This is a genomic window from Pseudoxanthomonas sp. CCNWLW251 (assembly GCF_037402255.1).
Lineage (GTDB): Bacteria > Pseudomonadota > Gammaproteobacteria > Xanthomonadales > Xanthomonadaceae > Pseudoxanthomonas_A.
Window position 1 is genome coordinate 57,672 of sequence record NZ_JBBEGA010000001.1, and the last position, 57,671, is coordinate 115,342.

Annotated in this window: 50 protein-coding genes, 1 other RNA gene and 1 pseudogene (2 of these 52 cut by a window edge); 22 read left to right on the plus strand and 30 right to left on the minus strand. The window is 67.5% G+C overall.

Translation table 11 applies throughout. From position 1 onward, the window contains the following. A protein-coding gene (locus WBN46_RS00240) for an acyltransferase (protein ID WP_337729814.1) crosses the window boundary here: on the plus strand, positions 1-648 show its 3' portion. Its footprint begins 564 nt before the window's first position; 648 of the gene's 1,212 nt are visible here — the last part of the coding sequence; its start codon lies off the left edge, out of view; its stop codon occupies positions 646-648. Between the two features lie 9 nt (positions 649-657). Here WBN46_RS00240 and recJ read toward each other — a convergent pair whose 3' ends face one another. The 15 genes from recJ to hrcA form a co-directional block, all read right to left on the minus strand. Further along, positions 658-2,382: a single-stranded-DNA-specific exonuclease RecJ gene (gene recJ, locus WBN46_RS00245; protein WP_337729815.1), complete on the minus strand. Its 1,725-nt coding sequence runs from the start codon at positions 2,380-2,382 to the stop codon at positions 658-660. Then, positions 2,379-3,332: a phosphoglycerate mutase gene (locus tag WBN46_RS00250; protein ID WP_337729816.1), complete on the minus strand. Its 954-nt coding sequence runs from the start codon at positions 3,330-3,332 to the stop codon at positions 2,379-2,381. The genes recJ and WBN46_RS00250 overlap by 4 nt, the downstream gene beginning before the upstream one ends. A 4-nt stretch (positions 3,333-3,336) precedes the next feature. Continuing rightward, the gene (gene greA, locus WBN46_RS00255) at positions 3,337-3,801 is read right to left on the minus strand and encodes a transcription elongation factor GreA (RefSeq protein WP_185742123.1); all 465 of its coding nucleotides are present in this window, start codon (positions 3,799-3,801) and stop codon (positions 3,337-3,339) included. A gap of 8 nt (positions 3,802-3,809) precedes the next feature. Continuing rightward, positions 3,810-7,055, minus strand: coding sequence for a carbamoyl-phosphate synthase large subunit (gene carB, locus WBN46_RS00260; protein WP_337729817.1), 3,246 nt, complete (start codon positions 7,053-7,055; stop codon positions 3,810-3,812). A 131-nt stretch (positions 7,056-7,186) separates the two neighbouring features. After that, positions 7,187-7,807: a hypothetical protein gene (locus WBN46_RS00265; protein ID WP_337729818.1), complete on the minus strand. Its 621-nt coding sequence runs from the start codon at positions 7,805-7,807 to the stop codon at positions 7,187-7,189. Continuing rightward, on the minus strand, positions 7,807-8,931 hold the full coding sequence (gene carA / locus WBN46_RS00270; protein ID WP_337729819.1) for a glutamine-hydrolyzing carbamoyl-phosphate synthase small subunit: 1,125 nt from the start codon (positions 8,929-8,931) through the stop codon (positions 7,807-7,809). The genes WBN46_RS00265 and carA overlap by 1 nt, the downstream gene beginning before the upstream one ends. A 226-nt stretch (positions 8,932-9,157) precedes the next feature. After that, positions 9,158-9,877: a 4-hydroxy-tetrahydrodipicolinate reductase gene (gene dapB, locus WBN46_RS00275; RefSeq protein ID WP_337729820.1), complete on the minus strand. Its 720-nt coding sequence runs from the start codon at positions 9,875-9,877 to the stop codon at positions 9,158-9,160. 51 nt (positions 9,878-9,928) lie between these two features. Continuing rightward, positions 9,929-11,203 carry an EAL domain-containing protein gene (locus WBN46_RS00280; protein ID WP_337729821.1) on the minus strand — a complete coding sequence of 425 codons (1,275 nt, stop codon included), beginning with the start codon at positions 11,201-11,203 and terminating at the stop codon, positions 9,929-9,931. Between the two features lie 192 nt (positions 11,204-11,395). Continuing rightward, positions 11,396-12,109, minus strand: coding sequence for an MOSC domain-containing protein (locus tag WBN46_RS00285; protein ID WP_337729822.1), 714 nt, complete (start codon positions 12,107-12,109; stop codon positions 11,396-11,398). Further along, positions 12,106-13,221, minus strand: coding sequence for a prephenate dehydrogenase (locus tag WBN46_RS00290; RefSeq protein WP_337729823.1), 1,116 nt, complete (start codon positions 13,219-13,221; stop codon positions 12,106-12,108). Before WBN46_RS00290 ends, WBN46_RS00285 begins: the two co-directional genes overlap by 4 nt. Positions 13,222-13,240: 19 nt before the next feature. Then, positions 13,241-15,127: a DUF3857 and transglutaminase domain-containing protein gene (locus WBN46_RS00295; RefSeq protein ID WP_337729824.1), complete on the minus strand. Its 1,887-nt coding sequence runs from the start codon at positions 15,125-15,127 to the stop codon at positions 13,241-13,243. Between the two features lie 110 nt (positions 15,128-15,237). Further along, positions 15,238-16,356 carry a molecular chaperone DnaJ gene (dnaJ, locus tag WBN46_RS00300; protein WP_192201123.1) on the minus strand — a complete coding sequence of 373 codons (1,119 nt, stop codon included), beginning with the start codon at positions 16,354-16,356 and terminating at the stop codon, positions 15,238-15,240. 128 nt (positions 16,357-16,484) lie between these two features. After that, positions 16,485-18,401, minus strand: coding sequence for a molecular chaperone DnaK (dnaK, locus tag WBN46_RS00305; protein WP_337729825.1), 1,917 nt, complete (start codon positions 18,399-18,401; stop codon positions 16,485-16,487). Positions 18,402-18,505: 104 nt separating this feature from the next. Next, a complete protein-coding gene (gene grpE, locus WBN46_RS00310; RefSeq protein ID WP_142125400.1) occupies positions 18,506-19,024 on the minus strand; it encodes a nucleotide exchange factor GrpE in 519 nt (172 codons plus the stop codon). Positions 19,025-19,066: 42 nt separating this feature from the next. Continuing rightward, positions 19,067-20,116 carry a heat-inducible transcriptional repressor HrcA gene (gene hrcA, locus WBN46_RS00315; RefSeq protein ID WP_337729828.1) on the minus strand — a complete coding sequence of 350 codons (1,050 nt, stop codon included), beginning with the start codon at positions 20,114-20,116 and terminating at the stop codon, positions 19,067-19,069. Between the two features lie 90 nt (positions 20,117-20,206). On the opposite strand from hrcA, the gene recN reads away from it, so the two are divergent. Next, positions 20,207-21,874, plus strand: coding sequence for a DNA repair protein RecN (recN, locus tag WBN46_RS00320; protein WP_337729829.1), 1,668 nt, complete (start codon positions 20,207-20,209; stop codon positions 21,872-21,874). Positions 21,875-21,979: 105 nt separating this feature from the next. Here the strand turns inward: recN and fur are convergent, their stop codons facing one another. Next, complete coding sequence (gene fur, locus WBN46_RS00325; RefSeq protein ID WP_142125397.1) at positions 21,980-22,384, minus strand: ferric iron uptake transcriptional regulator; 405 nt, start codon at positions 22,382-22,384, stop codon at positions 21,980-21,982. 102 nt (positions 22,385-22,486) lie between these two features. Here fur and bamE point away from each other — a divergent pair, with 102 nt between their 5' ends. After that, positions 22,487-22,879, plus strand: coding sequence for an outer membrane protein assembly factor BamE (gene bamE / locus WBN46_RS00330; RefSeq protein ID WP_192201119.1), 393 nt, complete (start codon positions 22,487-22,489; stop codon positions 22,877-22,879). Between the two features lie 15 nt (positions 22,880-22,894). Here bamE and WBN46_RS00335 read toward each other — a convergent pair whose 3' ends face one another. Then, entirely contained in the window at positions 22,895-23,143 is a 249-nt protein-coding gene (locus tag WBN46_RS00335; protein ID WP_337729830.1) for an RnfH family protein, read from the minus strand. A 1-nt stretch (position 23,144) separates the two neighbouring features. After that, complete coding sequence (locus tag WBN46_RS00340; RefSeq protein ID WP_337729831.1) at positions 23,145-23,573, minus strand: type II toxin-antitoxin system RatA family toxin; 429 nt, start codon at positions 23,571-23,573, stop codon at positions 23,145-23,147. A gap of 41 nt (positions 23,574-23,614) precedes the next feature. Between WBN46_RS00340 and smpB the strand changes: the two genes are divergently transcribed. The 6 genes from smpB to WBN46_RS00370 all read left to right on the plus strand — a co-directional run bounded on the left by smpB (position 23,615) and on the right by WBN46_RS00370 (position 28,814). Further along, positions 23,615-24,103, plus strand: coding sequence for an SsrA-binding protein SmpB (gene smpB, locus WBN46_RS00345; RefSeq protein ID WP_142125393.1), 489 nt, complete (start codon positions 23,615-23,617; stop codon positions 24,101-24,103). A 212-nt stretch (positions 24,104-24,315) separates the two neighbouring features. Further along, positions 24,316-24,669, plus strand: a transfer-messenger RNA (tmRNA) gene (gene ssrA, locus WBN46_RS00350). 132 nt (positions 24,670-24,801) lie between these two features. Further along, positions 24,802-25,482: a DUF3348 domain-containing protein gene (locus WBN46_RS00355; protein WP_337729832.1), complete on the plus strand. Its 681-nt coding sequence runs from the start codon at positions 24,802-24,804 to the stop codon at positions 25,480-25,482. After that, a complete protein-coding gene (locus tag WBN46_RS00360; RefSeq protein WP_337729833.1) occupies positions 25,479-27,557 on the plus strand; it encodes a DUF802 domain-containing protein in 2,079 nt (692 codons plus the stop codon). Before WBN46_RS00355 ends, WBN46_RS00360 begins: the two co-directional genes overlap by 4 nt. Further along, complete coding sequence (locus WBN46_RS00365) at positions 27,554-28,201, plus strand: OmpA family protein (RefSeq protein ID WP_337729834.1); 648 nt, start codon at positions 27,554-27,556, stop codon at positions 28,199-28,201. The genes WBN46_RS00360 and WBN46_RS00365 overlap by 4 nt, the downstream gene beginning before the upstream one ends. Then, complete coding sequence (locus tag WBN46_RS00370) at positions 28,191-28,814, plus strand: DUF2894 domain-containing protein (RefSeq protein WP_337730846.1); 624 nt, start codon at positions 28,191-28,193, stop codon at positions 28,812-28,814. Before WBN46_RS00365 ends, WBN46_RS00370 begins: the two co-directional genes overlap by 11 nt. 537 nt (positions 28,815-29,351) lie before the next feature. Here WBN46_RS00370 and WBN46_RS00375 read toward each other — a convergent pair. After that, on the minus strand, positions 29,352-30,641 hold the full coding sequence (locus WBN46_RS00375; protein WP_337729835.1) for a DUF1343 domain-containing protein: 1,290 nt from the start codon (positions 30,639-30,641) through the stop codon (positions 29,352-29,354). Positions 30,642-30,809: 168 nt separating this feature from the next. Between WBN46_RS00375 and WBN46_RS00380 the strand changes: the two genes are divergently transcribed. Then, on the plus strand, positions 30,810-32,864 hold the full coding sequence (locus WBN46_RS00380) for a hypothetical protein (RefSeq protein ID WP_337729836.1): 2,055 nt from the start codon (positions 30,810-30,812) through the stop codon (positions 32,862-32,864). A gap of 37 nt (positions 32,865-32,901) precedes the next feature. Here the strand turns inward: WBN46_RS00380 and WBN46_RS00385 are convergent, their stop codons facing one another. From WBN46_RS00385 to WBN46_RS00435, 11 genes and pseudogenes are all read right to left on the minus strand, one after another. After that, positions 32,902-35,265 carry a Tex family protein gene (locus tag WBN46_RS00385; RefSeq protein WP_337729837.1) on the minus strand — a complete coding sequence of 788 codons (2,364 nt, stop codon included), beginning with the start codon at positions 35,263-35,265 and terminating at the stop codon, positions 32,902-32,904. 151 nt (positions 35,266-35,416) lie between these two features. Continuing rightward, positions 35,417-35,989: pseudogene (locus WBN46_RS00390) on the minus strand (OmpA family protein); the annotation flags it as partial. 210 nt (positions 35,990-36,199) lie between these two features. Next, positions 36,200-37,660, minus strand: coding sequence for a wax ester/triacylglycerol synthase family O-acyltransferase (locus WBN46_RS00395; RefSeq protein WP_192201109.1), 1,461 nt, complete (start codon positions 37,658-37,660; stop codon positions 36,200-36,202). 59 nt (positions 37,661-37,719) lie between these two features. Then, positions 37,720-39,138: a deoxyribodipyrimidine photo-lyase gene (locus WBN46_RS00400; protein ID WP_337729838.1), complete on the minus strand. Its 1,419-nt coding sequence runs from the start codon at positions 39,136-39,138 to the stop codon at positions 37,720-37,722. Between the two features lie 31 nt (positions 39,139-39,169). Further along, positions 39,170-40,366 (minus strand): alanine racemase, encoded by a 1,197-nt coding sequence (gene alr / locus WBN46_RS00405; protein ID WP_337729839.1) that lies wholly within the window; start codon positions 40,364-40,366, stop codon positions 39,170-39,172. 39 nt (positions 40,367-40,405) lie between these two features. After that, positions 40,406-43,522 (minus strand): two-component regulator propeller domain-containing protein, encoded by a 3,117-nt coding sequence (locus tag WBN46_RS00410; RefSeq protein WP_337729840.1) that lies wholly within the window; start codon positions 43,520-43,522, stop codon positions 40,406-40,408. A 144-nt stretch (positions 43,523-43,666) separates the two neighbouring features. Further along, positions 43,667-45,067 (minus strand): replicative DNA helicase, encoded by a 1,401-nt coding sequence (locus WBN46_RS00415; RefSeq protein WP_298122208.1) that lies wholly within the window; start codon positions 45,065-45,067, stop codon positions 43,667-43,669. A gap of 224 nt (positions 45,068-45,291) precedes the next feature. Further along, the gene (rplI, locus tag WBN46_RS00420; RefSeq protein ID WP_337729841.1) at positions 45,292-45,741 is read right to left on the minus strand and encodes a 50S ribosomal protein L9; all 450 of its coding nucleotides are present in this window, start codon (positions 45,739-45,741) and stop codon (positions 45,292-45,294) included. A gap of 97 nt (positions 45,742-45,838) precedes the next feature. Continuing rightward, positions 45,839-46,069 (minus strand): 30S ribosomal protein S18, encoded by a 231-nt coding sequence (gene rpsR / locus WBN46_RS00425; RefSeq protein ID WP_055942998.1) that lies wholly within the window; start codon positions 46,067-46,069, stop codon positions 45,839-45,841. Positions 46,070-46,094: 25 nt separating this feature from the next. Further along, positions 46,095-46,523 (minus strand): 30S ribosomal protein S6, encoded by a 429-nt coding sequence (gene rpsF / locus WBN46_RS00430; protein ID WP_142125379.1) that lies wholly within the window; start codon positions 46,521-46,523, stop codon positions 46,095-46,097. A gap of 220 nt (positions 46,524-46,743) precedes the next feature. After that, positions 46,744-47,082 (minus strand): iron-sulfur cluster assembly accessory protein, encoded by a 339-nt coding sequence (locus WBN46_RS00435; protein WP_337729842.1) that lies wholly within the window; start codon positions 47,080-47,082, stop codon positions 46,744-46,746. 119 nt (positions 47,083-47,201) lie between these two features. Between WBN46_RS00435 and asnS the strand changes: the two genes are divergently transcribed. The 12 genes from asnS to WBN46_RS00495 form a co-directional block, all read left to right on the plus strand. After that, positions 47,202-48,602, plus strand: a complete 1,401-nt coding sequence (gene asnS, locus WBN46_RS00440) for an asparagine--tRNA ligase (protein WP_337729843.1) — start codon at positions 47,202-47,204, stop codon at positions 48,600-48,602. A 3-nt stretch (positions 48,603-48,605) separates the two neighbouring features. Beyond that, positions 48,606-48,911 carry a hypothetical protein gene (locus WBN46_RS00445; protein ID WP_337729844.1) on the plus strand — a complete coding sequence of 102 codons (306 nt, stop codon included), beginning with the start codon at positions 48,606-48,608 and terminating at the stop codon, positions 48,909-48,911. Beyond that, entirely contained in the window at positions 48,908-49,216 is a 309-nt protein-coding gene (locus WBN46_RS00450) for a hypothetical protein (protein WP_192201100.1), read from the plus strand. The genes WBN46_RS00445 and WBN46_RS00450 overlap by 4 nt, the downstream gene beginning before the upstream one ends. 10 nt (positions 49,217-49,226) lie before the next feature. Then, positions 49,227-49,871 (plus strand): FMN-binding negative transcriptional regulator, encoded by a 645-nt coding sequence (locus WBN46_RS00455; RefSeq protein WP_337729846.1) that lies wholly within the window; start codon positions 49,227-49,229, stop codon positions 49,869-49,871. Between the two features lie 105 nt (positions 49,872-49,976). Then, positions 49,977-50,765: an SDR family oxidoreductase gene (locus WBN46_RS00460; protein ID WP_337729847.1), complete on the plus strand. Its 789-nt coding sequence runs from the start codon at positions 49,977-49,979 to the stop codon at positions 50,763-50,765. 44 nt (positions 50,766-50,809) lie between these two features. Further along, complete coding sequence (locus WBN46_RS00465) at positions 50,810-52,231, plus strand: aldehyde dehydrogenase (protein ID WP_337729848.1); 1,422 nt, start codon at positions 50,810-50,812, stop codon at positions 52,229-52,231. Positions 52,232-52,255: 24 nt separating this feature from the next. After that, positions 52,256-52,921 carry a carbonate dehydratase gene (gene can, locus WBN46_RS00470; protein WP_337730847.1) on the plus strand — a complete coding sequence of 222 codons (666 nt, stop codon included), beginning with the start codon at positions 52,256-52,258 and terminating at the stop codon, positions 52,919-52,921. Further along, positions 52,914-53,345 carry a RidA family protein gene (locus WBN46_RS00475; RefSeq protein ID WP_337729849.1) on the plus strand — a complete coding sequence of 144 codons (432 nt, stop codon included), beginning with the start codon at positions 52,914-52,916 and terminating at the stop codon, positions 53,343-53,345. Before can ends, WBN46_RS00475 begins: the two co-directional genes overlap by 8 nt. 1 nt (position 53,346) lies before the next feature. Continuing rightward, positions 53,347-53,895, plus strand: a complete 549-nt coding sequence (locus WBN46_RS00480) for a 3-hydroxyanthranilate 3,4-dioxygenase (RefSeq protein WP_337729850.1) — start codon at positions 53,347-53,349, stop codon at positions 53,893-53,895. A gap of 84 nt (positions 53,896-53,979) precedes the next feature. Then, positions 53,980-54,990 (plus strand): amidohydrolase family protein, encoded by a 1,011-nt coding sequence (locus WBN46_RS00485; protein ID WP_337729851.1) that lies wholly within the window; start codon positions 53,980-53,982, stop codon positions 54,988-54,990. A 169-nt stretch (positions 54,991-55,159) separates the two neighbouring features. Next, a complete protein-coding gene (gene kynU, locus WBN46_RS00490) occupies positions 55,160-56,434 on the plus strand; it encodes a kynureninase (RefSeq protein ID WP_337729852.1) in 1,275 nt (424 codons plus the stop codon). 15 nt (positions 56,435-56,449) lie between these two features. After that, positions 56,450-57,671, plus strand: the 5' portion of a protein-coding gene (locus WBN46_RS00495) for an NAD(P)/FAD-dependent oxidoreductase (protein ID WP_337729853.1). The gene runs 149 nt beyond the window's last position; 1,222 of the gene's 1,371 nt are visible here — the first part of the coding sequence; it begins with the start codon at positions 56,450-56,452; its stop codon lies beyond the right edge, outside the window.

Consider the following 57,671-nt stretch of genomic DNA (forward strand, 5'->3'; position numbering starts at 1 on the left):
TGGCTTTCCGGCATCGGCGTGCTGGCCGGTCCCGTCCTGTTCCTCGGCGTGGCACGCGTGCTGATGATCGGCCGCTTCGAGCAGACGCACGCCCTGGTGGACGACTGGTACAACCATGTGCAGTACTTCGGCGTGTTCCTGCTCGGCTTCCTCATCGCCCGTGCGGACGGGGTGTGGGATGCCATCGAACGCCAGCGCTGGCCAGCCCTGGTTGTCTGGCTGCTCAGCTGGGCCGGGCTGGTCGCCTATTTCGCGCATTTTGCCGACGCGGCACCGCCCGACTGGGCACGCATGGGGATGCGGATGGCCTGGGGCCTGAACCAGTGGTGCGCCATCGTGGCGGTACTGGGTTTCGCCCGGCACTGGCGTCCTGCCGACAACCGTGCACTGCGCTATCTGGTGCCGGCGGTATTTCCCGTCTACATCCTGCACCAGACGGTGACCGTGGTCGTCGCCCACCAGCTGAAACCGTTGGCGATACCGCCGATGGTGGAAGGTCCCTTGCTGGTGGCGATCACCTTCGCCGCGTGCTTCGCCGGCTATGAAGTGACCCGCCGCGCGGGATGGCTGCGGCCCTTGTTCGGACTGAAGCGTGCCGGCGAAGTGCCGTCCCGCAATCCGGAGCCCCTGGCCTGGCCGGAGCGCTGACCGGCGCCCTCAATCGGCCGGTTGCCAGTGCCGGACCAGCAACTGGATGCCGCGACGGTTCTGCCAGTCGTCGGTGTCCAGCTGATAGGCGGCCTGGATGCGGGAAGGCGGTGGCTGGTCGTGCCACCCGTTGAACTGGATCGCGTTCAACGGTGTGGCCTGTCCGCGCAGGCGCAACGAGAACTTCAGGTGCTTCTCGCCCACCACGCGCCAGTCCAGCACGTCGAACACGCCATCGAACATGGGTTCCGGGAATCCCTGCCCCCATGGCCCCGCGCCACGCAGTGCTTCCGCGTGCATGCGGTCCAGTTCGCCGGGCTGGAGTTCGCCGTCACTCAGGAGTTCTTCCTGCAGCAAGGCGTCGTCGAGCATCGCGGCGGCATGGCGGTGGAAGGCGTCACGGAACACCGGCAGTGCACTTTCATCGAGCGACAGCCCCGCCGCCATCGCATGGCCGCCGAAGCGCTGCATCAGGCCGGGGTTCGCAGTGTCGATGGCCGCCAGCGCGTCGCGGATGTGGAAGCCGGGAATCGAGCGCGCCGACCCGCGCAGCGTGGTGCTGCCCGGCTCTGCGGGTGCGAAGGCCACGACCGGGCGATGCAGGCGTTCCTTCATCTTCGAGGCGACCAGGCCGACCACGCCGGGATGCCATTCCGGATCGAACAGGCACGGGGCGAGCGGCACCTGCCCGCCTTCCGCGACATCGATGCGCGCGAGCGCGGCCTGCGCCTCGTCCACCATCTGCTGCTGCACGCCACGACGCTCGGCATTGATGCCTTCCAGAACGCGCGCCATCTCTTCGGCCTGCGTGGCATCGTCGGTCAGCAGGCAGGCGATGCCGAGGGCCATGTCCTCCAGCCGTCCGGCCGCATTCAACCGTGGCGCGATGGCGAAACCGATGTCGGCTGCGGTCAGGCGCGCCGGCTCGCGGCCCGCCACGCGCATCAGTGCCTGCAGGCCCGCACACGCCTGCCCGGCCCGCAGCCGGCGCAAGCCTGCGCCGACCAGGGCGCGGTTGTTCGCATCCAGCGGCACGAGATCGGCCACGGTACCCACGGCAACCAGATCCAGCAGCGTGGAGAGATCCGGCCCCGCGCCGTCGAACGTGCCCCGTTCGCGCAGGAGCCGTCGCAACGCCAGCAGCACGTAGAACATCACCCCGACACCGGCCAGCACCTTGCTGGGAAACGGGTCATCGCGCAGGTTCGGATTGACGATGGCATCGGCCGGCGGCAAGGCGTCGCCGGGCAGGTGGTGGTCGGTGACAAGCACTTGCCAGCCCCGCGACTTCGCCGCCGCGATGCCGGCGTGGCATGCGATGCCGTGATCGACCGTGACGAGCAGGTCGGGTTGCAGTGCGGCGAGTTCATCCACCAGCGAGGGCGACAATCCGTAGCCATGCACCATGCGGTTGGGCACCGCAGGCGTCACGTGCCGTGCGCCAAGCAGGCGCAGGCCGCGCACGCCGACCGCGCACGCCGTGGCGCCATCGCAATCGAAGTCGCCCACGATGACGATGTGCCGGTCCTGCGCGATCGCATCGACGAGCAACGCGGTGGCGCCGCCAAGGCCGCCGAGCTGGTCGGGCGGCAGCAACTGCGCCAGGCGTGGTTGCGCCTGGTCCATCGAGAGCGCACCGCGGGCTTCGTAGAGGCGCTGCAGGAGCAACGGCACGCCCTCCGGCCACTGACCATTCGCCGCGATGGTCCGACGGCGGATCCTGGGCGAGGTCATGCCGGAACGTGGTCCGGGCGTAGCGTGTCCAGGCGTTGCATCGGGCGGCGCCAGAGGCGCCAGCGTTGCTCGCGGCGCAGCGCGAACAGCGCGCCATCCTCGAAATCCAGGGTCAGCACGTCCAGCTCGCGCTTGTGCAGGGCGTCCAGCAGGGGCTGCAGTGCGTCACGGCACAGCAGATCCAGGTTGCGCAGATGACGCAGATCGATCAGCGCATCCACGCCGCCCTCCCCGCTCGCGTGCACAGGTTCCACCCCGGCCGCATGCGCCAGCGACTGCAACAGCACATCGTTGCCTTTGACCTGGCGGAAACCGGTGCGTACGAAGTCCGGCAGCACGCCGCCGCCCCAGAACCACAGCGAGTTCACCGGCGGCTTGCCCTGCGCGACGCGCTTTGCGTTCCAGGGATGGTTGTGCAGCAGCACCTGCGCTTCGCTGAGCAGGGCACGCCAACGGCGGCCCGCTTCGCCTTCCGGCAGGTGCGCGAACAGATCGTCGCCCAGCACGTCATTCACCGGCGCGAACACCGGGAGTTTCGCCTCGGGCGGCAGGCGCAGGTACCAGCGGGCGGGATCGGGTGCGTCCAGCAGCATGCCGGCATCGCCGAACAGCGGCTTCAGTGCGGGCAGCAACTGTGCGGTGTCTTCGTCGCCCAGCGCCAGCGCCTCGCCATACGCCAGCATGCGCGCACCGTTCATGTCGGGCGACACGCGCGCAGGATCGGCACGCAGCCACAACGCGCCGGCGGCATCCCGTGCGTCGCGCTGGCGCGTCAGGGCTGCGACCGGCCAATGGTCCGGCACCAACTGGAAGTGGCGCCGCAGCTGCGCATGCTCGCCCGCCTCTCCGGCCGCGCGATCCGCGCGCCCCAGCGCCCGCGCCACATCGGCCGGCAACGCCTGTCCCACCAGGCGGGTACGCGGAGGCAACAGCAGCGTGGCCTGCGCCATCGGCTCAGTCTGCGTAGGAAACGCTGACGATTTCGTATTCGCGCTGGCCGGCAGGCGCGTCTATCGTGACGCTGTCGCCCTCGTGCTTGCCGATCAGCGCCCGGGCCAGCGGCGAGGAGATCGCGATCAGGCCCAGCTTGATGTCCGCCTCGAGGTCGCCGACCACCTGGTAGCGCTTCTCCTCGTCGGTGTCGACATCGGCCAGCACCACGCGGGCGCCGAACACGATGCGCGTGCCGGCGTTGAGCTTGCTGACGTCGATGATCTCGGCGTGCGACAGCTCGCCTTCCAGCTGCTTGATGCGGCCTTCGATGAAGCCCTGCTGCTCGCGGGCGGCATGGTATTCGGCGTTTTCCTTCAGGTCACCGTGCGCGCGCGCTTCGGCGATGGCGGTGATCACTTCCGGCCGCTTCACCGTCTTCAGCAGATCCAGTTCCTGGCGCAGGCGCTGCGCGCCCTGCATGGTCAATGGGGCTCTCACCCTTGAAGCTCCTTGTGCAGTTCCTGCAACGCCAGCACCGGGCCCGTGCCACGGTATTCCAGCGAATGCACCAGCGCCTTGGCGCCGGCAACGGTGGTTGAGTAGGTGACGCGGTGCTGCAACGCCTCGCGCCGGATCGAGAAGGAGTCGGCAATGGCCTGGCGTCCTTCCGTCGTGTTGACGATATACACGATCTCGCCGTTCTTGATCAGGTCCACCACGTGCGGACGGCCCTCGACCACCTTGTTCACCTGCTCGCAGTCGATGCCGCGCTCACGCAGCCATGCGGCGGTCCCGGCGGTGGCCACGATGCTGTAACCGCGGCCGACCAGCTCCTGCGCCACCGGCAGCACGCGCTTCTTGTCCGGGTCGCGTACCGAGATGAAAACCTTGCCGACCGGCGGCGCCTTGATGCCACCTGCTTCCTGCGCGCGCGCCATGGCGGCACCGAAGCTGCGGCCCACGCCCATGACTTCGCCGGTGGAACGCATTTCCGGGCCCAGGATCGGGTCCACGCCCTGGAACTTGGCGAACGGGAAAATCGCCTCCTTCACCGAGTAGTAGTCCGGCACGATCTCCCGGGTGGCGCCCTGCCCGGCCAGCGTCTTGCCGGCCATGCAGCGGGCCGCGATCTTGGCCAGCGGCATGCCGGTGGCCTTGGACACGAACGGCACCGTACGCGAGGCGCGCGGGTTCACTTCCAGCAGGTAGACGATGTCGTCACCGCCATCCTCGGCGGCCTGGATGGCGAACTGGGTGTTCATCAGGCCGACGACCTTCAGTGCCTTGGCCAGTTCCACCACCTGCCGGCGCAGTTCGTCCTGCGTCTTGGCCGACAGCGAGTACGGCGGCAGCGAGCAGGACGAATCGCCCGAGTGCACGCCCGCCTCCTCGATGTGCTCCATCACGCCACCGATCAGCACGTTGCCTTCCGGGTCGGCGATGATGTCCACGTCCACTTCCACCGCATTGTCGAGGAAGCGGTCGAGCAGCACCGGCGAATCGTTGGAGACCTTGACCGCGTCGCGCACGTAGCGGGCCAGGTCGGATTCGCCATAGACGATCTCCATCGCGCGTCCGCCCAGCACATACGACGGACGCACCACCAGCGGATAGCCGATTTCGCGGGCCAGCAGCAGGGCTTCCTGGTCGTTCCGGGCGATGCGGTTCGGCGGCTGCTTCAGGCCCAGCCTGTCGACCAGTTGCTGGAAACGCTCGCGGTCTTCGGCTAGGTCGATGGAGTCCGGCGACGTGCCGATGATCGGCACGCCATTGGCTTCCAGGGCCTGCGCCAGCTTCAGCGGGGTCTGCCCGCCGTACTGCACGATCACGCCCTTGGGCTGCTCCAGTTCGACGATCGCCAGCACGTCTTCCAGCGTGAGCGGCTCGAAATACAGGCGGTCCGAGGTGTCGTAGTCGGTGGACACGGTTTCCGGATTGCAGTTGACCATGATGGTCTCGAATCCGTCCTCGCGCAGCGCGAGCGCTGCATGCACGCAGCAGTAGTCGAACTCGATGCCCTGCCCGATCCGGTTCGGGCCACCGCCCAGGATCATGATCTTGTCGCGGTTGGTCGGCTCGGCCTCGCACTCGTCCTCGTAGGTCGAATACAGGTACGCGGTGCTGGTGGCGAACTCGGCCGCGCACGAGTCCACGCGCTTGTAGACAGGCTTCACCCCCAGCGCCTTGCGCAGCACGCGCACGGCGGTCTCATTCGTGTTCGCCAGTTGCGCCAGGCGCGCATCCGAGAAACCCATGCGCTTGAGATGGCGCATGCGCGCCTTGTCCAGCGAGCCGAGCCCATCGGTGGCCAGTTGCTGCTCGGCGGCGATGATCTCTTCCATCTGGTCGAGGAACCACGGGTCGATGAACGACAGCGCGTGCACCTGCTCCACGGTCATGCCGGCACGGAAGGCATCGGCGACATGGAACAGGCGCTCCGGGCCGGGCGCCTTCAGTTCGCGCCGCAGCGTGGTCAGGTCGTCTTCGCTGGTGAGGTCCAGGCCGGTCGGATCGAGCCCGACCTTGCCGGTTTCCAGGCCGCGCAGCGCCTTCTGCAGCGATTCCTGGAAGGTGCGGCCCATCGCCATCACCTCGCCCACCGACTTCATCTGGGTGGTCAGGCGGGCATCGGCTTGCGGGAACTTCTCGAACGCGAAGCGCGGGATCTTGGTGACCACGTAGTCGATGGCCGGCTCGAACGACGCCGGGGTGAGGCCACCGGTGATCTCGTTCTTCAGTTCATCCAGCGTGTAGCCCACGGCCAGCTTGGCCGCGACCTTGGCGATCGGGAAGCCGGTGGCCTTCGAGGCCAGCGCGGACGAACGCGACACGCGCGGATTCATCTCGATGACGACCACGCGGCCGGTCTGTGCATTGATGCCGAACTGCACGTTCGAGCCACCGGTATCCACGCCGATCTTGCGCAGCACCGCGATGGAGGCATCGCGCAGGCGCTGGTACTCCTTGTCGGTCAGGGTCTGCGCGGGTGCGACCGTGATGCTGTCACCGGTGTGCACGCCCATCGGGTCGAGGTTCTCGATGGAGCAGACGATGATGCAGTTGTCCGCCGTGTCGCGGACCACTTCCATCTCGAATTCCTTCCAGCCCAGCACCGATTCCTCCACCAGCACCTCGGTGGTCGGCGACAGTTCCAGGCCGCGGGTGACAATGTCGATCAGCTCTTCGCGGTTGTAGGCGATGCCGCCGCCGCTGCCGCCCAGGGTGAAGCTGGGGCGGATGATGGTGGGATAGCCGACGCGGGTCTGGATCTCCAGCGCTTCTTCCAGCGTGTGGGCCACGGCGGCTTTCGGACATTCCAGTCCGATCTCGCCCATCGCCACGCGGAACAGCTCGCGATCCTCGGCCATGCGGATGGCTTCGCGCTTGGCGCCGATCAGTTCGACGCCGTATTTCTCCAGCACGCCGTTGTCGGCCAGGTCCAGCGCGCAGTTCAGCGCGGTCTGGCCACCCATGGTCGGCAGCAGCGCATCGGGCTTCTCCTTGGCGATGATCTTCTCGACCGTCTGCCAGTTGATGGGCTCGATATAGACCGCATCCGCCATTTCCGGATCGGTCATGATGGTCGCCGGATTGCTGTTGACCAGCACCACCCGGTATCCCTCTTCGCGCAGCGCCTTGCACGCCTGCGCGCCGGAATAATCGAACTCGCAGGCCTGGCCGATGACGATCGGGCCTGCGCCGATGATCAGGATGGTTTTAAGGTCGTTGCGCTTGGGCATGGGAATCTACTTCTCGGATTGTGTGGGGCCGCCGCCCTGGGCATCTGCTCCAGGGGCGCGTCCGACAGGGGCGATGGACGGGCCACGCTCCACCTCTTGTCCCGGCGCGCATGGGCGCGCACGGGTGCACATCACATCAGGGCACCTGGCGACACATCGCACGCCTTCATGCCCTGGAACATCATCTTGATGGCCGCCATCTCGCCCACCGACTTGCCGTCGGCCTTGTCGCCGTCGCCGGCGAGCACGTCGCCGAAGCCACTCAGTGCGCGGAAATCGCGGTACTCGGGATCGCGCGCGATGGTGAGCAGTGCCAGCAACTGGTCGGCACTGGCCGTTCGCATCAGGTCGGCGGGATCCAGGTCGGTTTCCGTCTTCGCCGAGGCGATGCCGGCCTGCACGATGCTGCCGAACACCGGCGCCGCCGTGCGGACCAGGCGCAATTCTTCGTCGAACCGGCCCGGATGTGCCTGTGCGTACTCGACCACTTCAGCCCGCTTCACGCGGCGGAAGCCGTCGCGGGAAAGTTCGCTGCGCAGGCAGGCCAACTGCACGGGCGTGACGGCATCGGGCTTGTCCTGCACCGGCCAGGCGGGATTCTCGCCGGCTGCCTCTTCCATGATGGCGCCGACCGGCAACATGCTGACCAGCAGGTCGGTCATCTCGTCGATCTGCTTTTCACCGGGCGTGGCGGCGGCAGCCGGCAGCGCAAGCGCCATCAGCACAGCGGTGACAGCAAGGCGCACGCGCATCAGCGTGCCTCCATCGAGGCCACGAACCGATCGAACAAGGGCGATACATCATGCGGGCCCGGCGATGCCTCCGGATGTCCCTGGAACGAGAAGGCGGGGGCATCCGTCAGTTCGATGCCCTGGTTGGTGCCGTCGAACAGCGAACGATGGATCACGCGCACGTTGGCCGGCAGCGTCGCTTCATCCACCGCGAAGCCGTGGTTCTGCGAAGTGATCATCACGCGACCGCTGTCGAGATCCTGCACCGGGTGATTGGCACCGTGGTGGCCGTGGCCCATCTTCATGGTCTGCGCGCCGGCCGCCAGGGCCAGCAGCTGGTGGCCCAGGCAGATGCCGAACGTCGGCACCTTCTTCGCGATGAACTCGCGGATGGCGGTGATGGCGTAGTCGCACGGCGCGGGGTCGCCCGGGCCGTTGGACAGGAACACGCCATCCGGCTGCAGCGCGAGCACGTCGGCGGCGCTGGTCTGCGCGGGCACCACGGTCACGTCGCAACCGCGTTCGGCCAGCATGCGCAGGATGTTGTGCTTCACGCCGAAGTCGTACGCCACGACCTTGAACTTCGCCGGCGCCTGCACGAACGCGTTGCGGTCCAGGTCCAACTGGCCGTCGCGCCAGGGATACGGTTTGTCGGTGCTGACCACCTTGGCCAGGTCCATGCCTTTCAGTCCGGGGAACTTGCGCGCCGCTTCCAGCGCCATCTCCGCGTTGATGCCCTCGCCCGCCATCAGTGCGCCGTTCTGCGCACCGCGCTCGCGCAGGATGCGCGTCAGCTTGCGGGTGTCGATGCCGGCAATGGCCACGATGCCGCGTGATTGCAGCCACTCCGGCAGAGCCTGCTGGCTGCGCCAGCTGCTGGGGCGGCGCGGCACGTCGCGCACGATGAGACCGGCGCACCAGACCTTGGCGGCTTCGTCGTCCTGGTCGGTGCAGCCTGTATTGCCGATGTGGGGATAGGTCAGGGTGACCAGTTGGCGGGCGTAGGACGGGTCGGTCAGGATTTCCTGATAGCCGGTCATCGCGGTGTTGAACACCACTTCGCCGACCGAAAGGCCGTCGGCGCCTACGGAGTCGCCCTCGAATACGGTGCCGTCTTCGAGTACGAGAATTGCGGGTCGTGTCACGGGGTTCGCCTTGGGGTGGAGGAACCCTGCCCCACCGACTTGCGGCTGCAAGAAACCGCGAACGCGGCATTTATCCGGTCCGTGGCGATGGGTAACAGGCGAGCGGGAATTGTACGGGGATGGCCTGTTCAGCGCCACCGTTTTTTTGCCTGTCCGACGGACAGCGCCCGCCCGCGGCGAGGCGTGTTCATATTCCGGCGTCCGTATCGGGACGCCCGGCCGGCCTTCAATCCAGCAGATCGCGCACGTGATAGGCGCCCGGCGGGCGTCCTGACAGCACGCGCGCGACGTGCAGGGCACCACGCGCGAAGACATCACGATGCGTGGCACGGTGGGTCAGCTCGATGCGCTCGCCGAGCCCGGCGAACTGCACGGTATGTTCACCGACAATGTCGCCGGCCCGCAGGCTGGCGTAGTGCACCTGCGCGCCCGCACTGCCGGCGGCCTGTCCCAGCGTCAATGCGGTGCCGGACGGGGCATCCTTCTTGTGGACATGGTGCGACTCCACGATGTCCACGTCCCACCCCGGCAACGCCGCCGCCACGCGTTCGACCACGTCGGCCAGCACTGCCACGCCCAGGCTGAAATTCGTCGCCCACACCAGCGGAATGCGTCCACTGGCCGCGGCCAATGCCTCCTGCTGCACCGGGGATATGCCGGTGGTGCCGGAGACGAGTGCCCGACCACGGTCGGTGCACAGCGCCAGCACCGGGTCGAACCCTTCCGGCAGGCTGAAATCGATCGCCACGTCGAAGTCGGGCACGCCCGCCAGCTCGCTGGCCGCGAAGTGGGGCACGCCATCCACCACCCGCTGCGCAGGCGCGCGTCGCGTCACGGCCGCCACGGTCTGGTACACCGCAGGCTGCTCGGCAGCCAGTCGAAGCAAGGCCTGGCCCATCCGGCCGGAGGCACCGTGGATCAGGAGACGTGTCGGGGAAGTGTCCATGCAGGCATGGTAGCGGGCGCGTGATGCCAACGCGAACCGGGAATGTCCGGATCAGGGAACCTGCGGATAGCCCAGGTGGAATCCCTGTGCGAACGGCACCCCGAGCTCCTTCAGCGTCTGCAGTTGCCGTTCGTTCTCGACGCCTTCGGCGATCAGTTCCGCCTGCGTGCCCTGCGCGAACGTCAGGAGCGCCGCCACGAGCGATTGCACGCGTGGACGCTGGTCGATTTCACGCACCAGCGTGATGTCGAGCTTGATGATGTCCGGCGCCAACCTCAGCACATGGCGCAAGCTGGCGAAACCTGCCCCGGTATCGTCCACGGCGATGCGGACGCCGGCCTGCTGCAGCGAGGACAGGCACTGGCCAAGGCGCGCGTAATCTTCCACGGCGGTGTGTTCGGTGATTTCCAGCACCAGCCGTTGCGGGGCGTGACCGGCGAGCAGGTCGTGGAATCGTGCATTGCAGGCGGTTTCGGGCGATACGTTGACGGCGAGGAAGGCGTCATCGGGAACGGAGGGCAACCGCGCCAGGGCGACCGCTGCGGCGGCCAGCTCCAGTTCCACGCTCAAGCCGCTGCTCGCCGCATCCTCGAACCAGCGGCCTGTCGACAGGTCGTACTCCAGCGGAAACCGCGCAAGCGCCTCGTACCCCACCACCACGCCGTCGGCGAGCCGGACGATCGGCTGCAGGGCTGCCGTGAGCTGCGCCCCTTCCAGCACCTGCAGCAGTCGCTCCCGGGCGTCCTGCGCATGGCGCCGCTCGCGTTCGCCCTGGCCCATGCGGGCATCCAGCGCTGCGCGCATCTGCGCATGTTCGATGGCCTTGTACATGCTCGCGGCCACGAGCGTGCTCAAATGCTCGAGCGTCCTGCAATCCGTATCCGCGTAGGCGGCGGGCGTGGTCGCCAGGACCTTCAGCACACCCACCACCTGTCCACGGAAGCTCAGCGGCGCGACCAGCATCGAACGCAACCCCACGCTGCGGCACGCGTCACGATTGACGCGCGGATCCACTTCGCTGTCATCGCATCTCAACACCTGCTGCTCTTCGATGCAGCGGCCGGACAAGCTGCCGGACACCGGCAGGCTGAAGCCGACCTGCCCTTGCGCGATCCCGCTGGCCGACCAGTAGCGCATCACGTCGCCATCGCGGATTTCCAGCACCGCGCCGGCTGAGCGGGTGAGTTCCTGCGCACGATGGGTGATCGCGTCCACGACCTCCTGCGGTTCGGGACCTGCGGCGGCGATTTCGCTTTGCGCCGCGACGATGCGCTGCAGCAACGCAATATCGTCGGCAGCCGACGATGCCGCTTCGCCGCTTCGCATGTCAGGCCGCACTGACGACAACGACGTCAACCTGTTATCCCGGCTCATCTCCCCACACTCCCTGCGGATGATGAAAGCGATGCCATGCGTGCCGGCACCGGACACACGCGATGCTAGTGGGACGCCACCACCCTGTCGAGTAAACGCATGTATCTGGCGAGACGCCGTATGCATGAAGCGCCATGCGTTGTTTCATTCGTGCGAAGAAGCGCCCGTCAACCGCTTGCCCCAATCCTCGATGGCGCCCTGCGCAAGGCGGCGTTCGAACAACGTCCGCCATGACGGTACCAGTGGCAGCACCAGCACCTCGCGCAGCAGGCCGGGCTCTGGCGATCGCCGGTACAGCAGCTCGATCAGGCGCGCGAGTGGCCACGCGGGATGGGGCCGCGCCTCCAGCGTCATGCGGTCACCTGCCTGCACTTCTCCCTCTTCGAGCACGCGGTAGTACCAGCCGGTCCGCCCCGAGTCCTGCACGCGACGGGCCATGTCGGACACGGCGAAACGGTCCGACAGTTTCCAGCACGGCTGCCGGGACTGGGATACCTCCACCAGCGCCGTGCCCAGCCGGAAGCGGTCGCCAAGACAGATCGCGTCCTCGGCCATGCCATGCGTACTGATGTTTTCGCCGAATGCACCGGGAGCATCGAGCAATGGATGCGCCCCGATATCGTCGCGCCATCGGGCGTAGTGGTCCGCAGGGTAGTGATGGATGGCCTTGTCCGGCCCGCCATGCACGCGCAGGTCGCCCTGCTCGTCACCGAGGATGCCCAGCAGGGTGACCCGCTGCCTGCCCTCCAGCGGTGATTTCGCGATCGCGCTGCGACTGCCGGGACGGGTGAACTCGACAGCCTTCCCCGCGAGCACCCCATCGATGGCCAAGGCGCTCATCTCCGTCGGCGCACTCATGCCAACACCTTCCCCAGGCCCGTGCCGTCGATGTCACCCACCACGCGGGCCAGCGCCATGCGGTCCACGTCCGCATCGAATCCGATGCGGAAATGCACTTCGCCCTCCGGCGTGCGCGATGAATGGATCGATGACAGGCTGACGGCGTGCCGCTCGAACACGTGCAGCAGAGCACGCAGAGAGCCCGGCCTGTCTTCCGGCAGGTGCACGCTGAGCGCCTGCGCGCCGGCAAGATCGGCCAGCAGGTAGCCGATGCGCTCGTAGCTGTAGTTGCCCTCGGCCAGTGTCGTGTCGCCGAAGGCGTCGCGGTTTTCGCGCAGGAATTCTTCGCGGAACGCCGCGCGCGCCATGTCCGTCCCCTCGCCCACCAGCGACGCCATCCGGGTGATCTGCGTGCCCAGCGCCCGCAGTGTTTCGCCGGCATAGGGGTTCCCGAACTGGATGTCTTCGTAGATGGCCGGATTCAACGACAGGATGCGCGCGATGATCGCCGCATCCATCTCGAAGGATGCGGAGCGGAACGGCATCAACGCGGCCAGGTCGCCGATCCGCGCCGACTGCGCACGCAGGACGCCCGCCTGGGCCAGATGCGAGGCATGCACCATGGCCTGCACCAGCGCCATGACCCGGTCGTGCTGCTCGGGCGTCGCCTGCACGCATTCCGCCTCGATTGCAGCAAGGAGCGACACCACCCAAGGCCGCCATGTGTCGAGGCGCGCCTCGCAGACCACCATCACCCTGCCCTTCAGGGTCGGGGCCTTGGGCGGCGCGGTCATCGGATGCAGGCCGACCACCTCGGCGCGCGAGGCCAGCATCGCCGCTACCGGCACAGCCTTGATCGAGGTGACATCCAGCCACAACCGGCCAGCCTCGCTTCCCCCGGCAAGCGCCGCATACCGGGCGACCAGCGCCCCGGTGTGGCGGATCGGCGCCGAGAAAACCAGGACATCCGCCCGCCGCACGAGTTCGGCCTCGTCTGCCGAGGCGGGATCGGCCGGGTCGTGGCCGATCACCTCCAGACCCATGCGCACGCGGAAGAAATGCTGCAGCCAGCGGCCATAGGCGCCTGCGCTGCCGACGATGCCGATCAGCGGAGGGAGATTGGGCGTCACGCGCTGCACCGATCGGCGCTCACTGCTTCACCGCTCCTTCCTCTGTCAGGTAGACCACCTGCGCGCGCAGGTCGGGCATGATCTTCCGCATGACCTGGGAGAAACCCTCGTTGTACTCGGGCGAGCACACCGGTCCCGGCGTCCGGTCATCCAGTGTGCGCCGGACATACAAGCGGGCGCCTTCCTGGCGGAACGTCGAGGCGTAGCTCAGCGTACCCTCGTGCAGGCTGACGTCCTTCGGCACGGCGATGATCCGCATCAAGGCAGGAAACTCGAACGTGTATTCCTCGTCCGAGTGGTAAGCGCCGCAACTGCTCTCGCCTTCCGGCTGGTCCGGGTCGCCGAGCTGCGAGGCCACCAGCATGGAGACCGGGGTGAAACTGAGGAACCAGGGCTGCACCTGGAAGCCGCCGGTCGTCGGAATCATCCGGTCGACCTCGAAGTCCGCCTCCATGTTGAAGGTCTCCAGCATCGGCACCGGATCGTCGTACGTCACCTTGCCGTTCGCGGTCAGGGCGTTCCCCCGGAAGTAGTTGCGGACCAGCTTGTCGGCGTCGCCCGCGCCAAAGTTGCGGAACTGCGACCGCGCAGCGACCGCCATGCGCCCGCTCAATTCCACCCGCTGCGTGCCCTTGATCGAGCCGTCGGGCTGGATGCGGATGGCCGTGCGCAACTTCTGCCATTCCGAGCCCACCTGCGTCGCCGGCGTCGTGGCGCCGTCGCGATGGCCGTCCACCAGCAGCACCGGCTTGCCAGCAGCGCCGTCCGGCAGGCTGCCGAAGGGTGCCGTGGCCGCGGTGGAGTCCACGTACAGGTCCAGGCTGGGGATGTAGTTGATCACGTGGTTGACGACCGACGCGACCGGGATGTCCGGCAGTGTGTACGTGCCTCCCGCATTGATCAGTGCCTGGGTGCTGTCGATGCCGCGCGCCTTCAGCAGCGCCTGCAGCAGGGTCGCGTGGTCCTTGCAGTCGCCCATGCGGTTGTCGAGGACCACGTCCAGGTCGCGCGGCACCACGGCGCCCAGGCCGATGCAGTTACCCGCATAGGTGATCTTCGTGGAGACCCATTCGTAGAGCTTCTTCGCCGTCTCGCGCGTGTCCTTGCTCTTGCCCGCGATCTCCGCGGCGAGCGTGCGCAACCGGGGCGTCAGTGCCGCCTTGGCGTTGGCCGGGCCACCGTAGGCCGCCGCGATGTCGGCGTAACTGGCGAAGGTGGAGAACGCGTAGCCCGGGTAGCGGTCGGCGGTGAAGACCGTATCGCGCAGGCTCTCGCGGTCGACTGGCTGGCGGTTGCTCCATTGCCAGCGCACGATCCGGCGGCCGTCGCGCGTTTGGACCGCGGGCTGGGTCATCTGCCAGTTGCGCCACGTGGCCTGCATCGCCTCCGGCGCATCGATGGTCACCTGCACGTCGCCGTAGTACGCGGCCGGGCTGTAATTGCGGATCACCGAGAAATGGCCCGGAAACATCGGCTGGGTGGCCGTCACCCGGTACGTGAACACCGTGATGTCGCCGACGGCGAGTTCCGGGAACACGACGGTAAGCGTCGTCTGGTCGGAGTAGATGGGCGAATCGCCCTCCCGCCCCGAACTGCTGCTGACCTGGTAGTTGCCCTTGGGCACATCGACGCGGCGGCCATCCGGCTTCAACGTGTAGGCTTCGACCACCTCGGCCTTCTGGATGCTGGTGCTGTAGCTGACCGACGCATCCTTAGCGGCTTCCAGGGCGCTGTCCTTCAGCACCTTGATCGCAGTTTCCTGCTCCTGCACGAAACTGCCATCGGCATTGAGCACGAATCGCGTCGACTCGCGCTCGACCTGCAACGGCCGGTCATCGGCCGCCCATGCGGGCGCCAGCACGACCAGCGCCAATACTCCCCACCACTTCCCCTTGTTCGTATGCACGCGGCCTCCCTTCATCGTGGACCTGAATGAAAACGGCCCCGGGGTCGCCGGGGCCGTCGCAGGATGCCACAAGCTGCTCGCCCGCGCGGGCGGCGGGGTAGCGCATGAAATCAGGAGGTCATGCGGTCCCAGAAGCCCTTGACGCCATCCAGGAACGTGGCCGACTTCGGCGAGTGCTTGCGCGCTTCGTCGCCGCTGAACGTGGCCTCGAATTTCTCCAGCAGTTCCCGCTGCTCGGGGGTCAGGTTGACCGGCGTTTCCACCACCACGCGGCAGTACAGATCGCCCTCGCTGCGGCTGCGCACGGACTTGACGCCCTTGCCGCGCAGGCGGAACAGCTTGCCGGTCTGCGTTTCCGCGGGGATGCGGATCTCCGCCTCGCCATGCAGCGTGGGAACGCGCACGGTGTCGCCCAGCGCCGCCTGCGAAATGCGGATGGGCACTTCGCAGTGCAGGTCGTCGCCATCGCGCTGGAAGATGTCGTGTTCGCGCACGCGCACTTCCACGTACAGGTCACCCGGCGGCGTGCCTGGCGGGCCGGCTTCACCCTCACCGGTCAGGCGGATGCGGTCACCGTTGTCCACGCCGGCCGGAATCTTGACCGACAGGACCTTTTCTTCTTCCACGCGCCCGGCGCCATGGCATTCCGTGCAGGGATTCCGGATGATCTGGCCGCGGCCACCACAGGCCGGACACGCCTGCTGCATGGCGAAGATGCCGCGCTGCATGCGGACGTTGCCGCGTCCACCGCAGGTGCCGCAGGTCTCCACCTTGCCATCGGCCGAACCCGAGCCCTTGCACGGCGCGCAGGCGACCAGCGAGGGAATGTCGATGCGCTTTTCGACCCCGGCGACGGCTTCCTCTAGGTCCAGCTCCATCACGTAGCCGACATCCGCGCCGCGGCGCGCCGCGCGGGCACCGCCTCCGCCGAAGATGTTGCCGAAGATGTCGCCGAAAATATCGCCCATGTCGGGGCCACCGGCACCGCCGCCGCCCATGCCGTGTTCGAACGCGGCATGCCCATGGGCGTCGTAGGTGCGGCGCTTGGCGCCGTCCGACAAGACCTCGTAGGCCTCCTTGCACTCCTTGAACGCGGCCTCGGCGGCGGCATCGCCCGGATTGCGGTCCGGGTGGTGCTTCATGGCGCAGCGGCGATAGGCCTTCTTCAGGTCTTCGTCACTGGCGTCGCGGGCCACGCCCAGGACTTCGTAGTAGTCGCGTTTGCTCATTGAGCCGTGATTCGTGAGGGGTTATGGGTGATTCGCAAAAGCAACTGCCTGTTCGATGTCCAGGATCCGCGACGGAAGAAGTGGAGCTTGCGCTCCACCTTTCCGAATCCCGAATCCCGAATCACTCATTACGGCTTCTTGTCGTCCTTCACCTCGGTGAATTCCGCATCGACCACGTCGTCCGCGGGGTTGCCCTGGCCCGCATCGGCGGCGCCCGGCTGCTCCGACGCGGCGGCTGCATACAGCGACTGGGCGGCTTCCTCCAACGCCTTGGACTTCGCTTCGATCTGCGCCTTGTCGTCGCCCTTCATCGCCGTGTCGAGGTCGGCGATCGCGGCTTCGACACGGCCGATCACGTCGCCCGGCACCTTGCTGCCGTGTTCGGTGATGGCGCTGCGGGTGGCGTGCAGCAGGCCGTCGGCCTGGTTGCGCGTCTGCACCAGCTCCTGGAACTTCTTGTCTTCCTCGCGGTGCGCCTCGGCATCGGCGACCATGCGCGCGATCTCGTCCTCGGACAGGCCCGAACCGGCCTTGATCTCGACCTTCTGTTCCTTGTTGGTCTTCTTGTCCTTGGCCGACACGTGCAGGATGCCGTTGGCGTCGATGTCGAACGACACCTCCACCTGCGGCATGCCGCGCGGCGCCGGCTCGATGCCGGACAGGTCGAACTTGGCCAGCGACTTGTTGAAGCGGGCCTGCTCGCGCTCACCCTGCAGCACATGCACCGTCACCGCGGACTGGTTGTCCTCGGCGGTGGAGAAGGTCTGCGAGGCCTTGGTCGGGATGGTGGTGTTCTTCTCGATGATCTTGGTGAACACGCCGCCCAGCGTCTCGATGCCCAGCGACAGCGGGGTCACGTCGAGCAGCAGCACGTCCTTGACGTCGCCGGCCAGCACGCCGCCCTGGATCGCGGCGCCCAGCGCCACGGCCTCATCGGGGTTGACGTCCTTGCGCGGCTCCTTGCCGAAGAACTCGGCCACCGCCTGCTGTACCTTCGGCATGCGGGTCTGGCCGCCGACGAGGATGACCTCGCCGATGTCGCTGGCGCGCAGGCCGGCATCGTTCAGCGCGATGCGGCACGGCTCGATCGTCTTCTTCACCAGGTCTTCCACCAGCGCTTCCAGCTTGGCGCGGGTCAGCTTGATGTTGAGGTGCTTCGGGCCCGAGGCGTCGGCGGTGACGTACGGCAGGTTCACTTCGGTCTGCTGCGAGCTGGACAGCTCGATCTTGGCGCGCTCTGCGGCGTCCTTCAGGCGCTGCAGGGCCAGCGGATCCTTGCGCAGGTCGATGCCCTGGTCCTTCTGGAACTCCTCGACGAGGTAGTCGATGACGCGCTTGTCGAAGTCTTCGCCACCCAGGAAGGTGTCGCCGTTGGTGGCCAGCACTTCGAACTGCTTCTCGCCGTCGACGTTGGCGATCTCGATGATGGAGACGTCGAACGTGCCGCCACCCAGGTCATAGACGACGATCTTGCGGTCGGCGCCGCCGTCGCCCTTGTCCAGGCCGTAGGCCAGCGCGGCCGCGGTCGGCTCGTTGATGATGCGCTTGACGTCCAGGCCGGCGATCTTGCCCGCGTCCTTGGTGGCCTGGCGCTGGCTGTCGTTGAAGTAGGCCGGCACGGTGATGACGGCTTCGGTGACGGTCTCGCCCAGGAAGGCTTCGGCCGTCTTCTTCATCTTCTCCAGGATGCGCGCGGAGATTTCCTGCGCCGACAGCTTCTTGCCGTCGGAAGTCTGTACCCACGCGTCGCCGTTCTCATGCGGGATGATGGCGTACGGGACCAGGTCTAGGTCCTTCTTCACTTCCGCGTCGGTGAACTTGCGGCCGATCAGGCGCTTCACCGCGTAGAAGGTGTTCTTCGGGTTGGTGACCGCCTGGCGCTTGGCCGACGCGCCCACCAGCACTTCGCCGTCCTTGGTGTAGGCGACGATGGAGGGCGTGGTGCGGTCGCCTTCCGAGTTTTCGATGACGCGGGCCTTGCCGCCGTCCATGATCGCCACGCACGAGTTGGTCGTGCCGAGGTCGATGCCGATGATCTTGCCCATGGTGAATGCTCCCTAGCAAATTCTGTCTGGATCCGGCCGGTGGCCGGGTGGATGGTCTCGATATAAGGGTGCGATGACGCCGTTCAAGCGCCCCGCGAAGGCGTTCAGTCGTGTTTTGCCACGACGACCAGGGCCGGGCGCAGCAGGCGGCCATTGAGTACGTAGCCCTTCTGGAACACCTGCACCACGCTGCCGGGGTCCGCGCCGGGGGCATCGGCCTGGCTGATGGCCTGGTGATGCTCGGGATTGAAGGCTTCGCCGGCAGGGTCGAGCAGGGTCAGGCCATTGTCGCCGGCCACTTTCAGCAACTGCTTGTACGTCAGCTCGAGCCCGTCGCGCAGCGGACTGGGCTCATTGCCCGCCGCTGCCAGCCCGGCGTCCAGGCTGTCGAATACCGGCAGCAGGTCGCCCAGCAGGCGTTCGTTGGCGAACTTGCGCGCCTGCTCGATATCGCGCGCCACGCGCTTGCGCTGGTTGTCCAGGTCGGCGCGCTCGAGCAGCGACGCCGCGCGCAGCTGGTCCACTTCGTTGCGGAGGGTTTCCAGTTCGGCGATCAGCGCGCCTTCGACGTCCTGCGGCTCGTTGCCGCCGCCCAGGTCGGAATCGTGTTCGTGTTGGTTCATTTCGGGTCCCATCGCGGCAAGTCCGGCCGCCCAAGCACCAACCTATGGGGCCGGCGTTTCCGGATTCAAGGCCGCACCGAGTACATCCGCCGCCGCCTGCACCACCGGAATGACCCGGTCATACGCCATCCGGGTAGGCCCGATGACGCCCAGCACGCCCAGCACCTGCCCGCCCGCCATGTAGGGGGCGGTCACCACCGAGACGCCGTCGTGCGGCGCCAGGCCGGTGTCCTCGCCGATGAAGATGCGTACGCCCGGCGCTCGGATCGTGCGCTCCAGCAACTGCAGGATCTCGCGCTTGCGGGCGAATGCCTCGAACAGGTCGCGCAGCCGTTCCAGATCGGACAGTTCCTGCACGCCCATCAGGCGGGTCTGTCCTGCCAGCACCACGTCGTCGTTGGGCGGCGTGAGGGCCTGCTCCGCCAGTTCGATGGATTCGGCCAGCAACCCCTCCATCTCGGTCTGCGCCCTGCGCAGGTCGTGCAGCAGGTTTGCGCGGATCTCGGACAGGGGCCGGCCGGCGAACTGGGTGTTCAGGTAGTTGGCGATGCGCTCGAGTTCGGACCGGTCGTAGGCCCGGCGCGTTTCGATGACGCGGTTCTGCACGTCGTTGTCGGCGAATACCAGGATGGCCATCACCCGCTGGCCATCCAGCGGCACGAAGTCGATGTAGCGGAACGCGAACTGCTCGCGCCGCGGCACGCTGACCACGCCGACGAAGTGGGTCATCGCCGACAGCAGCTCGGAGGCGTTGCCGAGCAGCGCCTGGGTCCCGGCGCCGGCCGGCAGCTCCGAACGCAGCCGGGCCACTTCGCCCTCTCCGAGCGATTTCACCTGCACCAGGCTGTCCACGAACACCCGGTAGCCCTGTGCCGTGGGGATGCGCCCGGCGGAGGTGTGCGGCGAACTGAGCAGCCCGACCTCCTCGAGTTCAGAGAGGATGTTGCGGATCGTCGCCGAACTGACTTCCAGCCCGGCGTGCCGGGCCAGCGTCTGCGACCCCACCGGCTCGCCGTCGCGGATATAGCGCGAGATCAGCGTGCGCAGCAGTTGGCGGGCGCGCGGATCCAGCGGGAGCGACGGTGAGTTCATGCCCGTTAGATAACGTCGCGCCTGCGGCTTTGCAAGCCGGGCGCTCCCCGCGTCTCAGAACCTGAGCCGGCACCGCTTACAATCCGCCGCATGCTCAGACACCTCGCCATCAAGGATTTCGCCGTCGTCCGCGCCGCCGAGCTGGAGTTCGGCGATGGCATGACCGTCATTTCAGGAGAAACCGGCGCCGGCAAATCGCTGCTGGTGGACGCGCTGGGCTTCCTGTCGGGCCTGCGGGCCGACAGCGGGGTGGTCCGGCATGGCGCGGAGCGCGCCGAGCTCTCCGCCGAGTTCCTGGCTTCGGCGGGCTCTCCGGCGCACACCTGGCTCGCGGACAACGAGCTCGACGACGATGGACAATGCCAGTTGCGCCGGGTGATCCGTGCCGACGGCGGCTCGCGCGCCTGGATCAATGGCCGCAGCGTGACGCTGTCGCAGCTTTCCGACCTCGCGGCCCGCCTGGTGGAAATCCATGGCCAGCATGAACACCAGGCCCTGCTCGCCCGCCAGAGCCAGTTGGCGCTGCTGGATGCCTTCGCCCGCAACGGCGACGAGCGCAGCGCCGTGCGCGACGCGGCGCTGCGCTGGAGCACCCTCCTGCGCGAACGCGAACAATTGTCCGGCCAGGGCGATGTCTCGGACAGGATCAATTACCTGGAGCACCAGTTGGCCGAGTTGCAGCGCGAAGACCTGTCGCCGACCGCGCTGGAGGCCCTGGTGGCCAGCCATCGCCGCCAGGCCCACGCCACCGGCCTGATCCAGGCCTGTGACGCGGCGCTGGGTCAACTGGCCGGTGACGACGCCCCCTCGTTGACACGCCATCTGCAGCAGGTGCGCGCCGACCTCGCCCGCCAGGCCGAACACGAGCCGCGCCTGCGCGACGTGGATGCGCTGCTGGACGGCGCGGCGATCCAGGTCGAGGAAGCCCTGTCGCTGCTCGGCCAGGTCCGGGACGACCTGGACGGCGAACCCCTGCAGTTCGATGCGCTGGAGCGCAAGCTCGCCCGCGTGCACGACCTCGCGCGCAAGCACCGGGTGCCGCTGGAAGGCCTGCAGGAGCAGCACGACCGGCTGGCGGCCGAGCTGGAATCACTGCGTGGTGCGGGCGAGCGCCTGCTCCAGCTCAACAGCGAGATCGACGCGGCCAAGGGACACTGGCGCGATGCCGCCGCCGCACTGACCCGCACGCGCCAGCGCGCCGCCAAAGCACTGGGCGACACCACCACCGCACTCATCGCCGAGCTGGGCATGGGCGGTGGCCGCTTCGGGATCGAACTGGAGCCTCAGGACGGCGAACGCCCGGATCCGACTGGCGCCGAACGCATCGAATTCCTGGTCTCCGCCAACGCCGGCCAGCCGCCCCGCCCGCTGCGCAAGGTCGCCTCCGGCGGCGAACTCGCGCGCATTTCGCTGGCGATCGAAGTAGCCGCGCTTGGCCTGGATGCGGTTCCCACCATGATCTTCGACGAAGTGGATACCGGCATCGGCGGCGCGGTCGCCGAGATCGTCGGCCAGAAACTGCGCGCACTCGGTGCCCAGCGACAGGTGCTGTGCGTCACCCATCTGCCCCAGGTGGCCGCGCAAGGCCACGCGCACTACCGCGTCAGCAAAGCGCCGGTGGAGGGCATGACCCAGAGCGCGGTCGAGAAGCTGGGCGCGAAGCAGCGCGAGGAAGAACTCGCCCGCATGCTGGGCGGCGTGGAGGTCAGCAAGGAAGCCCATGCCGCGGCCAAGCGGCTGCTCGCCAACGCGGTCTGATCCACCCTTATTGTTTACTTGTGGGAGCGACGCAAGTCGCGACGAGGCTTCATCGACCCCACTTCGCGACTTGCGTCGCTCCCACAGCCCGGGATTTCCGGGCTATCAGCGCTTCTTGCGCACGTACAGCACCAGCGAGTGCTCTTCCAGCTCGTAGCCATGCTTGGCGGCGATCTCGCGCTGCAGTTTTTCGATCTCGGTGCTTTCGAACTCGATGATCTTGCCGGTGTCCACGTCCACCATATGGTCGTGGTGGCCGCCGCGATCGAGTTCGTAGACGGCCTGGCCGCCCTCGAAGTTGTGCTTCAGCACCAGGCCTGCCGCCTCGAACTGGGTCAGCACGCGGTACACCGTGGCCAAGCCGATCTCGTCGCCGTGGTCCAGCAGCTGACGGTAGATGTCTTCCGCGCTCAGGTGGTGCTGGGAGTTCTTCTGCTCCAGCAACTCCAGGATGCGCATGCGCGGGTGGGTGACCTTGAGGCCGACTTTGCGAAGGTCCTGCGATTCCATGGCGTCTCCGTTCACTCTCGGTTTAGCGCCAGCTGCCTGAAGCTCGGTTGCGGCGGTGCGCGGGAGTGTATCATCGGCCCGGTTTCCTACCGTACCTGCCCCATGCGCAAATTCCTGCTGGTCGCCGTCCTCGCTTCCGCCACTGCCGGCTGCGGCATTCTCTACAAGCAGCCGATCTACCAGGGCAACCTGCTCGAGAAGACGGCCGTTGACCAGTTGCAGGTGGGCCAGAGTAAGCAGCAGGTGCAGTCGCTGCTCGGCAGCCCGTCGATCGCCGATCCGTTCCATGCCAACCGCTGGGACTACACCGCCAGCAACCGCACCAATCGCCGTGGCACGACCGAGATCAAGAATCTCACCCTCGTGTTCAACGGCGATGTGCTGGCCAGTTGGGAAGGCGAATACTTCCCCGAAGCCGACCTCCAGCTGTCGCGCGACGTGCGCAAGTTCGGCCCCAACCTGGCCAAGGAAAAGAAGAAGGGCGGCCGCCGCTGAGGCGGGGCTGACCTGCTATCTGCGCGCCCGTCGACGGCGCGCGTCCTTCGGATCGATCAACAGCGGCCGCAGCACTTCCACGCGGTCGTCCTCGTTCAACACCGTCGCTGCCGTCGCGTTCACGCCATGAATCGCGATCGCCGCCGATTGCACGTCGTCGAAACCGCTCGCAACCAGCGCATCGGCCACCGTAGCGCCGGGCGGCAAATCCAGTTGCACCGCCTCGAACCGGTGCGGCCAGGCGCGGATCACCTCCACGCGCATCTCATTCCCCGCGGTCGGCGGCGCGCACGAAGTCGTCCACCATGCGGTCCGCCAGCGTCTGGAAGCCGATCGCCATCGCCGGTGCCAGCAGGCGGCTGGAAGGCTCGAATTCCAGCGTCAGCGTGACTTTGCAGGCCGACTCATCCAGCGCATGGAAATCCCAGCGCCCATGCAGCTTGCGGAATGGCCCATCGACCAGGTTCATGTCGATGCGGTGCGGACGGTCCAGCGTGTTCTCGGTGGTGAACCATGTGCTCAGTGAGCCCAGCCCCAGGTCCAGTCGGGCCACCAGGCGGCTTTCGTCCTGCTCGATGATCCGGGCGGCGCTGCACCAGTCGAACCGGCGGGGATAGGCCGCCACGTCATTGACCAGGTCGAACATCCGGGTGGCCGAGTGTTCGACCAGGGCGCTGCGGCGAATCGTGTGCATGTGGCTCGCGTAGGGTTCCGCCTTCGGCGACAATAGGACGGATGGCAAAGAAACCGGACAAGAATAAAGCAACGGGCACGATCGCGCTGAATAAGCGCGCGCGCCACGAATACCACCTTGAGCAGCGCCACGAGGCGGGCCTCGCCCTGCAGGGGTGGGAGCTGAAGGCCATCCGCGCCGGCCGCGCCAACATTACCGAGGCCTACGCCACCATCCGCAATGGCGAGATCTTCCTGTTCGGCGCGCAGATCACCCCGTTGATCCAGGCCTCGAGCCATGTCGTCGCCGATGACCGCCGTACGCGCAAGCTGCTGCTGCACCGGAACGAGATCGACAGCCTGATCGGCAAGGTCGAGCGCGATGGCTACACGCTGGTGCCCACCTCGCTGTACTGGAAAGGCAACAAGGTAAAGGCCGAACTGGCGCTGGCCAAGGGCAAGCAGACTCACGACAAGCGCGCCACCGAGAAGGACCGCGACTGGGCGCGCGAGAAGTCGCGCGTCATGCGCCGGCACAACAAGGACGCGTGATTGCATCGCGCAACGCGATGGAATCCCCAAGATTCGCTATGCGAATCTCGGGCCCCGACGCACGCCACCTATCCCCCGTTCGCGCTGACGCGCGGATTGCCCCCCTTGCAAAGGGGGCCTGGCCTCACGAGGCTGAACATCGCCGTCGCTGCGCCTTGTGAAGCGAGGTAGCCAGCCCTACACTGGTATTCGTCAGGACGTTTCTGACTCCCGGGGGTGCACTGGCTTCGACGGGGGTTGCGAAGTTGCCTGGTGCATGCCGAGGGGGCAGCTTTCCTCGTAAATCCAGCGGCAAAACTCTAGTTGCCAACGACGACAACTACGCTCTCGCCGCTTAAGGCGTAAGCCCTGAAACTGCTTGTGTCCGTGCTCGCAGCGTAAGGTCATCATCACGGAATCGCCGGGAGTGGCTGCCTGTCAGCACCCGGTCAACCTAAAACAGGCTGGTTCTGCGGTGCGCTTTGCCCACCGTGCTGCTGCAGGACGAGACTCAACGGCGGGATAAGCATGTAGTACCGGGGATGGAGTGCCTTCGGACGGCGGTTCAATTCCGCCCACCTCCACCATTTGAAGAAAAGCCGGAACCGCGAGGTTCCGGCTTTTTCTTTGCCTGCCCGCATCCGTCAGCTCAGATTACCGATGAACGGACCATTTGCCGGTCAGTCGACTTGGGGCTTCCTGTAAAATCGCCGTCTTTTTTGAGCGTCAGCGTGGCAGCAGTACAACAACGGGCGCCGGTGTCGGCCCCGGCCTTCGTCCGACTCCTGGCCCGATTGGGCGATATCGGCGCGCCTTCCGCGGGTCCCGCCCTTTCCGAGCAGCTGGGCCAGTGGATCGACTGGAACCGCGCCATCGCGCTGTCGCGCGCACTCGACGCGGCGCCACCGCCCGGCTCCTTCCCGATCCAGGCCGAGGGCGAAGCCGCCGCCTGCGCCCGCGTACGCACCACCTTGCAGACCGCCATCACGCGCACCGACAAGCCCGCACACCCCACCGGCGAGGATTTCGCGCCGTTCCGTCGCCACTGCGTGGACCTCCAGCGATCCATGCTGGCGTCGACCGGCCAGTTGCGCGGGCGGTTGCGCGATGCACTGGCCACGGGCTCATCCGACCAGGCGAGGCTGGCCGAAGTCGATGCCGTCATGGAAATGACGCTGAGCCCGCGCGAACACGCCCTGCTGGCCACGACCCCTACCCTGCTCGGCCAGCACTTCGAACGGCTGAAGCGGGCCAACGCCGAGGCGCCCGACGACGCTTGGCTCCCTTCTTTCCGCCGCGACCTGCAGGACGTCCTGCTCGCCGAGCTGGATGTCCGCTTCCACCCCATCGAAGCGCTGCTCGCCGCCCTTCGCACTTCGCACGCCTCCGGAACACCATGATCAGAACCCCTCTCCTCGCTGCCCTGTTCCTGCTGGGCCTCGCCATCGTCACCTGGATCGGGGTCGGTTATGTCGGCACGCATGCGCTGGGCGTCGTGGTCACGCTGGTCATCGGCGGCTGCTACGTGGCCGGCGCGATCGAACTGCACCGCTACCGTCAGTCCACCGCCATGCTGGTGCAGGCCGTCGCGGATACCTCCGCCGCCGGCAGTGGCCTGCACGCATGGCTGGCGCTGCTGCCTCCGGGCCTGCGGCCGTCGGTGCGGCAACGCATCGAAGGCGAGCGCGTCGCCCTGCCCGCGCCGGCGCTGACGCCTTACCTGGTCGGCCTGCTGGTGCTGCTGGGCATGCTGGGCACCCTCCTCGGCATGATGGCCACGCTGCGCGGCACCGGCCTGGCGCTGGAAAGCGCCACGGATCTCGACGCCATCCGCGGTTCGCTGGCCGCGCCGGTCAAGGGGCTCGCCTTCGCCTTCGGCACCTCGATCGCGGGCGTGGCCACCTCGGCGGTGCTCGGCCTGCTGGCGGCGCTCTGCCGTCGTGAACGGCTGCAGGCCGTGCAACAGCTCGATGGAGAAATCGCGACCTCGCTGCGCGTGCACTCCCAATCGTTCCAGCGCGAGGAATCCTTCCGCCTGCTGCAGCAGCAGGCCGCGCTGATGCCCGACCTCGTGGACCGGTTGCAGGCGATGGTCGCGTCGATCGAACACCAGAACAACGCCGCAGGCGAACGCCTCGTCGTCAACCAGCAGGCATTCCACGAACGCACCGAGGCGGCGCAGGTACAGCTCGCCGCTTCGCTCGAGCAAGCCTTGAAGTCGGGTGTCGACGCCAGCGCCCGTGCCGTCGTCGCCGCGTTGCAGCCGGCGACCGAAGCGACGCTTTCAGGGCTTGCACGCGAGAGCGCGGCGATGCAGGACGCCGTCACGCAAGCGGTGCAGCGCCAGCTCGACGGCCTGACCGCCGGTTTCGGCGCCGCCTCGACTGCCGCGGCCGCCAGCTGGGCTACGGCGATCGAGCAGCAGCGCCAGACCAATGACAGCCTCACCGGCCAGATGCACGCCTTCTCCGAACAGCTGGCCAGCCGCTTCGAGCAACAGAGCGCGGCCCTTGTCGATGGCGTGTCCACGCGGCTGGAGCACAACGCCACCGAACTCTCGGACAGCTGGAACCAGGCGCTTGCGCGACAGGACGCAACCAACGCCGCGATCGCCGCGCGCAACGAACAGGCGCTGGCGGTGGCTGCAGGCGGCATCGAACGCCAGGCCACCGCGTTGCTGCAGGCGATGGAGCACTCGCATGCCGGTCTGCAGCAGACGCTGGCGGCACAGGACGAACAGCGGCTGTCGGCGTGGGCCGAGCGCTTGGCCGCGATGAGCGCCACCCTGCGCGAGGAATGGGAACGTGCAGGCGCGCAGTCCGCCCGCCTGCAACAGGAGATCTGCGACGCGCTCGCGCGCAGTGCCCAGGACATCACCACCCAGGCGCAGGCGCACGCCGCGCAGACCATCACCGAGATTTCGCACCTGGTGCAGGTGGCGTCCGAAGCGCCGCGCGCCGCCGCCGAGGTGATCGCGGAACTCCGTCAGAAGCTGTCCGACAGCATGGTCCGCGATACCGCCATGCTGGAAGAGCGCAACCAGCTGATGGAGACACTGCAGACCCTGCTCGACGCGGTGAACCACGCCTCCACCGAACAGCGGGATGCCATCGATGCGCTGGTCGCCACGTCAGCCGACCTGCTGGACCGCGTTGGCACCCGCTTCACCGACCATGTGCAGGCCGAGACCGGCAAGCTCGAACACGTCGCCGCGCAGGTCGCTGCCGGTGCCACCGAGGTCGCCGGCCTGGGCGATGCGCTGGGCAGCGTGGTCGCCCGCTTCGGCCAGTCCAACGACGCCCTGCTTGCGCGCCTGGAAAGCCTCGAAGGCGCGCTGGAGCGCTCGCTCGTGCGCAGTGACGAGCAGTTGGCCTACTACGTGGCACAGGCACGTGAAGTGGTCGACCTGAGCCTGTCCGCGCAGCGCCAGATCACCGTCGACCTGCAACGCCTGTCCGGGGCCGAAGCCGCATGAGCGTGGAGACCGGAGACGACGCCGACCTCGGCGCGCCCGTCTGGGCCAGCTTCGGCGATCTGATGTCGGTGCTGCTGGGGGCCTTCGTGCTGGTGCTGGTCGGCGTGATCGCGGTACAGGCGCAACTGTCGCAGCGACTGGACGAAGAAGTCCGCAGGCGCGAGCGGGAAACACAGCAGCGCGATGCGCTCGAGAAGGCCCTCGCGGTGCCGCTGGCCGAAGGGCGGGTGACGCTGGTGGATGGCCGCATCGGCATCCGCGGCAGCGTGCTGTTCGCGCTGAACTCCGACCAGTTGCAGCCCGAGGGCCGTGACCTGCTCAAGGGTCTCGCCACTCCGCTCGCGGGCTACCTGCGCACGCGCGACGAGATCCTGATGGTGAGTGGCTTCACCGACGATCGCCAGGTGCGCAACAGCAATCGCCAGTTCGCCGACAACTGGGAACTCTCGGCACAGCGCTCGCTCACGGTCACGCGCACGCTGATCGCCGAGGGCGTGCCGTCGTCGTCGGTGTTCGCTGCCGCGTTCGGCGCGGAGCAACCGGTCAGCGCGAACACCGACGAAGAAGGCCGCGCACGCAACCGCCGTGTCGAGATCGCCCCCATCCCCCGCCCCGCCAAACGCAGCGGTGACGATGGACGGTGACGCGTTGCCGCTGACGGCGCAGCTGCAGGCGTGGCGTGCCCAGGGCGCGGACCACGCGGACCCGGCACGCTTCGACATCCTGCAGGCGCTCGCCGCACGGATCAGCACGCAAGAGGGAGAAGCCCGTCGCCTGCTGGAAGCGCGACTGTCCGGGTTGATCCGGGCGTACGAAAAGACCCTGGCGCAACGACCGTCCGCCGCACCCGCAGCGGAGCGCGCGGCCGTGCCGACTTCCGGACTGCGCGAGCTGGTCGCCGCGCTGCAGGCGCGCGCGGATCACGTTCCAACCGCTGACGCATCCCCCGCCGCGCCCGTGCAACTGACCGAAGCGCGCGATACCTGGGCCCGGATCCGCATCGACAGCCAGCTGCGCGCGTCCTTGCACAACGTGCCCGAAGACGCCGGCCCGTTGAACTCCGGCATGCTGGTGCATCGCGCCCTGCACCTGATGCGTGCGGTGTCGCCGGGCTATCTGCAGCACTTCATCGCCTACGCAGACACCCTGTCGTCGCTGGAACAGCTCCAGCAGGCGGTCGCCCCGCTGACCGCGGCACCCGAAGCCCCGCGCACGACCCGACGCACCCCGCGCAGGCGGAAAGCAGTGGCGACGTAGCGGCTGCAGCACGCGTGGGCGTCGTCTGGCATGTGGGTGTGGGAGCGACGTCAGTCGCGATGAAGCGTGACCGATCGCCCCTCGCGACTGACGTCGCTCCCACGCCTTTGCCGGTCGCAGCCGTCTTCGTCATTCCGAGCCCTTTGGGTGGCCCTCAATGTGAGAAGGATGCCACTGCGAGCGCGATCGTTCGGGCTGGCTGTGAGAAAGATCGGGCTCCGGGCCTCCTCCGCGAGGCTGCGAGCTCCGAGGATCGCTTTCGGAATGCCATCCCATCGATCTCGGAAAGCCATCGATGGCTTTCAATGCGAGACAGATCGCATTCCGAGCCCCATCCGCAAGGCTCGGAGCTTCGCGGATCGCGATCGCAGTGCCATCTTCATCGCATTCCGAGTGTCATCGACGGCGCTCCGAGTCCCATCGCTGGCTCTCAATGTGAGACAGATCGCCCTCGGCGCTCGAACGTTGGGGCCCCGGAGCCCCATCGCTCACGCTCCGAGCTCCGTCGCGGGGGCTCACGGTGAAACGGCCGCGCGCTCAGGGCATCGGATACAGCAGATGCTGCCGGCGCAGTGCCTCAAACGCCACCAGCCCCGGCTGCCAGCGCGCCTCGATAACGTCCAGGGTGTCGCCGCGCGCGATGGCGGCGCGCAGATCGTCCAAGCCGGCCAGCCGGTCGAAGAACGGCGGCTGGCCGGGCAGGAAGGCGAACTCCCCGGGATGCTGGTCGTGCAGGGCCTTCAGGACCGCGATGCCGGTACGCACGGGAAGGAATGCCGCGCGGTCGGTCACGTGCAGTTGTACGCCGCCACAGGCCTGGCCGGCATGCTTGGAGAACGTGGGCGTGAACCAGGTGGGACGGAAGCGCACGCCGGGCAATCCAAGTGCGTTGAGCCGCTCGGCCAGTGCGTGCGCATCCACCCAGGGGGCGCCCAGGGTTTCGAATGGCCGCGTCGTGCCGCGCCCCTCGGACACGTTGGTACCTTCCAGCAACCCCATGCCCGGATACACCAGCGCGGTGTCCGGCGTGGGCATGTTGGGCGACGGAGGCACCCACGGCAACGCACCGCGCAGCGGTTCATCGCCGCGCTGCCAGCCCTGCATCGCGACCACATGCAGCTCGGCGCCGATGCCGAACCCGGTATTGAACAGCGTCGCCAGCTCGCCGATGGTCATGCCATGGCGGATCGGAATGGGGAACATGCCCACGAACGACGCCAGCGCCGGATCCAGCACCGGGCCCTCGACCCGCACCCCACCGAGCGGATCGGGCCGGTCCGCCACGATCACCGGAATGCCGGCGCGCTTCGCCGCGCGCATCACGCCCGCCAGCGTGTACGGATACGTGTAGAACCGCGTGCCCACATCCTGGATGTCGAACACCAGCACGTCGACGCCGGCCAGCATCTCCGGCGTCGGTTCGCGGTGCTCGCCATACAGGCTGTGCACCGGCAACCCGGTCACAGCATCGCGCGATGAGGCGACCTTGTCGCCGGCCTGCACGTCGCCCCGCACGCCATGCTCCGGCCCGAACAGCGCCACGAGCCTGAAGTCGCTGCGTGCGGCGAAACGGTCCACACTGCTGCGCAACGCATGGTCCATGCCGGTGGCATTCGTCACCAGACCCACGCGCTTGCCGCGCAGCAGGTCCAGGCGCGAGGAGAGCAGGACATCGATGCCCAGCAGCGGTGGCGAGGTGGCGCAATCGCAGGCTGCGGGAGCCGGCGGCGATGTCGCGGCGGATGCCCCGCTCGCGCCGCATGTGAGCATCAGGCCGAGCGCCAGCATCGCGATGCGCCGGCGCGGGTGGCGCGGCGCGGCATGCATCGGTCGCGAGTTCCGGGGCATAGTGGCGCTCTCGTTTGCTATCGTTGTCATGACGATAGCAGCCCGCGTCGGGCGCCGCGCAGAGGGAACATCGCCGGTCTCGACACCGTCTTCCGTTGTCTGATGAGGGATCCGATGTCCCGTACGGCGAAATGCATCATGCGAAGCATGTCCTTCCTTGCCATGGCCGGTGTCCTGGCCCCCGCCACTGCGCAACCTGCGCCGTCCCGCCTGGGCGTGACGCCCTCGGCGCAGTCGCAGGACTTCGTGGCGCACAAGCAGCAGTTCCAGTTGCACAGCCTGCTGACCGAACAGCGCCATCCGCGCAGCTTCGACCTGAGCACGCGCATCGCGGCCGACACCACCGACGGACTGGCGGCGCTGCTGGCGGTGGACGAGGACATCGCGAAGGCCCTGCAGGGCGTGGCCGACGATCCGGCACGGCGGGCAGCGCTCGAAGCGGCCTCGCACGACATCACCCGCGCGCTGCGCGACGGGCATCGCCTGTACTTCTATGGCACCGGCTCGACTGGACGACTGGCTGAAACGATCGAAAGCGGATTGTGGCGCCCGTTCTGGCAGCGCGCCGCGGCGTCGCCGGCGATGGCCAGGATCGAGGCGCGCTTTCCCGGCCTGGGCGAGCGCGTGCGTGGCGAGATCACCGGTGGGGACCGTGCACTGATCGCCTCGCTGGAAGGCTTCGAGGACATCCCCGAGATCGGCCGCCTGCAGTTGCAGGACAACGGCATCCAGCGCGATGACCTGGTCTTCGCTGTCACCGAAGGCGGCGAAACCTCGGCCGTGATCGGCACCGCACTGGCGGCCGCCGACCAGGCCGGCGTGGACGCGCGGCGTACCTGGTTCGTCTACAACAATCCCGACGACGTGCTGCGTCCGTTCGAGCGCAGCCGTCGCGTGCTGGACGATCCGCGGATCACCAAGATCCCGCTGCCCACCGGGCCGCAGGCCATCACCGGCTCCACCCGCATGCAGGCCACCACCACCAGCCTGTACGTGCTGGGCGTGGTGCTGGAGGATGCGACGCGCGCGCTGTTGAGCGAGGTGCTGACGGCGGAAGAACTGGCCTCGCTGGGCTTCGGCGAGTCGGGTATCGCCGATCGCCTGCGCGGCTTCGCCGGCATCCAGCAGACTGTCGCGGCGGCCGCGCCGAAACTCGCGGCGTGGACGGACCGCGAAGCCGCCGGTTACGCCGCCGGACATCGCGCCACCTATCTGGCCACGCGCGCGTTGATGCCGGTGTTCGTGGATGTCACCGAGCGCGCGCCGACCTTCCGGCTCGGCCCGCTGGACCCCGTGGACGCACCGGAACGGCGTTCGTGGATCCAGGTATGGACGCCCGCAGGCAATGCACAACAGGCCTGGCAGGCACTGCTGCACCGTCCCTTCCATGGGCTGGACAAGGCGCTGTACCTGCCACCGTTCGAAACCGGCATCCAGGACCCGTACCTGCGCGAATCCGCGCTGCGCGGGCTGGCCAACGCGGGCGACGAACAGCAGGCGTTGTACGACCTGTCGTACTCCGACGCCAACATGCACCGCAGCGGACCGCAGGCGGGCGATTCCGGCGCGCTGATCCTGCTCGGCGATGAAGCGCATGACGAGGCGAACCGGCAGTGGCTGCACGCTTTCTCTTCAGCAGGCGCGGACCTGGTGCTGGTGTCGGTCTCCGCACGTCCGCTGGCCTCCGAGGTCGTGCGCGATGCCGCCGCCCTGCCCCGTCCCGTGCCGGTGATCGCGGTGACGGTGCCGCAGCGCGATGCGTTCGAGCTTGACCAGACCATCGCGCTGAAGATGCTGCTCAATGCCCATTCCACCGGCGTCATGGCCAAGCGTGGCCGCGTGGTCGGCAATACCATGACCAGCGTGCAGCCCGGCAACCTGAAACTGATCGGCCGCGCGACCTGGCTGATCCTGTCGCACGTCAATGCGGTGCTGGAGACGCCCGCATGGCGCGATGCGTACGGTCGCACCGCGCCGCTGGCCTATGCCGAAGCCAATGCGGTGCTGTTCGAGGCGATCGAACAGCGCCGCAACGCACCGGGTGCGAGCGGGTTGCCGGAAGTCGAGCTATCGGTGGTGGCGGTGCTGGACGCGCTGAAGGCCGGCGCGCCGATCGACTGGAACGCGGCCGCCTCCCACCTGCGCGCCGGTGGGCTGAGCCGCTACCTGGCGCCCTATGCGACGACGATGCGCGACCGCTGATCACGCATGCCCGGGTGGGAGCGAGGGCTGACTCCGATCAGCCCTGCCCCTTCGCCCGGGCGAACGCAGCGGCCAGCGCATTGTCGGCTGGCGCTGCGCCAGGCTTGGCCGGGGCCGGGCCACGCCGGTTGTCGCGGGAAGGACCACGCTCCTGTCCGCGCGACGGACGCGCATCGTTCACCCGCGTCTCGCGCGGTGCTTGCGGCGCAGGTGCATCGTCGAGGCGGCGCGTCAGCGCGATGCGCTTACGGGCCACGTCGACCTCCAGCACCTTCACCTTGACGATGTCGCCGGCCTTCACCACTTCGCGCGGGTCTTTCACGTAGCGGTCGGCCAGCGCGGAGATGTGGATCAGGCCGTCCTGGTGCACGCCGATATCGACGAACGCGCCGAAGGCGGCGACGTTGCTGACCACGCCTTCCAGGATCATACCCTCGCGCAGGTCCTTGATGTCTTCGACGCCGTCGGCGAAGCGCGCGGCCTTGAACTCGGGACGCGGGTCGCGGCCGGGCTTCTCAAGCTCCTTCAGGATGTCGCGGATGGTCGGCACGCCGAACTTCCCGTCGGTGTACTGCTCGGGCTTCACCGCGCGCAGGAACACGATGTCGCCGACGATCTGCTTCACCTGCCTGCCGCTGCCGGCCAGGATGCGCTCCACCACCGGATAGGCTTCCGGATGCACGGACGAGGCATCCAGCGGTTCGTCGCCATCGGCGATGCGCAGGAAGCCCGCGCACTGCTCGAACGTTTTCTCACCGAGGCGCGGCACGCCCAGCAGCGCCTTGCGCGTGCGGAAGGCACCGTGTTCGTCGCGGAAGCGCACGATGTTCTCGGCCACCGTCGACGACAGGCCGGACACGCGCGTCAGCAGCGCGGCCGAGGCGGTGTTGACGTCGACGCCGACGGCGTTGACGCAGTCCTCCACGCGCGCATCCAGCGCACGGGCCAGGCGGAACTGGTCCACGTCGTGCTGGTACTGGCCCACGCCGATCGCCTTCGGTTCGATCTTCACCAGCTCGGCCAGCGGATCCTGCAGTCGGCGCGCGATGGAGACCGCGCCGCGGATGCTGACATCCAGGTCGGGGAATTCCTTCGACGCGAACTCCGAGGCGGAATAGACCGACGCGCCCGCTTCGCTGACGACGATCTTCTCCAGCTTCAGGTCCGCCGCCTGTTTGATCAGGTCACCGGCCAGCTTGTCGGTTTCGCGACTGGCGGTGCCATTGCCGATGGCGATCAGCTCCACCTGGTGTTTCGCGCACAGCGCACGCAGCACATGCAGCGACGCGTCCCACTGGCGCTTGGGTTCATGCGGATAGATGGTGGCGTGGTCGACCAGCTTGCCGGTGCGATCCACCACGGCGACTTTCACGCCCGTGCGCAGACCCGGGTCCAGGCCAAGCACGGCCTTCGGCCCCGCCGGCGCTGCCAGCAGCAGGTCCTTCAGGTTGTCGCCGAACACGGCGATCGCCTCGGCCTCGGCCTTTTCGCGTGCCTGGTTGAACAGGTCCAGCAGCAGGTGCATGTGCAGCTTGGCGCGCCAGGTCAGGCGGCAGGCGTCCAGCAGCCACTTGTCGGCTGCGCGTCCCTGCGAGGACACACCCGCATGCACCGCCACGCGGCCTTCGGCCTGCAGGTGGCCGGCCTCGGCCTCCATGCCCGGGTCGAGGTCGAGCAGCAGGATCTCTTCGCGGCGCGCGCGGAACAGCGCCAGCAGGCGGTGCGAGGGAATCTTCGCCAGCGATTCGGCGTGGTCGAAGTAGTCGCGGTATTTGGCGCCTTCGTTCTCCTTGCCCTGTGCCACCTTCGCGCGGATCACGCCGACCTCGGTCATCCACGCGCGCAGTTCACCGACCAGCGCGGCGTCCTCGCCCCAGCGCTCCATCAGGATGGCGCGCGCGCCGTCGAGTGCGGTCTTGGCGTCGGCGACGCCTTTGTCTGCATCGACATACGCCGCGGCGGCGGTTTCGGGAACCTGGGTCGGATCGGCGAGCAGGCCGTCGGCCAGCGGTTCGAGTCCGGCCTCGCGGGCGATCTGCGCGCGCGTGCGGCGCTTGGGCTTGTAAGGCAGGTACAGGTCTTCCAGGCGGGCCTTGCTGTCGGCGGCTTCGATGTCGGCGCGCAGCGCGTCGGTCAGCTTGCCCTGCTCGTCGATGCTGGCCAGCACGGCGGCGCGGCGGTCTTCGAGTTCGCGCAGGTAGGTCAGGCGCACTTCGAGGTTGCGCAACTGGATGTCGTCCAGTCCGCCGGTGACTTCCTTGCGGTAGCGGGCGATGAAGGGCACCGTGGCGCCTTCGTCCAGCAGCGCGATGGCGGCCTTGGCCTGCGCGGTCTGTGCACCGATCTCGGCGGCAATGGTGGCGGCGATGTGCTGGGCGATGTGGAGATTGCGGTCTTGCATTGCGTCCGTACTGGAAAACCCGATGGACCGGGTGGGATGCCGATTGTGGCAACGGATGGCGGCGCTGGAAACGGGTTGACAGCACCCGGCGGAACAGACAAAGAAAACGGGCCGCTTGCGCGGCCCGTTTTCCACACGCTGCGACGATGGCTTACGAGCGCACGGGCAGCACGCGGACTTCGACGCGGCGATTCATCGCACGACCCGCATCCGTATCGTTGCTGGCGACCGGATACCGCTTGCCCATGCCGACGATCTCGAAGCGCTCACGCTGCAGGCCCTGGCCGATCAGGTAGTTGCCGACCGCGGCCGCACGCTGCTCGGACAGGCGCTGGTTGACCGCGTCGGAACCGATGCTGTCGGTGTGGCCGCTGACTTCCACGATGGTCTGGTTGTACTCGCGCAGCGTGGACGCCACGTTGTTGAGCGCGGGATAGAACTGCGACTTCAGATCGGCCTTGCCGAAGTCGAAGGTGACGCCATCGGGCAGGTTGAGCTTGATGACGTCGCCGTCACGGCTGACGTCGATGCCCGTGCCCGCCGTCTGTCGGCGCAGCTCGGCTTCCTGGCGATCCTGGTAGGCGCCGATGGAGCCACCTGCCAAACCGCCGACACCGGCACCCACCAGCGCGCGCTGGCGGCGTTCGGTGGCATCGCTGCCGCTCAGCAGGCCGGCCACGGCACCGATACCGGCACCGATCAGGGCGCCCGTGCGGGTGCGGTTGGGGTCGTTGGGATCGTTGGTCTGGCCGGTGTAGCTGGCGCAACCGCCCAGCAGGGTGACGGTGAGCGCTGCCAGGGCGCCGGTCTTCAGCATCGTATTCATGGATCCTCCTTGTGGCGTCGGGTGAATACCCGGAACGGTCGCAAGCCTAACCATCGCGCTGTGTAGAACGCGCGATTTCTCCCCTGTTCATTCAGGTGGCGGCGGGGATCAGGACAGCAATGCGCTCGCCGCCGGCGCATCCAGCGTCCGTTCCCAGTCGCCCATCAGCGACAGGTACAGCAGCTTGTCGAACTCCGGGCCGAAACGCCGGATCACCGCGTCCGGGTCCGGGATCAGCTTGGCGTCGGCGATCAATCCGAAGTGCACGCGGCCGTTGTAGCTGAGGATGGAGACACCGATGCCGATGGAACCTGTCTGCGGCACCCAGAACATCATCTCGCGCAGTCGCGATCCGCCCATGTACAGCGGCTGCTGCGGACCGGGTACGTTGGTGGCCACGGCCGTGGCCTTGCGGGAGAACAGCTCCAGCGCGACACCCTGGACCGCCGACGGTGCCATGCCAAGCGCAGCCAGGAGCCCGAACGCGACGATGGCCTGACGTGAGTTCTTGAGATCGCGCATGCATGCCGCCACGCGCTCCAGCCGGCGGACCGGGTTGTCTTCGCCGACCGGCAGGTCGAGGAACACCAGGCCGAAATGGTTGCCCAGCTTGCGCGCGTGCTCCAGCGGCCGCAGGTTCACGGGCACGGTCGCGCGCAGGGTGATGCCATCGACCTGCTCGCCCCGCTCCAGCATGTAGCTGCGCAGCGCGCCAGCTGCGGCCGCCATCAGTACATCGTTGACAGTGCAGTCGCAGGCGCGCCCGACGGCTTTCACTTCCTCCAGGTCCAGCGGCTCGGCCCAGGCCACCCGCTTGCTGACGCCCAGCTTGCCGCGCAGCAGCGTGGGCGGGTCGTCCGACAGCGACAGCGCATGCAGCAGTTCGCGCCCGATCTCGCCCCCCTCCTTCGCCAGCACCGTGGCCAGCGAGGGATCGCGGTACATCTCCATGCCCTTGCCCAGCACCTTGCCGCCCAACTGCATGTAGCGGTCGATCGCGCCGACCCGGCGCACGACCTCCACGCCGTCCTTCTTCAGCCATGCCGAGCGCAGGTCCTTGCCGGCGTCCGGCTTGCGGCTGGTATCGGTCAACGACAGCAGCACCTGCACCAGCGCTATCCCGTCGGCATAGCTGTGGTGGATGCGTGCGACCAGCGCCGAACCCGTGCCATAGCGCTCGATCAGGTGGAACTGCCAGAGCGGCTTGGTCTTGTCCAGCGGGGTGGAGGCCATCTGGCTGGTGAAGCGCTCCAGCGCCTTCTTCTCGGACGCCGGATCGCGCCGTCCCGGCAGTGCGGACAGGCGCACATGCCAGTCGAGGTCGAAGTCGGGATCGGTCACCCACGAGGCACCGGCCGGCGTGTCCACGGCCTTCTGCAGGAAGCGCGGATAAGCGAGGAAGCGCTTCTTCACCACCTGCTTGAGCCGGTCGAGCGACATCGGCTCGTCGAACATCAGCACGCCGGTGATCATCATCGGATTGGTCGGACGACACATCCGCAACCAGGCGGTATCCACCCGCGACATCGGCTCGCGACGCGGCTTTGCCGGCGCCTTCTTCGTGGCCATGCTTGCCCTCCTCTCCCGCGCCGAGTGAAGCACGCGGCGCCGAAAGGCGTCAACGCATCTCAGCCACCACTGTCGCGGTACGCCGCCAGCGCACCGTCGCGGCCCTCGGCGAGGTCCACGATGGGTCCGCGTGGATAGTCCGGCGCCACGTGCGCCAGCAGGTCCGGTTTCTGCCAGGGCGCGAAGCGCAGCGGCACCGGCAACGGCGCCAGTTCCGGTACCCAGCGCGCGATGTACTCGCCCCTGGGATCGAACTTCTCCGCCTGGGTGACGGGATTGAAGACGCGGAAGTACGGCGCGGCGTCGGCCCCGGTGCCGGCGGTCCATTGCCAGCCCAGCGTGTTGTTGGCCAGGTCCGCATCGACCAGCGTGTCCCAGAACCAGTGCGCGCCGTGCAGCCAGTGGTAGCGCAGGTGCTTGGTCAGGTAACTGGCCACGATCATGCGCACACGGTTGTGCATGTAACCGGTCGTCCACAGCTCGCGCAGGCCCGCATCGATGATCGGGACGCCGGTCCGGCCACACTGCCAGGCCTCGAGCGCGGCGGGGTCCACCTTCGCCCAGTCGAAATGCGCGAACCGCGGGTTGAGGTCCTGCGTGGTCGTATGCGGGAAGTGATGCAGGAGGTGGTACGCGAACTCACGCCAGCCGAGCTCGCGGATGTAGCCCTCCATGTCGGCGCCGTTGGCCGCCGAACGAACGCGCTCCAGCTCCGCCATGATCCGCCACGGCGCGATCTCGCCGAAGTGCAGGTGCGGCGACAGTCGCGATGTGCCGGTTCGGTCGGGGCGATCGCGATCGGTGCGGTAGCCGTTGAGCGCCCCCTCGATGAAGACCTCGAGCGCTTCGCGAGCCCCCGCTTCGCCCGGGGTCCATGCTTCCCAGAACCCGATATCCCACGAAGGGCGCGGACGGAGTTCCAATGCCTCCGGCGGCACGCCGGTGATGGCGTCATCCACCGCCGGCAACCGCGGTGGCGCCGTCCACGGCGCGGGCAGGCGCAACCGGGTCTGCGCGGCGCGCCAGAACGGCGTGAACACCTTGTAGGGCTGGCCTTGCTGGGTGGCGATGTCCCACGGCTCGATCAGCAGGCTGCCGTTGAAGCTCTCCGCGCGCAGCCCGTTGTCACGCAATGCCTGCTTGATCGCGGCATCGCGTGGCTGCGTGGCGGGTTCGTACTTGCGGTTCCAAAAAACCGCGGTGGCACCGGATGCATCGATCAGATCCTGCAACGTGCGTCGGCTGGGTCCATGCCGGATCAGCAGGCGCGAACCGCGCTGCCGCAGGGAGGCATCGAGTGATGCCAGCGATCTGCCCAGCCAGGCCTGCGATGCGGCACCGGGCACCCATTCGCCTTCCTCTGCCGGCGCGTGCACGTACACCGGCAGTGGCGTGAAGCCCTCATCCAGCGCGGCCTGCAGCGCCGGATTGTCGTCCAGGCGCAGGTCGTGGCGGAACCAGACGAGGGCGTTGGGCATGCAGGAAACTCTCGAAGACGGGTCCGCCTGCTTACGTCGCAGGCGCCATGCCGGATGCACCGCCGATGTATTCGCGCGGGATGCGGGCATTGAGCCCGGTCAGGATCTCGTACGGGATGGTGCCCGCTGCAAGCGCCACGGCTTCGCAGGTAATGCCATCGCCGCCCTGGCGGCCGATCAGCACCACTTCGTCCTCGTTGTAGGCGCTGCCGCCGGGACCGATGTCCACCATGAACTGGTCCATGCATACGCGCCCGACGATGGGATGGCGCGCACCCCGCACCAGCACTTCGCCACGCGATGACAGCGAACGCGGGTAACCGTCGCCGTAGCCGATCGGCACGGTGACGATGCGGGTATCGGTCGGCGCCGTCCAGGTGGCGCCATAACTGACCGTGCGCCCGGCGCCGACCACCTTGAAATAGACCACTTTCGAAACCAGCGACAACGCTGGCTTCAACGCCACGGTCGGGCGCGAGGCGGGATCGGGCATCACGCCGTACAGCGCGATGCCCGGGCGCACCATGTCCAGGCAGGTTTCAGGGAAATGCAGCACGCCGCCTGAGTTGGCCAGGTGGCGGATCGGCATCGGCGCACCGATGCGCTCGAAATGCCGGCAGGCGTCGAGGAAGCGCGCGAGCTGTCCCTGCGTCATCGGCGAGGCGGGATCGTCCGAACACGCCAGATGGGAATAGACGCCCTTCACGGTGCACCAGCGTGAGGCGACTGCGGCCTCGATGAAGGGTCCGGCATTCTCACTGTGCACGCCGATGCGCTCCATGCCGGTGTCCACCTTCAGATGGATCACCGCGCGACGTCCCAGCGATTCGGCCGCCAGTTCCACCTGGCGCAGCTTGGCAATGGAGGAGACGGTCACCTCAAGATCGCACGCCAGGAACTGGCTGACCTGCGGTGCATGGATGCCGCCCAGCACCAGGATCGGCACCGTCACGCCCGCGCGCCGCAGCGCGATGCCCTCCTCCACCAGCGCCACGCCCAGTTGCCCGATGCCCTCGGCCTGCAGGTGCAGTGCGACGGGCACCAGCCCGTGCCCATAGGCATTGGCCTTGACGATGCCCATCACCGGCACGCCCGCGTGCACCTGCAGCGCATGGACGTTGTGGCTCAACGCGTCCAAGTCCACGCGGATGCGGGTGGGACGGTCGTTCGCTTCGGGACGGAACGAGGCCGCGAAGTCCATTCCCTCGATGTGGTCGGGTCCAGGCATGGGGTGATTGTAGCGGTGCGAATGCGGATGCCCGCTGCTTCAGCGCCCGTACTTCCCGTCATGGCGCCCCAGCAACCAGCGTTGCCACCGGCGTGACCGCGCGCGGTAGGCGAGCGCCGCCGGCACACGGACGTCGATGCAGGTGCCCTCGCCCGGTCGCGATGCGACGTCCAGCGTCGCGCCCAGCCGCTCTGCGCGTTCGCGCATGCCCGCCAGCCCCCAGTGCCCGTGCCTGCCTCCGCGTGCCAGTACATCGGGTTCGATGCCGCGACCGTCATCGATGAAGCGGACGCGCACGCCATCCGTCGCCTGTTCGATCACGACCTCGATGTGCCCCGCATGCGCGTGGCGGAATGCGTTGACCAGCGCTTCGCGCCCGATCTGCACCAGTTCGTCCTGCACGATCGGATCCAGGGGCACGGCCAGTCCCTCCATCGTCACCCGGCAGGAAACATCCGCATCGCTGGCCAGGTCGGCCGCCATCCGGACAAACACGTCGGACAGTCCGCCCGCATGGTGGGTCGCGCGCAGGTCGAGCACACGGTCGCGCGCCTCCACCAGTACGTCGTCGGCGCGCTCCAGCACGGACTCCAGGGCATCCCGCCCGGGTGCGCTCGCCCCCAGCGATCCTGCCACCGCATGGAAGCGCAGGATCAGCCCCTGCACGCTCTGCAGCAGGGTGTCGTGCAACTCGCGGGCGATGCGCTCGCGTTCGCGGTGGCGCTCCTGCAGGCGGTCATGGATCTGCCGGGATACGCGGCGAAGACGCATCAGGTAGGCGACCCACAGCAGTCCGGCGATCAGGGCGATGCACAGCAGGGCGAACCATGGGGTCTGGTAGTAACGCGGCGCGATCGAGAACGCGATGCTGGCGCCCGTCTCGTTCCACACCCCATCGTTGTTGGCCGCCAGCACGCGGAACACGTAGTGCCCCGGCCCCGGATCGTTGTAGTACGCCACGCGACGCGTGCCGGCCTCCTGCCATTCCTGCTCGTAGCCTTCGAGCCGGTAACGGAACCGGACCCGCTCGGGGATGGCCAGGCTCAACGCGGTGTAGCCGATCTGCAGGTTGCGCGCGCCGGCAGGCAGCGACAGCGGGCCGCCCTCCAGGCGATGGTCCCGGCCGTCGACGGACAGCGCGCGGATCGCCACTGGCGGTGGCAACGGATTGCGCTGGATGGCCTTCGGATCGATCGACACCACGCCACTGGTGGTGGCGAACCAGAGCTTTCCATTCCCGGCCTGCAGCGCGGTCGGGATGGGTCGGAACTGCGCGGGGACGCCGGGAAGTCCGTCGAGGAAGTCGAAGAGATCGTACGCAGCGTGCGGCGAATCCTTGAGCACCGCCTCGATGGCGCTGGCCGGCACCCGCACGATGCCTCGCGCACCGTTGAGCCAGAGATCACCGTCCGCCGTCTCCACGATGCCGGAAATGCCACGGAACGGGCTGTCCGCGCGCGCGCGCAGGCTCTGGATGCGGTCGCCGCGCAGACGCGCAAGACCCCGCTCGCCGCCGATCCAGATGCCGGAACGCCCCTGATGCAGCGCACTGACGTTGCCGACGTCCAGACCCTTCGAGGGGCCGAATACCTGCAGCCTGCCTTCCCGCATCCGCGCGATGCGGTTGTGCGCGAAGCCCATCCACAGCTGACCTTCCCGGTCGGCCAGCAGGCTCAGCGGCGACGAGCCATCGCGCGTACCCGCCAGTTCCTGCAGATGGGTCCAGTGGCCGTCGCGCAGGCGATGGATGCCTGGCGTGTTCAACGACACCCACAGCGTACCGTCGGTCGTCCGCGCGATCGCCTGCACGCCCGAATACGCGCTGACCGGCAGGGGCGCTGCGGGCGCCAACCTGCCGTCACGCAATGTCCACAGTCCTTTGGGACCACCGAGCCAGACCACGCCTTGGTCGTCCTTGTAGGCTGCGGTCAGCGGCGGAGGCAGCGACAACGTCTCGAGCGCACCGTCCCGCAGCCGCATCAGGGGCCGGTTGCGGCTTCCCGCCAGCACGGCTGCGCCGTCATCGGCGACGATGGCGAAGTCGTGCGCGCCGTCGGGCAGACGGGCCAGCACCACGTTGGCATGGCGGAAACGATCCAGTCCGCGACTACTGCCTACCCAGATCGTGCCCTCGCGGTCTTCCAGCAGCGGCAACGCATAGTCCGAACTGAGGCCGTCGCGCTGGCGATAGCTCTCGAAGTGCGGTTGCCCTTCGCCCGCCAGCCGGTAGACGCCGTCGCCCAGGGTGGTGGCCCACAGCGCACCGTCGCGGTCGAACAGCAGGCCGGCCGATGGCAGCGGCAGCGCCGCGGTCGACATCGGAACTCCCGGCAGGGGCAGTACGCGTACGGCGCGGTCGGCCTCGGCAATCCAGATGCCGCCGTCCGGCGCCTGCGAAAACTGGCTGATCCTGCCTACCGGTGCCTGCACGCGCTGGAAGGCCCGTGCTCCACGCGGCAGAAAAGCGGCGCCTTGCTCGGTCGCCACCCACAGCGTGCCGGACGCATCGTTGAACACGGTGCGCGCCTGCCGGCCGGGGAATTTCCATTCCGGCCCCAGCGCGTGCCATCGTCCCCGTTCCAGATAGACCAGCCCGGTGAAGGTGGCGGCCCACAGCCGGCCATCGGCATCGCGGGCAAAACCGAAGACGGTTCCGCTGGGCAGACCTTGTGCTTCACCGTAGTGATCCAGTCCGCCCGCGTGGATGTGGCTGACGGCACCGTAGCGGAAACCCACCCAGAGCCCCCCCTCGGGAGGCGCATACAGGGCCGAAACACTGGTCGCGGGCAGCGACTCGCCGGCCGGAGGCGCATAACGCTCGAACTGCACGCCATCGAAGCGGTACAGGCCGATCTGGGTGGCCAGCCAGAGATAGCCGTCCGCGGTCTGCGCCAATGCGGTGATCTGACCCGGTGCACCGTCCTTGACGTTCCAGGCCGTGTGGTGGAACTGCGACAGCTGGCGGTGGATCTCGAGGGCCGACGCCACCTGCATGCACGCAAGCAGCACCAGACCGGCCCATGCGGCCCGCCAGCCACGCAACCGCCTGCTTGTGCCCGCGCCCGACGCACTGGCCACTGGATTCCCCTGCACGTCTACTCGCTGGCGGCTCTGTTCCGCCACTGCCATCGCCACGGCGACGGGCCATCTGGCCATTCGTGTTCCGGACCACCGCCGCACCGGGCACCGCGTCCGGGCGCCCCCCAGCGCCCTTCAATGCCTGGTATCGGTTCCCCCGAGGACCGGTCCTGCCCCGTGCAGCGTACTACGCGACAAGCATCGCCGCGAACACCCATGGGGTCATTCGAACGCGCCGATGCTGTCGTGGCTCAGGTTGTCGAAGCGGGTGTATTCGCCGAAGAAGCGCAGCTTGCACGAGCCGGTCGGACCCGAACGCTGCTTGCCGATGATGATCTCGGCCAGGCCTTTGTCCGGCGAGGTTTCCTTGTTGTAGTAATCGTCGCGGTAGATGAAGACGATCATGTCGGCATCCTGCTCGATGGCGCCCGATTCGCGCAGGTCCGCCATCACCGGACGCTTGTCGGTACGCGTTTCCAGCGAACGGTTGAGCTGCGACAGCGCGAGCACCGGCACGTTGAGTTCCTTCGCCAGTCCTTTCAGGGACCGCGAGATCTCGGAAATCTCGGTGGCGCGGTTTTCGCTGTTGCCCGGCACGGACATCAGCTGCAGGTAGTCGATGACGATCAGGCCCAGGTCGTGTTCGCGTTTCAGGCGGCGCGCCTTCGAGCGCAGCACGTCCGGCGAGAGCCCGGGCGTATCGTCGATGAAGACCTTGGCCTGGTCCTTGAGGATGCGGATGGCGCTGGTGACGCGGCTCCAGTCCTCGTCTTCCAGCGAACCGGTGCGAAGTCGCGTGGCGTTGATGCGGCCGACCGACGAGATCAGTCGCATCGCCAGCTGCCCAGCCGACATTTCCATCGAGAACACCGCGACGGCCTTCTTCGACTTGATGGCCGCATACTCGGCGATGTTCAGCGCGAACGTGGTCTTGCCCATCGCCGGACGCGCCGCCAGGATCACCAGGTCGGTGGGCTGCAGGCCCGCGGTCATCATGTCGAACTCGGTGTAGCCGGTCGGCAGGCCGGTGACGGTGCCGCCGCTTTCCGAACGTACGCGCAGGACTTCGAACGCATCCTTCAACGCATCGTTCATCGCCACGAAGTCGGTACGTCCGCGTGCGCCCTGCTCCGCGATCGCGAACACTTTCTGTTCGGCGACCGCCAGCATCTCGTCGCTTTCCTTGCCCTCCGGCTGGAAGGCGTCGTTGACGATCTCGGTGCCGACCTCGATGAGCTGGCGCATCACCGCCTTGTCGCGCACGATCTCGGCATAGGCCGTGATGTTCGCCGCCGACGGCGTAGTACTGGCCAGTTCCACCAGGTAGGCACCGCCAGCGACCAGTTCCATGTGCCCCTGCGACTCGAACCACTCTCCCAGCGTGACCGCATCGAACGGACGGTTCCGTTCCGCGAGTTCGCCGATGGCGCGATAGATCAGCTGATGGTCGCGACGGTAGAAATCATTCGGCGTGAGCTTGTCGTTGATGCGGTCGTACGCTTCCGGCGCCAGCATCAGGCCGCCCAGCACCGCCTGTTCCGCCTCGATGGAATTCGGCGGAACGCGCAGCTGTTCGATGCGCGAGTCGTGCGGGTCGGTGCGGAAGCCGGTACGTGCGGGCATGGACAGTACAACCAGGTCGGAATGGGGCCGGACCGGACATCGTAGGAGCCCGGCCTGTGGGCACGCGACGGAACAACCTGTGGATAAGTATCTTCAGACTGATCTTTTGTCGTCTCACCCGCTGCGACGGCGCGGGCCACCTGTCGGCATGCGCCGACGGCAGAAACAGAACGGGCGCCTTGCGGCGCCCGTCTGTCGGCATCACGGATGATGCGCTGGCTGGATCAGGCTTCCGCCTGCACCACGACCTTGACCGTCGTCTGCACGTCGGCGTGCAGCTTCACGGCGATTTCGTACTCGCCGATGTTGCGCAGCGCGCCTTCGCCCATGATGACTTCGCTCTTCTCGAGCGGCAGGCCAGCGGCGGTGAACGCGTCGGCGATGTCGCGCGGACCGACCGAACCGAACAGCTTGCCCTCGGTCGCGGCATTGGCGGTGATCGTGACGCTGGCACCTTCCAGCTTGGCGGCGCGGGCTTCGGCGTCGTCGTGCACGGCCTTGGCCTTGGCTTCGTAGTCGGCGCGCTTGGCTTCGAACTCGGCGACGTTGGCGGCAGTGGCCGGCACGGCCTTGCCCTGCGGCACCAGGTAGTTGCGGCCGTAGCCCGGCTTCACGCTGACCTTGTCACCCAGGACACCCAGGTTGGTCACTTTCTGCAGAAGAATCAGTTCCATCGTATTGCTCCGTATTCGTTAGCAGGCCTGGCCTGCAGCGATTGGCTGTCCGAATGACAGTAGGAAGAAGAACCTCCCCGCGAGGGGAGGTTCTGGATTACACGTCGTGGTTGTCCGTGTACGGGATCAGCGCCAGGAAACGGGCGCGCTTGACCGCGGTGGACAGCTGACGCTGGTAGCGGGACTTGGTACCGGTGACGCGGCTCGGCACGATCTTGCCGTTCTCGGTCAGGTACTGGCGCAGGGTGTTGAGATCCTTGTAGTCGATCTCTTTCACGCCTTCGGCGGTGAACTTGCAGAACTTGCGGCGGCGGAAGAACTTGGACATGGTGTGGCGCTCCTAGATGGCGTGCTCAGGCGGCTTCGGCGGTGTCGGAATCGGTCGAAGCCTCGGTGCTGGCCTCGCCTTCGTCATCGTCACGGCGGCGGCGCTCGCCACGCTCGGGCTTGTCGCCCTTCTCGTCCTTGTTCTTCATGATCAGGGACTGCTCGGTATCCGGACCATCGCGCTTGATGACCAGGTTGCGCAGCACCGCATCGTTGAAGCGGAAGCTCTCGACCAGTTCGTTCAGGACGGCCTGGTCGGCTTCGATGTTGAGCAGCACGTAGTGGGCCTTCACCAGGTTCTGGATCGGGTACGCCAGCTGGCGGCGGCCCCAGTCTTCCAGACGGTGGATCTTGCCGTTGCCGGTCTCGATCAGCGACTTGTAGCGCTCGATCATGGCCGGCACCTGCTCGCTCTGGTCCGGGTGGACCAGGAACACGACTTCATAGTGACGCATCGTTATTTACCTTTCGGATGTGGGCCCGGCATGCGGAGCGCGCGCCGGGCGGGACAGCCCCCCGACCACTCCGCGATGGCGCCGGCGGGGTGCGGTGGGGCAAGGACCCGCGGCCAGCAGGCCATCGGGAGCCGGAAATTATGTCAGGTCAGTGACTTAGGGGCAAGCCGGGGCCATCAACACCCCAGAGGGGCAGCAACCCCGGCCCCCACCAGTACACTCAGGCCGCGTCGGCCGTGGTGGTGAAGCTCTCGCCGCAGCCGCATTCGGCCGCCGCGTTGGGATTGTTGAACAGGAAGGTCTCGCCCAGGCCCTGCTTCGCGAAATCGATCTCGGTGCCATCCACCAGCGCCAGGCTGTCGGCATCCACGTAGATCCGCACGCCCTGGAAGTCGAACACCGTGTCGCCCTCGCGCTGATCGCGGGCTAGGTCGGCCACATGGCCCCAGCCGGAACAGCCGGTGCGGGTCACCCCGAAACGCAGGCCCAGTGCCCCCGGGGTCTGTTCGACGAAACGCTGCACGCGTTCCAGCGCAACCGGCGTGAGGGTGATGGCCATGCGGTGCTCCTGCGGGACAACTGGGAAGGAATTATAGCGGTGGCCGCGCAGCGTGGGCCGCGCGGCTCTTGTAAACTCCGCGTTCCATTAATGTGTCTGTTTACGGAAGGATTCAAGCCATGACGGTGGTGAGCGTCGAACATGCGCTGGCGGGCAAGCTCCCGGCCGGCGGCGAGGTCACGGTGCGCGGCTGGGTGCGCACGCGGCGCGACTCCAAGGCCGGTCTGTCGTTCGTCAACGTCAGCGACGGCTCGTGCTTCGCGCCGATCCAGGTGGTAGCCCCGGACACCCTGTCCAACTACGAATCCGAAGTGAAGCACCTGACCACGGGTTGCGCGGTCATCGCCACGGGCATCCTCGTCGCTTCGCAGGGCCAGGGCCAGAGCTTCGAGATCCAGGCGTCTTCCATCGAGGTCGTCGGCTGGGTGGAGGATCCCCTCACCTACCCGATGCAGCCCAAGCAGCACTCGCTGGAATACCTGCGCGAGTTCGCCCACCTGCGTCCGCGCACCAACCTGTTCGGCGCGGTCGCGCGCATCCGCAACTGCCTGGCCCAGGCCGCGCACCGCTTCTTCCACCAGAACGGCTTCTACTGGATCAGCACGCCCATCGTGACCACGTCCGATGCCGAGGGCGCCGGGCAGATGTTCCGCGTGTCCACGCTGGACCTGGCGAACCTGCCCCGTGGCAAGGACGGCGCGGTGGATTTCTCGCGCGACTTCTTCGGCAAGGAAACCTTCCTGACCGTGTCCGGCCAGCTCAATGCCGAGGCCTATGCGCTGGCCCTGAGCAAGGTCTACACCTTCGGCCCGACGTTCCGGGCCGAGAACAGCAACACCACCCGCCACCTGGCCGAGTTCTGGATGATCGAGCCGGAGGTCGCGTTCAACGACCTGGCCGCGAACGCGCAGCTGGCCGAGGACTTCCTGAAGTACATGTTCCGCGCCGTGCTGGATGAGCGCGGCGACGACCTGGCCTTCATCGCCGAACGCGTGCAGCCCGATGCGATCACCCGCCTGGAAGCCTTCGTCAATGCGCCGTTCGAGCGCATCGACTACACCGATGCCATCGGCCTGCTGCAGAAGTCGGGCCACAAGTTCGAGTTCCCGGTGGAATGGGGCCTGGACCTGCAGACCGAGCACGAGCGCTGGCTGACCGAGCAGCATGTCGGTCGCCCGGTGGTGGTGACCAATTACCCCGAGCACATCAAGGCCTTCTACATGCGCCTGAACGACGACGGCAAGACGGTCGCCGCGATGGACGTGCTGGCCCCGGGCATCGGCGAGATCATCGGCGGCAGCCAGCGCGAGGAGCGCCTGGACATCCTGGACGCGCGCATGGCGCAGTTCGGCCTGGATCCGGCGCACTACGGCTGGTACCGCGACTTCCGCCGTTATGGCACCGTGCCGCATGCCGGCTTCGGCCTGGGCTTCGAGCGCCTGGTGGTATACGTCTGCGGACTGAGCAACATCCGCGACGCCATCCCCTACCCGCGCGCACCCGGCAACGCGGAGTTCTGATCGATGCTGCTGTTCTTCGCCCTCTGCTTCGTCGGCATCGCCATCGCCGGATTCTGTGCGTTCGTGATCTTCTGGCCGCTGACACTGGTGCACGTCCGCGACCGCCATGCGGCGCTGGGTGCGCAATGGGGCGAAGGCGCCTTCCTGAAGCCGGTCGCGCTGCGCTGGTTGCTGGGTGGTGGCTATCGCCAGATCACCGACAGCTCGTTGTCCGGCCTGGCCACCCCGGCGAGGATCTCGCTGTGCGTGATCTTCGTCGGGCTGGGCATGGCCGGGCTGTTGTGGCTGTGGGCGGAGGCCCTGGGATGAGCGATCACATGAGCGAACACTGGTACCTGGCTTCACTGGGCCGCACGCTGATCTGGGCACGCCTGCGCGTACTGGAGGCAGGCACGGCCGAGGTACTGGACAGCGACGGGCATACCCTGCCCTACGACAGCGAAGACACCGCGCGCGCCGCGCTGTTCGATGCCGAGTTCGTCGCCTGGGACGGTCTGGACGAAGATGACGCGCTCGCGCGCGGCTTCTCGCTGCACGACGTCTCTCCCCCGCATGCGGACAGCGACGACGTGCTGCGACCGATGATGGTGCAGTCGCTGGGCGCCCGCGCCTGAGGCACGCGCCATGTATACGCCGCGCGCGTTCGCCGAGACCGACCTGGCCGGACTGGACCGGCTGATCGCACGCGACGCCTTCGTCACACTGGTCACCGTCGCCGACGGCCTGCCCTTCGTCAGCCACCTGCCGGTGCTCTACACCCGGGATGGCGACCGCGTGCTGATCGAAGGCCATTGGGCCAGGCCCAACCCGCAGGCACGGCATGCCGGCAGCGCACTGATGATCGTGCATGGCCCGCATGCCTACCTGTCGCCCGGCTGGTATGCGGACAAGGAAGAAGCCGCGCGCGTGCCCACGTGGAACTACGCGGTTGCGCACCTGCGCGGCACGCTGGACATCACCGAGGAGACCAGCGCCCTGGCCGGGATCGTCGATCGCCTGAGCCAGGTGAACGAGGCCTCCGTCGGCAACGATTGGCGGTTCGAACACGGGCGCGCTGACCACATGCGACAGCTGCGCGGCATCGTGGGCTTCCGTTTCGTCGTCGAGCGCATCGAACTGAAGTTCAAGCTCAGCCAGAACCATCCCGTCGCCAACGTCGAGGGCGCCGCCGCCGCGCTGCAGCGGCTGGGCGGCGAAGACAATCTGGCGGTGGCCAGCCTGATGCGCGAGCGCCTGGAGCGCCGCAAGGACAGCGCGGAAGCGACGTAAGTCGCGACGGGGGATTTCAGTCCTCCGGGTTTGCCGGAAAAGCATCACGACTTGCGTCGCTCCCACAGGGCTACACTCGACGCCTTGTCCATCCGGGAATGATGCATGGATCTCAATCTTGCCCGCCGGCACGCACTGGTCTGCGGCGCGTCCGAGGGGATCGGACGCGCCGCCGCGCACGAGCTCGCCCTGCTCGGCGCTGATGTCACCGTGCTGGCGCGCCGATCCGACGTGCTGCGGGACGTGGCCAACGCCCTGCCTGTCGTTGCCACCGGCCAGCGCCACGGCACGCTGGCCGTCGACATCGCCGATGCGACAACGCTACGCGACAACGTCACCGGGCTGGTCGCCACGCACCGGATCCACATCCTGGTCAACAACACCGGCGGCCCACCGGGTGGGCGAGCCATCGAGGCCGTGGCGGATGACTACCTGGCCGCCTTCCAGCAGCACCTGCTCGCCAACCAGGTGCTCGCTCAGGCAACCGTACCCGGCATGCGTGAAGCCGGCTGGGGCCGCATCGTCAATGTCGTCTCGACCTCGGTGCGGGAACCCATTGCCAATCTGGGGGTGTCCAACACCATCCGGGGCGCTGTCGCCAGCTGGGCCAAGACGCTGTCGAAGGAACTGGCCCCGGATGGCATCACGGTCAACAACGTGCTGCCCGGCTACACGCGCACGCAGCGGCTGGAGCAGATCCTGCATGACCGCATGCAGGCCACCGGCAAGGATGAGGCCACCGTCAGCAGCGCGATGCTGGCCACCGTGCCGGCAGGTCGTTTCGCGGACGCGCACGAGATCGCCGCCGCCATCGCCTTCCTCGCCTCGCCCGCCGCGGGCTACATCAACGGCGTCAGCCTGGCCGTGGATGGCGGACGCATGCAATCGATCTGATCCGCCGGCACAGGGGGCTTGCCAGCCGGGTTAAGCTAGTGGACATGGACCGCTTCAGCCACTTCATCGCGGGCGAACCGCGCCACGGCGGCGCATGGCGTCCCGTGTTTGAACCCGCGTCGGCCCAGGTCTATGCCGAGGTCGCCGAGGGCACCGAAAGCGATGTGCTGCATGCGGTCGATGCGGCGGAATCGGCATTTCCCGCGTGGGCGGCGCTGACCACGACCGGGCGTGCGCGCTGGCTGGAAAAACTCGCCGATGCGCTCGAAGGCCGGCTTGAGGAATTCGCCCTCGCCGAATCGCGCGATGCCGGCAAACCACTGGCGCTGGCGCGCGACATCGAAATTCCCCGTGCCATTGCCAACCTGCGCTTCTTCGCCCACGCGGCAACCCAGTTCGCCAGCGAGTCGCACCATGGCGAAGCCGGGCTGAACTACACGCTGCGGCAGCCACTGGGCGTGGTCGCCGCGATTTCGCCATGGAACCTGCCGCTGTACCTCTTCACCTGGAAGATCGCCCCGGCATTGGCCGCCGGCAATACGGTGGTGGCCAAGCCTTCGGAGATCACGCCCGCCACGGCGTCGATGCTTGGCGCCTTGGCCGCAGAGATCGGCCTTCCGCCCGGCGTGCTGAACATCGTGCATGGCACAGGCCCGGCGGTGGGCGAGCCACTGGTGCTGCATCCTGCGATCAGGGCAGTGTCTTTCACCGGCAGCACCGGGGTGGGCCGTCGCATTGCCGGCCTCGCCGGGCCGCAGCTGAAGAAGGTCTCGCTGGAACTGGGGGGCAAGAACGCCACGCTGGTATTCGCCAACAGCGACTGGCGCGCGCACCTCGACACGCTGCTCCGCTCCGCTTTCCAGAACGCCGGGCAGATCTGCCTGTGCGGGTCGCGATTGCTGGTGCAGCAGGCGATCTACGACGAATTGCGCGATGCATTGATCGAACGCGCGCGGGGACTGCAGGCGGGGGCACTGGACGATCCCACCACGCGCCTCGGCGCGATGGTGTCGCAGGCGCACTTCGACAAGGTGCTGGCCTGCATCGCGCGCGCGCGAACCGAAGGCGGCCACGTGCTGCTCGGTGGGCATGCGCTGGAGCGGCCCGGCTGGTTCATTGCGCCCACGGTCATCGACGGCCTCGGACCCCAGGCAGCCACCAATTGCGAGGAAATCTTCGGCCCGGTCGTGACCCTGCAGCCGTTCGAGGACGAGGCCCATGCGCTCGCGCTGGCCAATGCCGGCGACTACGGCCTGGCGGCCACGCTATGGACGCGCGACCTGGACCGGGCCCATCGGCTGGCGTCGCAACTGCGTGCCGGCATCGTCTGGATCAATACCTGGATGACCCGCGACCTGCGCACGCCGTTCGGCGGCGTGGGCGCATCCGGTCTCGGCCGCGAAGGCGGCCACGAGGCCATGCGTTTTTTCACCGAACCCAAGAACGTCTGCGTGGCGTTGCGCTGAGGACCATCAAACCCCATGTCCGACCTGACCGAACTCGAGAAACTGCTGCAGAACAACCGCGACTGGGCCGCCCGCATCAAGCAGGAGGATCCCGGCTTCTTCAAGCGGTTGTCGCAGCAGCAATCACCGCGCTACCTGTGGATCGGCTGCTCCGATTCGCGCGTGCCGGCGAACCAGATCCTCGGCCTCGACCCCGGCGAGGTCTTCGTCCACCGCAACATCGCCAACGTGATGTCGCACGGCGACCTCAATGCGCTGTCGGTCGTCCAGTTCGCCGTCGATATCCTGAAGGTCGAACACATCCTGTTGGTCGGTCACTACGGCTGCGGCGGCGTGCACGCCGCCATGACCGGCCTGCGCGTGGGGCTGGCCGACAACTGGCTGCGCCATGTCGCCGATGTCGCACTCAAGCACAACGATCTGCTGGAACAGGTCGATACCGAATCCCTGCGCCATGCCCGCCTGTGCGAACTCAACGTGATCGAGCAGGTGTTCAACGTGTGCCAGACCACCGTGGTGCAGGATGCATGGGCACGCGGCCAGCCGCTCGCGATCCACGGCTGGGTCTACAGCCTGTTCGACGGCCGCGTGCGCGAACTCGGCATGGACGTGGCTGCGCAGGATGAACTCCAGCCTGCGTACCAGCGTGCGCTCGCCGGCGTCCCGGGCAAGGGGAAGCGCGATGAGTGATGTCATCCATGCCGATGCCGCGCCGAAGCCCGTCGGCCAGTATCCTCACGCGCGCCGCGTGGGCGACCTGCTGTTCCTGTCCGGCATCGGCCCGCGCGATCCGGCCAGCAATGCCATCGTCGGCAACGTGCACGACGCCGAGGGACGCCTCATCAGCTATGACATCGACGCACAGTGCCGTGCCGTGTTCGCCAACGTCCGCGCAGTGCTGAAGGCCAGCGGTGCACGCTGGGAAGACCTGGTGGACGTGACGGTGTACCTCACCGACATGGCGCACGACTTCAAGGTGTACAACCAGGTGTGGGCGGAGTATTTCCCCGACCCGGCGGCGGCGCCCTGCCGCACCACGCTGGGTATCACCTCGCTGCCGACCCCGATCGCCATCGAACTGAAATGCATCGCGCACCTGTCCGAGGCCCACTGACATGCTGCCCAATCCGCTCAACTTCCAGGCATGGATCGATGAGCACCGCCACCTGCTGAAGCCGCCGGTCGGCAACAAGGTCATCTACGACGGCGACTTCATCGTCATGGTGGTCGGCGGCCCGAACGCGCGCACCGATTACCACTACGACGAGGGTCCGGAGTGGTTCTACCAGTTGGAAGGCGAAATGGTGCTGCGTATCCAGGAGAATGGCGCGCCGCGTGACATTCCGATCCGGGCGGGCGAGATCTTCCTGCTACCGCCGCGTGTGCCGCATTCGCCGCAACGCATGCCGGGCTCGGTCGGCCTGGTGATCGAACGCAAGCGCCTGCCGCACGAAGACGACGGCCTGCTGTGGTTCTGCGAGCGCTGCAACGCGAAGGTGTACGAGGAGTACTTCCACCTGAACGATATAGAGCAGGATTTCTTCAGGGTGTTCGAGGCCTTCTACCGCAGCGACGACCTGCGCACCTGCAAGGCCTGCGGCCATCTGAACCCCCGCCCGAGCCGCTATGAGATGCAGGCCGATTCGCAAGCCGACATCACCTGAGGTGGCGGTGCGCGCGCCCCGGGGGATGGGTCCCGTTCGGCACTGCAGCGCGAATCCCGCGCGGGCAGCCCCTACAATCCGACGATGCTGAAGATCGACACCCACGCGCACTTCCTGCCCCGCGACTGGCCCGACCTGGCGGCCAAGTACGGTGACCTGCGCTTTCCCGTGATCCACCACGGCGACGACGGCCGCCATCGCATCTACAAGGACGGCAAGTTCTTCCGCGAGATCTGGCCCAAGACCTGGGACCCGGAAGAACGCATCGCCGACTACGCCAAATTCGGCGTGCAGGTGCAGGTCATCAGCACCGTGCCGGTGATGTTCAGCTACTGGGCCAAGGCGCACCATGCGCTGGAGCTGCACCAGGCGCTCAACGACCACACCGCTGCCGCCTGCCGCGACTATCCGCGCCACTATGCGGGCATCGGCACGGTGCCGATGCAGTCGCCCCGCCTGGCCGTACAGGAGCTGGAACGCTGCATGGACCAGTTGGGCCTGCAGGGCGTGCAGATCGGCAGCCATGTCAACGACTGGAACCTCGACGCACCGGAACTGTTCGAGTTCTTCCAGGCGGCCAGCGAACTGGGCGCGGCGATCCTCGTGCACCCCTGGGACATGATGGGCGCCGCATCGATGCCCAAGTACTGGCTGCCCTGGCTGGTCGGCATGCCCGCCGAACAATCGCGCGCCGCCTGTTGCCTGATTTTCGGCGGCGTGCTCGAACGGTTGCCCGGATTGAAGGTCTGCTTCGCCCACGGGGGCGGCAGCTTTCCTTACACCATCGGCCGCATCGAGCACGGCTTCAACATGCGGCCCGACCTGGTGGCCACCGACAACCATCGCAATCCGCGTGAGTACCTCGACCGGGTCTACTTCGATTCCTGGGTCGCCGATCCACGCGCGCTGCACTACCTGCTCGACACGGTCGGCCACGAGCGCGTGATGCTGGGCACCGACTACCCCTTCCCGCTGGGCGAACAGGAGCCCGGTGCCGGCATCGCCGCCCTGGGCCTGGACGAGGCCCGGCAGGCGCGCCTGTATCACGGCACCGCGCTGGAATGGCTGGGCTTGCCCGCCTCGAGGTTCCTGTGAAAGGGCTCGCTGTAGGAGCGACGTCAGTCGCGACCGCACGGCACGATCTTGCCAGGACCTTCAGTATCTTCGGGGGAGACCAGCCCATTCGACGTCATCTCCACCGACACTCCACGGTCGCGACTCACGTCGCTCCTACAACCCAAAGATCATCTCCAAACCACATTCCATGACCGACCCGCTGTCCCGCACCCACATCATCGCCCTCGATGCCGCCGACCCCTTGCGTCCGCTGCGCAACGAGTTCCTGATTCCGCGCCACAAGCACAACGACCAGGTCTACTTCTGCGGCAACTCGCTCGGCCTGCAACCGAAGGCGGCGCGCACCTACCTCAACGAGGTACTGGACAAGTGGGCCAACGAGGCCGTCGAAGGCCACTTCACGGGCAACGCGCAGTGGATGACGTACCACGAACTCGTGCGCGAACCGCTGGCACGCCTGGTCGGTGCGGAGCCGGCGGAAGTGGTGGCGATGAACACGCTGACCGCCAACCTGCACCTGATGATGGTCAGCTTCTACCGTCCGACGGCGGAGCGTCCGGCGATCCTGATGGAGGCCGGCGCATTCCCGTCCGACCGGCATGCGATGGAGTCGCAGGTACGCTTCCACGGCTTCGATCCCGCCACCGACCTGATCGAAGTGGAACCGGATCTGCCCGATGGCACGTTGTCGATGGCGGCCATCGAACGCGCCATCGTCGAGCACGGCCCACGCCTGGCGCTGGTGCTGTGGCCCGGTGTCCAATACCGGACCGGACAGGCCTTCGATCTGGCGGAGATCGCGCGGCTGGGCCATGCGCAGGGCGCCGTCGTCGGCGTCGACCTGGCGCACGCGGTGGGCAACCTGCCCTTGCGCCTGCACGACAGCGGCGTGGATTTCGCGGTGTGGTGCCACTACAAGTACCTGAACTCGGGGCCGGGTGCGGTCGCGGGCTGCTTCGTCCACGCGCGCCACGCGCATACCGACCGTCCGCGCTTCGCCGGCTGGTGGGGCCACGAGAAGGAGACACGCTTCCGCATGGGGCCGGCGTTCGTACCCACGCCCGGTGCCGAGGGTTGGCAGCTCAGCAACCCGCCGATCCTCGGGCTCGCGCCGCTGCGTGCATCGCTGGAACTGTTCGAGAAGGCTGGCGGCATGGAAGCCATCCGGACCAAGTCGCTGAAGATCACCGGGCTGCTGGAAGCGCTGATCCAGGCACGGCTATCGGACGCACTGCAGATCATCACGCCGGCCGACACCGCCCAGCGCGGTGCGCAGCTGTCATTGCGGGTAATCGGCGGGCGGGAGCGTGGCCGCGAACTGTTCGAATACCTGCTGTCCGTCGGTACCGTCGGCGACTGGCGCGAACCGGACGTGATCCGCATCTCGCCCGCCCCGCTGTACAACCGCTACATGGATGTCCACCGCTTCGTCGAGGAAGTCGAGACGTGGCGGGGGTTCTGATCCGGAGAAACGAGTTTGGTCACTGACGGCAAGCGACACATCACCATCATCGGCGCCGGCCTCGCCGGTGCGCTGCTGGCCACCCTGATGGCGCGCGCAGGGTGGCGCGTGGAGGTGTTCGAAAAACGCGGCGACCCGCGCGTGCAAGGCTATGCGGGAGGCCGCTCGATCAACCTGGCACTGACCGAACGTGGCCGCCATGCGCTGCGGATGGCGGATGCGGACGATGCGGTGATGCGGCAGGCGGTGATGATGCGCGGGCGCATGGTGCATGCCCTCGACGGACGGCTGCAGTTGCAGCGCTACGGACGCGACGACTCCGAGGTCATCTGGTCGATCCATCGCGGCGACCTGAACATCACGCTGCTGGACCTGGCCGAACGCGCAGGGGCCGTCATCCAGTTCAACCGCCGGTTGGAATCCGTGGATTTCGACGCGCGCATCGCCCGCTTCGTCGACGAGCAGGATGGCGGCGTCCACCCTGTCGGGTTCACCGCCCTGATCGGCGCCGACGGTGCCGGCTCGTCCTTGCGTGGCGCCATGCAACAGCGGGAGGATCTCGGTGAACGTACCGAGTTCCTCGACCACTCCTACAAGGAGCTCGAGATTCCCCCTGCCGCCGACGGCAGCTTCATCATGGAACCGAACGCCCTGCACATCTGGCCGCGCGGCCACTACATGTGCATCGCGTTGCCCAACGACGAGCGCACGTTCACGGTGACGCTGTTCCTGCCCAACGAAGGCGATCCGGGCTTCGACAGCGTGCGCAGCGGCGCGGATGCGAAGGCGCTGTTCCTGCGTGATTTCGCCGATGCGGTGCCGCTGATCCCGCGACTGGAGCAGGACTGGGACGCCAACCCCACCGGCCTGCTCGCCACGCTGTATCTCGAACGCTGGCACCTGCACGGCCAGGCCGTGCTGCTGGGCGACGCCGCCCACGCGATGGTGCCGTTCCACGGCCAGGGCATGAACTGCGCGTTCGAGGATTGCGTCGCCCTCGCCCACCACCTGCAATCCACGCAAGACCTCGCGGAGGCTTTCGCCGCCTTCGAAGCCGAGCGCAAGCCCAATGCACTGGCGATCCAGGAAATGGCGCTGGAGAACTACGTGGAGATGCGCGACAAGGTGGACGACAGCGGCTTCCTGCTGCAGCGGGAACTGGAGCGCGCGCTGCAGGAGCGCCATCCGCACCGCTTCGTGCCGCACTACACGATGGTCAGTTTCATGCGCATCCCGT

Bases quoted from the DNA above. Each gene is read 5' to 3' on its own strand.
- dnaJ (WP_192201123.1), bottom strand. From the start codon at position 16,356: ATGAGCAAACGCGACTACTACGAAGTCCTGGGCGTGGCCCGCGACGCC.
- WBN46_RS00400 (WP_337729838.1), bottom strand. From the start codon at position 39,138: ATGCCCAACGCCCTCGTCTGGTTCCGCCACGACCTGCGCCTGGACGAC.
- WBN46_RS00475 (WP_337729849.1), top strand. From the start codon at position 52,914: ATGAGTGATGTCATCCATGCCGATGCCGCGCCGAAGCCCGTCGGCCAG.
- smpB (WP_142125393.1), top strand. From the start codon at position 23,615: ATGGCAAAGAAACCGGACAAGAATAAAGCAACGGGCACGATCGCGCTG.
- WBN46_RS00365 (WP_337729834.1), top strand. From the start codon at position 27,554: ATGAGCGTGGAGACCGGAGACGACGCCGACCTCGGCGCGCCCGTCTGG.
- carB (WP_337729817.1), bottom strand. From the start codon at position 7,055: ATGCCCAAGCGCAACGACCTTAAAACCATCCTGATCATCGGCGCAGGC.
- WBN46_RS00385 (WP_337729837.1), bottom strand. From the start codon at position 35,265: ATGCAAGACCGCAATCTCCACATCGCCCAGCACATCGCCGCCACCATT.
- WBN46_RS00445 (WP_337729844.1), top strand. From the start codon at position 48,606: ATGCTGCTGTTCTTCGCCCTCTGCTTCGTCGGCATCGCCATCGCCGGA.
- WBN46_RS00380 (WP_337729836.1), top strand. From the start codon at position 30,810: ATGTCCTTCCTTGCCATGGCCGGTGTCCTGGCCCCCGCCACTGCGCAA.
- WBN46_RS00375 (WP_337729835.1), bottom strand. From the start codon at position 30,641: ATGCATGCCGCGCCGCGCCACCCGCGCCGGCGCATCGCGATGCTGGCG.
- WBN46_RS00280 (WP_337729821.1), bottom strand. From the start codon at position 11,203: ATGCGAAGCGGCGAAGCGGCATCGTCGGCTGCCGACGATATTGCGTTG.
- recN (WP_337729829.1), top strand. From the start codon at position 20,207: ATGCTCAGACACCTCGCCATCAAGGATTTCGCCGTCGTCCGCGCCGCC.
- WBN46_RS00335 (WP_337729830.1), bottom strand. From the start codon at position 23,143: ATGCGCGTGGAGGTGATCCGCGCCTGGCCGCACCGGTTCGAGGCGGTG.
- hrcA (WP_337729828.1), bottom strand. From the start codon at position 20,116: ATGAACTCACCGTCGCTCCCGCTGGATCCGCGCGCCCGCCAACTGCTG.
- WBN46_RS00370 (WP_337730846.1), top strand. From the start codon at position 28,191: ATGGACGGTGACGCGTTGCCGCTGACGGCGCAGCTGCAGGCGTGGCGT.
- asnS (WP_337729843.1), top strand. From the start codon at position 47,202: ATGACGGTGGTGAGCGTCGAACATGCGCTGGCGGGCAAGCTCCCGGCC.
- WBN46_RS00435 (WP_337729842.1), bottom strand. From the start codon at position 47,082: ATGGCCATCACCCTCACGCCGGTTGCGCTGGAACGCGTGCAGCGTTTC.
- WBN46_RS00250 (WP_337729816.1), bottom strand. From the start codon at position 3,332: ATGGCGCAGGCCACGCTGCTGTTGCCTCCGCGTACCCGCCTGGTGGGA.
- WBN46_RS00460 (WP_337729847.1), top strand. From the start codon at position 49,977: ATGGATCTCAATCTTGCCCGCCGGCACGCACTGGTCTGCGGCGCGTCC.
- kynU (WP_337729852.1), top strand. From the start codon at position 55,160: ATGACCGACCCGCTGTCCCGCACCCACATCATCGCCCTCGATGCCGCC.
- rplI (WP_337729841.1), bottom strand. From the start codon at position 45,741: ATGGAACTGATTCTTCTGCAGAAAGTGACCAACCTGGGTGTCCTGGGT.
- dnaK (WP_337729825.1), bottom strand. From the start codon at position 18,401: ATGGGCAAGATCATCGGCATCGACCTCGGCACGACCAACTCGTGCGTG.
- WBN46_RS00465 (WP_337729848.1), top strand. From the start codon at position 50,810: ATGGACCGCTTCAGCCACTTCATCGCGGGCGAACCGCGCCACGGCGGC.
- WBN46_RS00395 (WP_192201109.1), bottom strand. From the start codon at position 37,660: ATGGCCACGAAGAAGGCGCCGGCAAAGCCGCGTCGCGAGCCGATGTCG.
- WBN46_RS00285 (WP_337729822.1), bottom strand. From the start codon at position 12,109: ATGAGTGCGCCGACGGAGATGAGCGCCTTGGCCATCGATGGGGTGCTC.
- WBN46_RS00265 (WP_337729818.1), bottom strand. From the start codon at position 7,807: ATGCGCGTGCGCCTTGCTGTCACCGCTGTGCTGATGGCGCTTGCGCTG.
- rpsR (WP_055942998.1), bottom strand. From the start codon at position 46,069: ATGTCCAAGTTCTTCCGCCGCCGCAAGTTCTGCAAGTTCACCGCCGAA.
- bamE (WP_192201119.1), top strand. From the start codon at position 22,487: ATGCGCAAATTCCTGCTGGTCGCCGTCCTCGCTTCCGCCACTGCCGGC.
- WBN46_RS00485 (WP_337729851.1), top strand. From the start codon at position 53,980: ATGCTGAAGATCGACACCCACGCGCACTTCCTGCCCCGCGACTGGCCC.
- WBN46_RS00480 (WP_337729850.1), top strand. From the start codon at position 53,347: ATGCTGCCCAATCCGCTCAACTTCCAGGCATGGATCGATGAGCACCGC.
- grpE (WP_142125400.1), bottom strand. From the start codon at position 19,024: ATGAACCAACACGAACACGATTCCGACCTGGGCGGCGGCAACGAGCCG.
- WBN46_RS00340 (WP_337729831.1), bottom strand. From the start codon at position 23,573: ATGCACACGATTCGCCGCAGCGCCCTGGTCGAACACTCGGCCACCCGG.
- WBN46_RS00450 (WP_192201100.1), top strand. From the start codon at position 48,908: ATGAGCGATCACATGAGCGAACACTGGTACCTGGCTTCACTGGGCCGC.
- WBN46_RS00455 (WP_337729846.1), top strand. From the start codon at position 49,227: ATGTATACGCCGCGCGCGTTCGCCGAGACCGACCTGGCCGGACTGGAC.
- WBN46_RS00415 (WP_298122208.1), bottom strand. From the start codon at position 45,067: ATGCCCGCACGTACCGGCTTCCGCACCGACCCGCACGACTCGCGCATC.
- dapB (WP_337729820.1), bottom strand. From the start codon at position 9,877: ATGGACACTTCCCCGACACGTCTCCTGATCCACGGTGCCTCCGGCCGG.
- WBN46_RS00410 (WP_337729840.1), bottom strand. From the start codon at position 43,522: ATGGCCAGATGGCCCGTCGCCGTGGCGATGGCAGTGGCGGAACAGAGC.
- fur (WP_142125397.1), bottom strand. From the start codon at position 22,384: ATGGAATCGCAGGACCTTCGCAAAGTCGGCCTCAAGGTCACCCACCCG.
- WBN46_RS00360 (WP_337729833.1), top strand. From the start codon at position 25,479: ATGATCAGAACCCCTCTCCTCGCTGCCCTGTTCCTGCTGGGCCTCGCC.
- alr (WP_337729839.1), bottom strand. From the start codon at position 40,366: ATGCCTGGACCCGACCACATCGAGGGAATGGACTTCGCGGCCTCGTTC.
- rpsF (WP_142125379.1), bottom strand. From the start codon at position 46,523: ATGCGTCACTATGAAGTCGTGTTCCTGGTCCACCCGGACCAGAGCGAG.
- recJ (WP_337729815.1), bottom strand. From the start codon at position 2,382: ATGACCTCGCCCAGGATCCGCCGTCGGACCATCGCGGCGAATGGTCAG.